General features: G+C 43.5%; 49 protein-coding genes. 22 read left to right on the top strand and 27 right to left on the bottom strand.

The features are described from left to right. Positions 1–430 precede the first annotated feature (430 nt). Entirely contained in the window at positions 431–889 is a 459-nt protein-coding gene (locus tag BLS65_RS08045) for a type I restriction enzyme HsdR N-terminal domain-containing protein (RefSeq protein ID WP_092437759.1), read from the bottom strand. Between BLS65_RS08045 and BLS65_RS08040 the strand changes: the two genes are divergently transcribed. From BLS65_RS08040 to BLS65_RS08015, 6 genes are all read left to right on the top strand, one after another. Continuing rightward, positions 875–1,243 carry a cupin domain-containing protein gene (locus BLS65_RS08040; RefSeq protein WP_092437757.1) on the top strand — a complete coding sequence of 123 codons (369 nt, stop codon included), beginning with the start codon at positions 875–877 and terminating at the stop codon, positions 1,241–1,243. The genes BLS65_RS08045 and BLS65_RS08040 overlap by 15 nt on opposite strands. A gap of 97 nt (positions 1,244–1,340) precedes the next feature. Next, entirely contained in the window at positions 1,341–2,111 is a 771-nt protein-coding gene (locus BLS65_RS08035) for an AMP nucleosidase (protein ID WP_092437755.1), read from the top strand. 6 nt (positions 2,112–2,117) lie between these two features. Then, entirely contained in the window at positions 2,118–3,140 is a 1,023-nt protein-coding gene (holA, locus tag BLS65_RS08030; protein ID WP_092437753.1) for a DNA polymerase III subunit delta, read from the top strand. A 9-nt stretch (positions 3,141–3,149) separates the two neighbouring features. Then, the gene (locus tag BLS65_RS08025; RefSeq protein ID WP_092437751.1) at positions 3,150–3,773 is read left to right on the top strand and encodes a rhomboid family intramembrane serine protease; all 624 of its coding nucleotides are present in this window, start codon (positions 3,150–3,152) and stop codon (positions 3,771–3,773) included. 2 nt (positions 3,774–3,775) lie between these two features. Further along, complete coding sequence (locus BLS65_RS08020) at positions 3,776–4,261, top strand: D-glycero-alpha-D-manno-heptose-1,7-bisphosphate 7-phosphatase (protein WP_092437749.1); 486 nt, start codon at positions 3,776–3,778, stop codon at positions 4,259–4,261. Beyond that, on the top strand, positions 4,261–5,130 hold the full coding sequence (locus BLS65_RS08015) for an aminotransferase class IV (RefSeq protein ID WP_092437747.1): 870 nt from the start codon (positions 4,261–4,263) through the stop codon (positions 5,128–5,130). Before BLS65_RS08020 ends, BLS65_RS08015 begins: the two co-directional genes overlap by 1 nt. Here the strand turns inward: BLS65_RS08015 and BLS65_RS08010 are convergent. Next, positions 5,127–5,717 carry a YqgE/AlgH family protein gene (locus tag BLS65_RS08010; RefSeq protein ID WP_170830038.1) on the bottom strand — a complete coding sequence of 197 codons (591 nt, stop codon included), beginning with the start codon at positions 5,715–5,717 and terminating at the stop codon, positions 5,127–5,129. The genes BLS65_RS08015 and BLS65_RS08010 overlap by 4 nt on opposite strands. A 170-nt stretch (positions 5,718–5,887) precedes the next feature. On the opposite strand from BLS65_RS08010, the gene BLS65_RS08005 reads away from it, so the two are divergent. Then, positions 5,888–7,801, top strand: a complete 1,914-nt coding sequence (locus BLS65_RS08005) for a Na+/H+ antiporter NhaC family protein (protein ID WP_125869809.1) — start codon at positions 5,888–5,890, stop codon at positions 7,799–7,801. An 83-nt stretch (positions 7,802–7,884) separates the two neighbouring features. Here the strand turns inward: BLS65_RS08005 and BLS65_RS08000 are convergent, their stop codons facing one another. Continuing rightward, positions 7,885–10,284: an alpha-ketoacid dehydrogenase subunit alpha/beta gene (locus BLS65_RS08000; RefSeq protein ID WP_092437741.1), complete on the bottom strand. Its 2,400-nt coding sequence runs from the start codon at positions 10,282–10,284 to the stop codon at positions 7,885–7,887. Positions 10,285–10,497: 213 nt separating this feature from the next. On the opposite strand from BLS65_RS08000, the gene BLS65_RS07995 reads away from it, so the two are divergent. Both BLS65_RS07995 and BLS65_RS07990 read left to right on the top strand, forming a co-directional pair. After that, on the top strand, positions 10,498–10,761 hold the full coding sequence (locus BLS65_RS07995) for a hypothetical protein (protein ID WP_092437739.1): 264 nt from the start codon (positions 10,498–10,500) through the stop codon (positions 10,759–10,761). A gap of 50 nt (positions 10,762–10,811) precedes the next feature. After that, on the top strand, positions 10,812–11,000 hold the full coding sequence (locus tag BLS65_RS07990) for a hypothetical protein (protein WP_092437737.1): 189 nt from the start codon (positions 10,812–10,814) through the stop codon (positions 10,998–11,000). A gap of 94 nt (positions 11,001–11,094) precedes the next feature. On the opposite strand, the gene BLS65_RS07985 is transcribed toward BLS65_RS07990, so the two are convergent. The 3 genes from BLS65_RS07985 to BLS65_RS07975 all read right to left on the bottom strand — a co-directional run bounded on the left by BLS65_RS07985 (position 11,095) and on the right by BLS65_RS07975 (position 14,621). Continuing rightward, a complete protein-coding gene (locus tag BLS65_RS07985) occupies positions 11,095–11,655 on the bottom strand; it encodes an acetate uptake transporter (protein WP_092437735.1) in 561 nt (186 codons plus the stop codon). Positions 11,656–12,029: 374 nt separating this feature from the next. After that, entirely contained in the window at positions 12,030–12,761 is a 732-nt protein-coding gene (locus BLS65_RS07980) for a hypothetical protein (RefSeq protein ID WP_125869808.1), read from the bottom strand. An 81-nt stretch (positions 12,762–12,842) separates the two neighbouring features. Then, positions 12,843–14,621, bottom strand: a complete 1,779-nt coding sequence (locus BLS65_RS07975; protein ID WP_092437731.1) for an ABC transporter ATP-binding protein — start codon at positions 14,619–14,621, stop codon at positions 12,843–12,845. 179 nt (positions 14,622–14,800) lie between these two features. Here BLS65_RS07975 and BLS65_RS07970 point away from each other — a divergent pair, with 179 nt between their 5' ends. From BLS65_RS07970 to BLS65_RS07955, 4 genes are all read left to right on the top strand, one after another. Then, entirely contained in the window at positions 14,801–15,352 is a 552-nt protein-coding gene (locus tag BLS65_RS07970; RefSeq protein ID WP_092437729.1) for a helix-turn-helix domain-containing protein, read from the top strand. 30 nt (positions 15,353–15,382) lie between these two features. Continuing rightward, positions 15,383–15,868 (top strand): AIR carboxylase family protein, encoded by a 486-nt coding sequence (locus BLS65_RS07965; protein WP_092437727.1) that lies wholly within the window; start codon positions 15,383–15,385, stop codon positions 15,866–15,868. A 120-nt stretch (positions 15,869–15,988) separates the two neighbouring features. Beyond that, a complete protein-coding gene (locus BLS65_RS07960; RefSeq protein ID WP_092437725.1) occupies positions 15,989–16,966 on the top strand; it encodes an L-threonylcarbamoyladenylate synthase in 978 nt (325 codons plus the stop codon). 90 nt (positions 16,967–17,056) lie between these two features. Next, entirely contained in the window at positions 17,057–17,695 is a 639-nt protein-coding gene (locus BLS65_RS07955) for a carbonic anhydrase (RefSeq protein WP_092437723.1), read from the top strand. Between the two features lie 139 nt (positions 17,696–17,834). Here the strand turns inward: BLS65_RS07955 and BLS65_RS07950 are convergent, their stop codons facing one another. The 9 genes from BLS65_RS07950 to BLS65_RS07910 form a co-directional block, all read right to left on the bottom strand. After that, positions 17,835–21,251, bottom strand: a complete 3,417-nt coding sequence (locus BLS65_RS07950) for a M6 family metalloprotease domain-containing protein (protein WP_092437721.1) — start codon at positions 21,249–21,251, stop codon at positions 17,835–17,837. A 393-nt stretch (positions 21,252–21,644) separates the two neighbouring features. Continuing rightward, entirely contained in the window at positions 21,645–22,196 is a 552-nt protein-coding gene (locus BLS65_RS07945) for a hypothetical protein (protein ID WP_125869807.1), read from the bottom strand. 83 nt (positions 22,197–22,279) lie between these two features. Beyond that, positions 22,280–23,281 carry an FAD:protein FMN transferase gene (locus BLS65_RS07940; protein ID WP_092437717.1) on the bottom strand — a complete coding sequence of 334 codons (1,002 nt, stop codon included), beginning with the start codon at positions 23,279–23,281 and terminating at the stop codon, positions 22,280–22,282. A gap of 157 nt (positions 23,282–23,438) precedes the next feature. Next, positions 23,439–24,698, bottom strand: coding sequence for an NADH:ubiquinone reductase (Na(+)-transporting) subunit F (gene nqrF, locus BLS65_RS07935; RefSeq protein WP_092437715.1), 1,260 nt, complete (start codon positions 24,696–24,698; stop codon positions 23,439–23,441). Between the two features lie 18 nt (positions 24,699–24,716). Continuing rightward, a complete protein-coding gene (nqrE, locus tag BLS65_RS07930) occupies positions 24,717–25,334 on the bottom strand; it encodes an NADH:ubiquinone reductase (Na(+)-transporting) subunit E (RefSeq protein WP_092437713.1) in 618 nt (205 codons plus the stop codon). Between the two features lie 21 nt (positions 25,335–25,355). Further along, positions 25,356–26,009 (bottom strand): NADH:ubiquinone reductase (Na(+)-transporting) subunit D, encoded by a 654-nt coding sequence (locus BLS65_RS07925; protein ID WP_092437711.1) that lies wholly within the window; start codon positions 26,007–26,009, stop codon positions 25,356–25,358. A 2-nt stretch (positions 26,010–26,011) separates the two neighbouring features. Further along, entirely contained in the window at positions 26,012–26,734 is a 723-nt protein-coding gene (gene nqrC, locus BLS65_RS07920) for an NADH:ubiquinone reductase (Na(+)-transporting) subunit C (protein WP_092437709.1), read from the bottom strand. Between the two features lie 3 nt (positions 26,735–26,737). Continuing rightward, positions 26,738–27,949, bottom strand: a complete 1,212-nt coding sequence (locus tag BLS65_RS07915; protein ID WP_092437707.1) for an NADH:ubiquinone reductase (Na(+)-transporting) subunit B — start codon at positions 27,947–27,949, stop codon at positions 26,738–26,740. A gap of 109 nt (positions 27,950–28,058) precedes the next feature. Then, positions 28,059–29,411 (bottom strand): Na(+)-translocating NADH-quinone reductase subunit A, encoded by a 1,353-nt coding sequence (locus BLS65_RS07910; RefSeq protein WP_092437705.1) that lies wholly within the window; start codon positions 29,409–29,411, stop codon positions 28,059–28,061. 124 nt (positions 29,412–29,535) lie between these two features. On the opposite strand from BLS65_RS07910, the gene BLS65_RS07905 reads away from it, so the two are divergent. Both BLS65_RS07905 and BLS65_RS07900 read left to right on the top strand, forming a co-directional pair. Then, positions 29,536–30,825 (top strand): type IX secretion system plug protein, encoded by a 1,290-nt coding sequence (locus BLS65_RS07905; protein ID WP_092437703.1) that lies wholly within the window; start codon positions 29,536–29,538, stop codon positions 30,823–30,825. A 505-nt stretch (positions 30,826–31,330) separates the two neighbouring features. After that, complete coding sequence (locus BLS65_RS07900) at positions 31,331–33,478, top strand: type IA DNA topoisomerase (RefSeq protein ID WP_092437701.1); 2,148 nt, start codon at positions 31,331–31,333, stop codon at positions 33,476–33,478. Between the two features lie 243 nt (positions 33,479–33,721). Here the strand turns inward: BLS65_RS07900 and BLS65_RS07895 are convergent, their stop codons facing one another. Further along, a complete protein-coding gene (locus BLS65_RS07895; RefSeq protein WP_092437699.1) occupies positions 33,722–35,527 on the bottom strand; it encodes a TonB-dependent receptor plug domain-containing protein in 1,806 nt (601 codons plus the stop codon). Positions 35,528–35,559: 32 nt separating this feature from the next. On the opposite strand from BLS65_RS07895, the gene BLS65_RS17965 reads away from it, so the two are divergent. Next, positions 35,560–35,751: a hypothetical protein gene (locus BLS65_RS17965; protein ID WP_125869806.1), complete on the top strand. Its 192-nt coding sequence runs from the start codon at positions 35,560–35,562 to the stop codon at positions 35,749–35,751. A gap of 49 nt (positions 35,752–35,800) precedes the next feature. On the opposite strand, the gene BLS65_RS07890 is transcribed toward BLS65_RS17965, so the two are convergent. The 5 genes from BLS65_RS07890 to BLS65_RS07865 all read right to left on the bottom strand — a co-directional run bounded on the left by BLS65_RS07890 (position 35,801) and on the right by BLS65_RS07865 (position 40,149). Then, positions 35,801–36,745 carry an MOSC domain-containing protein gene (locus tag BLS65_RS07890; protein ID WP_092437697.1) on the bottom strand — a complete coding sequence of 315 codons (945 nt, stop codon included), beginning with the start codon at positions 36,743–36,745 and terminating at the stop codon, positions 35,801–35,803. A gap of 39 nt (positions 36,746–36,784) precedes the next feature. Beyond that, the gene (gene moaC, locus BLS65_RS07885) at positions 36,785–37,234 is read right to left on the bottom strand and encodes a cyclic pyranopterin monophosphate synthase MoaC (protein ID WP_092437695.1); all 450 of its coding nucleotides are present in this window, start codon (positions 37,232–37,234) and stop codon (positions 36,785–36,787) included. Between the two features lie 147 nt (positions 37,235–37,381). Continuing rightward, positions 37,382–38,182, bottom strand: a complete 801-nt coding sequence (locus tag BLS65_RS07880) for a GTP 3',8-cyclase MoaA (RefSeq protein WP_092437692.1) — start codon at positions 38,180–38,182, stop codon at positions 37,382–37,384. Next, positions 38,166–39,344, bottom strand: coding sequence for a molybdopterin molybdotransferase MoeA (locus BLS65_RS07875; RefSeq protein WP_092437690.1), 1,179 nt, complete (start codon positions 39,342–39,344; stop codon positions 38,166–38,168). The genes BLS65_RS07880 and BLS65_RS07875 overlap by 17 nt, the downstream gene beginning before the upstream one ends. A 505-nt stretch (positions 39,345–39,849) precedes the next feature. Then, a complete protein-coding gene (locus BLS65_RS07865) occupies positions 39,850–40,149 on the bottom strand; it encodes a putative quinol monooxygenase (protein ID WP_092437686.1) in 300 nt (99 codons plus the stop codon). 323 nt (positions 40,150–40,472) lie between these two features. Here BLS65_RS07865 and BLS65_RS07860 point away from each other — a divergent pair, with 323 nt between their 5' ends. Beyond that, the gene (locus BLS65_RS07860) at positions 40,473–41,039 is read left to right on the top strand and encodes a hypothetical protein (RefSeq protein ID WP_092437684.1); all 567 of its coding nucleotides are present in this window, start codon (positions 40,473–40,475) and stop codon (positions 41,037–41,039) included. A gap of 158 nt (positions 41,040–41,197) precedes the next feature. Here BLS65_RS07860 and rlmF read toward each other — a convergent pair whose 3' ends face one another. From rlmF to BLS65_RS07840, 5 genes are all read right to left on the bottom strand, one after another. Then, a complete protein-coding gene (rlmF, locus tag BLS65_RS07855; protein ID WP_244500676.1) occupies positions 41,198–42,163 on the bottom strand; it encodes a 23S rRNA (adenine(1618)-N(6))-methyltransferase RlmF in 966 nt (321 codons plus the stop codon). Between the two features lie 160 nt (positions 42,164–42,323). Next, positions 42,324–42,761, bottom strand: coding sequence for an OsmC family protein (locus BLS65_RS07850; RefSeq protein WP_092437680.1), 438 nt, complete (start codon positions 42,759–42,761; stop codon positions 42,324–42,326). Between the two features lie 246 nt (positions 42,762–43,007). Further along, complete coding sequence (locus BLS65_RS07845; RefSeq protein WP_092437678.1) at positions 43,008–43,364, bottom strand: zinc ribbon domain-containing protein YjdM; 357 nt, start codon at positions 43,362–43,364, stop codon at positions 43,008–43,010. Positions 43,365–43,699: 335 nt separating this feature from the next. After that, entirely contained in the window at positions 43,700–43,873 is a 174-nt protein-coding gene (locus tag BLS65_RS18215) for a hypothetical protein (protein WP_170830037.1), read from the bottom strand. A 117-nt stretch (positions 43,874–43,990) separates the two neighbouring features. Further along, complete coding sequence (locus BLS65_RS07840) at positions 43,991–44,539, bottom strand: porin family protein (protein WP_170830036.1); 549 nt, start codon at positions 44,537–44,539, stop codon at positions 43,991–43,993. Positions 44,540–45,179: 640 nt separating this feature from the next. Between BLS65_RS07840 and BLS65_RS07835 the strand changes: the two genes are divergently transcribed. Together BLS65_RS07835 and BLS65_RS07830 are read left to right on the top strand one after the other, a co-directional pair. Then, entirely contained in the window at positions 45,180–45,755 is a 576-nt protein-coding gene (locus BLS65_RS07835; protein ID WP_092437673.1) for a response regulator transcription factor, read from the top strand. Positions 45,756–45,884: 129 nt separating this feature from the next. Beyond that, on the top strand, positions 45,885–46,415 hold the full coding sequence (locus BLS65_RS07830; RefSeq protein ID WP_092437671.1) for a hypothetical protein: 531 nt from the start codon (positions 45,885–45,887) through the stop codon (positions 46,413–46,415). 194 nt (positions 46,416–46,609) lie between these two features. On the opposite strand, the gene BLS65_RS07825 is transcribed toward BLS65_RS07830, so the two are convergent. Then, positions 46,610–47,035, bottom strand: coding sequence for a hypothetical protein (locus tag BLS65_RS07825; RefSeq protein WP_125869805.1), 426 nt, complete (start codon positions 47,033–47,035; stop codon positions 46,610–46,612). Positions 47,036–47,333: 298 nt separating this feature from the next. Between BLS65_RS07825 and BLS65_RS07820 the strand changes: the two genes are divergently transcribed. From BLS65_RS07820 to BLS65_RS18900, 3 genes are all read left to right on the top strand, one after another. Beyond that, positions 47,334–48,662: a hypothetical protein gene (locus BLS65_RS07820; protein WP_092437667.1), complete on the top strand. Its 1,329-nt coding sequence runs from the start codon at positions 47,334–47,336 to the stop codon at positions 48,660–48,662. After that, positions 48,646–48,999, top strand: a complete 354-nt coding sequence (locus tag BLS65_RS07815; RefSeq protein WP_092437665.1) for a hypothetical protein — start codon at positions 48,646–48,648, stop codon at positions 48,997–48,999. Before BLS65_RS07820 ends, BLS65_RS07815 begins: the two co-directional genes overlap by 17 nt. Before the next feature lie 139 nt (positions 49,000–49,138). Further along, positions 49,139–49,311, top strand: a 173-nt coding sequence (locus BLS65_RS18900; RefSeq protein ID WP_139180958.1) for a helix-turn-helix domain-containing protein, incomplete at its 3' end; no start/stop codon positions are given.

Raw genomic sequence — 49,311 nt, 5'->3', positions numbered from 1 at the left:
GGATAATGCGGGGACGACAGCGCATCCTAAAGCTCTTTTCGGCCAAGAAATACCACCTGCTGCTGGAGTGAAGCGGCCACGCTGCTGTGCCCAATGGGAAAGGTATGCCCGCGCCTCAATAGCTAGTAATTGAATACCTGACACTTACGGTTCGTTACGGTTTTTATTGTTGCAGGCTTCCAAAAAAGGAAGTTGCAAACCATAGGGGGAGCGAAAAACGGAAGAAGTGACGCAAAGAAGGGCTATGTCGAACCAAAAAAATGGCAAAATATCCACCAAGCAAACCTAAATACGCTAAGATTTAAAACCTAGCAATCGACCTGCGGATTTAAGGTAATAACAAAAAATACCTTTATAATAAAAATTGCATTGCCCTTAATAAATACAATAAAACTACACGGCAAACACTGTTAAAGAAGCATTGCCCAGGTTACACGGTGCTAACCAAATCAAATGTTGGAAATTCAGCCAGCATCTCAAACTGTTTGTCGGTTAAGGAGATTCGAGCTGCGTAGTGAGCGAGTCCATTGGTTATAGCCAGAAATGGAACCTGAAGGGTAATGTTGTAGCGAGCAACTTGAGCAAACACTTCATTAGTCAAGTTCACCGAAGGTGCTTTACATTCAACTAATAAAACCGGATTCCCAGTCTTGGAATAGGCAAGAATATCGCAGCGTTTGGTAAGCCCATTAAGTTTCAACTGCTGCTCTACCGAAATAAGCCCTTTGGGATAGCCCAACTGGTCTACCATGAAGTTTAAAAAATTTTGTCGAACCCACTCTTCGGGGGTTAATGACACAAACCGCTTCCGGAAAGAATCAAAAACCTCATGTCCATTAGCCACTTCCCGAATATTGAGGTTGCACGTGGGTAAATTCAACTCGATCATTACAAATCTTTATACCTTTCAAAGAAAAGAAAAACTGAAGAGAAAAAAAAATTTCATACTTTGCTACCCAAACACAAAAACAGAAAACCCATGGAGATCGTAACTAGAAAGCCAAACGATGCAGAAAAACGGCTAGCCCAAGACTGGACCATCTGGACGAAAGAGGTTTCAGAGTTCCCTTGGCATTACGACGAAAAAGAAACCTGCTATATACTCGAAGGTCAAGCAAACGTGATAGATACTGAGGGGAACAGCATAGTCTTTGGACCTGGAGATTGGGTTGAATTTCCAAAAGGAGTTAACTGCACATGGAAAATAAACTCACCCATTAAAAAACGCTATTTTTTCGGGTAATCATCTTACAACACAACAAGATCTTGCTCTTCTTTTCCGAAAACCAAGAAAGAGGAAAAGCGTTATCTTTGTTTAATAATTATAGAACGAGAATTTTATGAAGACAAAAGAAGAAATTGTGGAAAACTGGCTCCCTCGATATACAGGAATGAAACTCGAAGAGTTTGGCTCGCATATAGTGCTTACAAACTTCGGCTACTACTTGCACCTCTTTTGTGAATGGAATAATGTAGAGGTTGCTGATCCCACCGCCAACATGCCAGCTGTAACCGCCGGCAATATTACCATGATCAACTTTGGTATGGGTAGCCCCAATGCAGCCACCATCATGGACCTACTCTTTGCAGTGCATCCCAAGGCCGTTCTCTTTTTGGGCAAGTGCGGGGGGTTAAAGAAGAAGAATAGTCTTGGCGACCTAATACTACCCATTGCAGCCATTCGAAGCGATGGAACCTCCAACGATTACTTACCTCCAGAAATACCCGCTCTACCCGCCTTTAACATGCAGCGGGCGCTCTCTTCGGCTATTCGGAATAATGGAAGAGACTACTGGACCGGAACCGTATACACCACCAACCGTCGAGTGTGGGAATTCGACGAACGGTTCAAGAATTATCTCACAAAAACCAGAGCCATGGCCATCGATATGGAAACGGCCACTATCTTTGTGGTTGGTTTTGCCAACGAAATACCATGCGGAGCCTTACTTCTTGTATCGGACCAACCTATGATCTCGGACGGAGTAAAAACTTCGGCCAGCGACAAACGGGTAAGCGACAGCTTTGTGGAGGACCACTTAAGAATTGGATTAGAGGCCATGCACGAAATTATTAACAACGGTGAATCCGTAAAACACCTGAGATTCTAGAACTCTATGGCAAAAAATAATGCAGTAGGAGAATACCAACGAATTATAAAAGATCTGAAAGCAAAGATCTACAAGCCCATCTATGTGCTGATGGGAGAAGAGGCCTACTACATCGACCAAATTACCAATTACATTTCGGCAAACGTGCTATCGGATGCCGAGAAAGCGTTCAATCAACTCACCCTTTACGGAAAGGATGTGGATGCTGCTGCCATTATTAATGCAGCACGCAAGTTCCCAATGATGGGCACCCACCAAGTGATTATTGTTAAGGAGGCACAAAATCTGAAGGCAATTGGCGACTTGGATATGTATGTGCAAGCCCCCCAAAAATCGACCATCCTAGTAATTGCGGCAAAGCATAAGGCAATCGACAAGCGAACGAAATTCCTTAAGAAAGCCGCCGAAATTGGGGAGGTTTTTGAATCGTCGAAGCTGTATGATAGCGATATTCCGCAATGGATATCCACCTACCTGAAGGCGAAAGACATTACAATATCCGAAAAAGCTGCTTTTTTGCTGAAGGAGTACCTTGGAACCGATCTCTCTAAGATTGCCAACGAGCTGGAGAAACTCATGATTACCCTTCCTGCTGGAAGTAAGTCGATTAACGACGACAACGTTATTCAGAATATAGGAATAAGCAAAGATTATAACACTTTTGAACTCAACAAAGCTATTTCGAATAGGGATATGCTCAAGGGGCTCATGATTGCCGATTACTTTGCACGTAACCCAAAGGACAATCCAATGGTTCTCACAATTATCTCTCTATTCAATCACTTCTCAAAGTTATTGACCTACCACATGCTGAAGGACAAATCGAAGGAGAGCGTTGCCGCAAAGCTTAAAATAAACCCATATTTTGTGAACGATTACAAATCGGCTGCGCAAAACTTTTCTGCAACTAAAACAGTCCAGGTGATAAACCTGCTCCGTGAATACGATATGAAGTCGAAAGGTTGGGGAGGCAACACATCCTCCGACGGAGAGTTGCTGAAAGAATTACTCCTTAAAATTTTATACTAAAGAGCCACCATGATTAGCATAACGCTTATTATTCTCATAGTAACCATAGCCATTTCTTACTGGGGATTGACAAATAAAGAGGTATTCAACAAGCTAAGCCTGATACCTTACCGAACCATCCACAAGAAAGAGTACTATCGTGTTTTTACACATGCATTTCTACATGCCGATTACATGCACCTTGGGGTAAACATGTTTGTATTCTATTCCTTTGGTACTTACGTGGAGAATATTTTCAATCAGCTGCAAGAGAACGGGGTGATTAGATCGGCAGCAGTTACGTACCTCACCTTATACATTGGGGGCATAGTAATTGCAACCCTTACCTCCATAAAAAAGCACAAGGACAACCCTTACTACGTTTCCATTGGAGCCTCAGGAGCCGTTTCGGCAGTAGTATTCACCTCTATTTTTTTTGCCCCTTGGCAGATGCTCTACTTCTTTTTCGTAATTCCTATTCCAGGGATAGTATTCGGAGTATTATACCTGCTTTATACCACTTACATGAGTAAAAAGAGTGGTGACAATATTAACCACGACGCCCACTTAACCGGTGCTCTTTTTGGATTTCTTTTTCCTCTACTTATTAATCCAAAACTCTTTTTATACTTCCTAGCGGCACTAGGTCTATAACGATGCAAAAAGCTATTTTTCTAGACCGAGATGGGGTGCTCAACAGCGACGAGGGGCACTACTACGTTTATAGGGTTGACGATCTTATTTTGAACCCCGGTGTGATTGAGGCACTCTCGGCTCTTCAAGAAAAAGGATACCTGCTAATTGTGGTTAGCAACCAAGGAGGAGTTGGACGCGGTGAATACACTCGCCAACAGGTGAATGCCTTTCACGGGAAACTGGAGCAAATATTGGCTTCGGCCAGAGTTAAACTCACGGAGATATACTACTGTCCTCACCACGAATCTACAAGCAAGTGCCTCTGCCGCAAGCCGCAACCATTAATGATTGAGAAAGCTGTCGCACGCTACAACATTGATATCAAGGCCTCGTTTTTAATTGGCGATAGTCCTCGCGACATTGAAGCAGCCAAAGCCGCAGGTGTTAAGGGGATCCTCGTTAAGACTAACGGAAATCTGCTAGACGGTATTAAGGAAATCCCTTAATGGAAAATCCATCCACATACAAGAGCTGGTGCTGCTTAAACGGAGAGTTCTTCGACCCCGAGAAGCCACTTCTGACGCTTCAAAACAGAGGCTTCTGCTATGGGGATACTCTCTTTGAAACCCTTCATGCATTTGGAACCGAACCACGCCACTTCCAACTCCACTATCGCAGATTAATGGCCGGGATGGAGGTTCTCGGCATGCTAGTTCCCCCAGCCTTTGCCCAGGAGCAACTCTATGGATTAACGGTAAAACTGCTGAATAAAGTTAGAATTTTCACCAGTGCACGTGTAAGGCTTACGGTGTTCCGAAACGATGGTGGATTATACACCCCCGCCTCCGACGAAGTCTCTTTTACAATAGAAGCATCACCCTTGGAGCAACAAAAATACCTCCTTAACGAAAAAGGCATTTTTATTGACCTCTACCCAGAGATGGTTAAGCCCCAGAATATACTGTCGTCCTTTAAAACAGGAAACGCATTGCTCTTTGTTATGGCAGCGAGGTATAAGAAAAGCAACGGATTGGGCGATTGTATTATCCTCAACTCCGAAGGTAAGCTGGTGGAGGCTACCAGCTCCAACCTATTTCTGATTAAGGGCAAGAACCTTTATACGCCTCGACTTTCGGATGGATGCATCGCTGGGGTAATGCGCCAAAAAGTGATTGAATTAGCTCCAAAAATTGGATTAACGGTGAATGAAAACTGCTCATTGACAGAAGCAAACCTGCTAGCCTCAGACGAAATCTTCCTTACCAATGCTGTTTCGGGAATACGATGGGTAATGGGCTATCGGGATCGGCGATACTTTTGTTCCCACACCAAGAAGTTGAATGTAATGTTGAATAAAGAAACCTTCGAAATCTAGTTCATAATTGGGTTCTCAGGATAGTTGAGCCAAATCCGAAAATCGTCACCCAACCCTTCCACCGTCATTTTCCACAAATCATGCCCCGGCTGCATAATTGCTACCGCATCGAGCGTTGTTACAACCCAAGAATCTATAGATAACTCACTGATTAGCTGATCTCCAGTCCATCCAGAATAACCAAAGAAAAACTTTATCTGATGGGATTGCACGGCACCTTCCCGGATTAACCTTTTCAATTCATCAAAATCGCCTCCCCAAAAAAGGTCTTCGAATAGGTGTTTTGAACCGGGAACAAGTTCCCCAAGCGTATGTATGTAATGAACACTATTGGGGCTTACCGGTCCACCCACCGAAACATGGGATAAAAAAAGAGGAAAGCCATCCAGCAGTTCAGAAAGCGAGGCTTGAACTGGTTTGTTAAGAACGAATCCCACCGAGCCCTTCTCGTTGTGCTCAGTCAAAAGAATTACCGATCGGGAGAAATAAAAGTCGTTGAGAGAAGGATCAGAAACAAGCACCTTTCCTTCGGCAGGCTGAACCGGTGTATGATCAACCTTAAAAAAATTATGTTTTTCCAATTTCATGCACATTCAATTTCTTAAGCAAATTAATCTATTTTTCACACTTTACGAAGAAAAAGTCACTGAATATGTTACATATTTGAGTATTTGTGATAATTCTCAGCGTAGATGCAGAAAATAACACATTTTGCGTTGGCAAAAGGAATAATTGCTACTTTAAGGAAATTTTAATTATGAGCAAAATATTTTTCTCAGTCCTTTTGGGGTTAGTGTTCATCCTTTCACCGTTTTCAACTGCAGCTAATGGGCAGGAGCAATCCTTCAAGATCACTTCCCCTTGGTTCTTTGTAAAGGAGATCCCTGCTAAATTTGAGATCAGTTCAAAGAGAAACACTACTGTTGAAGATACCATACAAGCAATAATTACTACTCCCGATACTACCTATACCTTTTGTCTGATTAATGGAAGCGGAACCATCTCGGTGCCCATCCAACAAAAAGGAATAGTAACGGTGGAGATCTCCAACTATAAAGAGGAGATTGACGTAAATCCTATCCCGCTCTGGTTTTCGATAATACCACCACTGATAGCCATTCTGCTTGCCTTGCTGCTAAAAGAGGTTTATACAGCTCTTTTTTTGGGGATTATTATGGGAACAGCAGCAATGCACTTTTATTCCGGAAGTAACATACTAACCGCACTCTTCCAAGGGATCTTTACGTTTATCGACACCTACCTTATTCGAGCCATTGCCGACGTGGGGCACGCCTCCATTATTGTTTTTTCGCTGCTTATTGGAGCCATGGTAAGCCTTATTACTGTTAATGGAGGTATGAAGGGTGTGGTCGACGTATTGGCAAAAAGAGCTCGCTCGCCCCGTTCCGGACAAATGATTACTTACCTGCTTGGCATCGCCATCTTCTTTGACGATTATGCAAACACTATGGTGGTGGGCAATACCATGCGGCCGGTAACCGATCGCCTAAAAATATCGAGAGAGAAGTTGGCATACATAGTGGATGCTACCGCTGCACCGGTTGCCGCCTTAGCTCTCATAACCACTTGGATTGGCATTGAACTTAGCTACATTCAAGAAGGGCTCAACGCCATCAACATCGACGAGAGCGCATACTCTGTGTTCATTAAATCGCTCAACACCCGCTTCTACCCCATATTCACCATCATCTTCATGTTTATGATAATTTGGATGAAAAGGGATTATGGCTCTATGTACAAGTTCGAGATAATGGCTCGAGAAGCAAAGCCGGAGGAGGAACCACAAGCGAATAGCAATTCAACAACGCACCTTGAGGAGGTTACCGACAAGGCTCGATGGTATAATGCAGTAATTCCTGTTTTAGTAGTTGTGTTTGGTACCATCATAGCGCTATTCTATACTGGTTACAGTCCCGAAGTTTGGGACAATCAATCCATTACCTTTGGAACAAAGGTAATGGACACCATTGGGCGTTCAAACTCTTATACTGCGCTGCTTTGGGCATCGATTCTCGGAGTGCTTTGTGCCCTTGGTCTTACCCTTACCCAACGGCTGGTCAACCTGAACCGCAGCATGGAAGCCTTGATTGATGGAATAAAAACGATGCTTCCAGCTATTCTAATCCTAGTCATGGCTTGGTCGCTTGCCGCCATTACCATGGAGTTACACACGGCCAACTATATTAGCGGCCTGCTAATTAAGATGCAAGTTTCGCCTTACCTTATGCCGGCACTAACCTTCGTTTTGGCAGCAGCAATTGCCTTTTCAACCGGAACGTCGTGGGGAACAATGGCAATTCTTTACCCACTAATTCTACCGGCCAGCTGGCTGATAAATCAGCAAAACGGGCTGTCCTACGATACGTCCATCAACCTATTCTATGGAGTTATCTCTTCGATCCTTGCCGGTGCGGTTTTTGGCGACCACTGCTCCCCGATCTCCGACACCACCATTCTAAGCTCACTGGCATCGGGATGCAACCACATTAACCATGTAAAAACCCAAATGCCCTACGCTCTAACCGTTGCAGGTGTATCGCTTTGTATCGGCATCATTCCCTCAGCTTACGGTGTATCAACATGGATTCTTTACCCAGTGGGAACACTTATCATGTGGGCAATAATCAGGAAAGTTGGGAAGAAAACCTAGATACTTTCTTTTAACGTAATTTTACAAAGAAAAGTAAAGTCGGACGATGAGCCGACTTTACGTTCAAAACCGTGAAATAAGCACTAGTAAAGTTCCGGATATCGCTTTGGATTACCCTCGTGCATAATGGCATAGATGGCCTCAAATACATCCTCCGAGTTGGGGTTGGAGAAGTAATCACCATCGGTTGTGTAAGCCGGACGATGCTCCTTAGCTGTTACTGTACGAGGCTCAGAATCGAGGTAACGAAAACCCTTCTGCTCCTCGAGTACCTTCTGCATCATGTAGGCAGTAGCCCCACCCGGAACATCCTCATCGAAAAAGAGAATGCGGTTGGTTTTCTTAAGCGATTCCAAAATAACCCCACCGGTATCGAAAGGAAGCAATGTTTGCGCATCAATAAGTTCGACAGAAATTCCAAAGTCGACCAGCTGATCCACCGCATCTTGCGCAATCCTTACACAGGAGCCGTAGGTCACCAATGTGATATCGGTTCCCTGAGTTAATACCTCAGGAATTCCCAACGGCACAGTATATTCGCCAAGATTATCGGGGCGTTTCTCCTTTAGTCTGTATCCGTTGAGCGGCTCAATTACTAAAGCGGGATCATCGGACTGTAGCAGAGTATTATACATACCAGCTGCTTGGGTCATGTTGCGTGGAACGCAAACGTACATTCCTCGAATGGAGTTTATTACCATACTCAGCGGTGAGCCCGAATGCCAAACTCCCTCCAACCTATGACCTCGGGTGCTAATAATCAATGGGGCTTTTTGTCCGCCCTTGGTGCGCCAGAGCAAGGTGGAGACATCGTCGCTTAGCGTTTGCAGACCATAGAGAAGGTAGTCGAAGTATTGAATTTCGGCGATAGGTCGTAGCCCTCGAAGCGCAAGGCCTAACCCCTGCCCAATGATGGAAGTTTCGCGAATACCGGTATCGGTAACCCGCAGTTCTCCAAACTTTTCCTGAAGACCCTCGTAGGTTTGGTTTACACCACCAATTTTGCCCACATCCTCACCAAAAACCACCAGTTTGGGGTATTTGGCAAAAAGAATATCGTAGTTATCGCGGATAATCTCCCTTCCATTTACCATAGGCGACGATTCAGAGAAGATTGGCGCAATCACCTTCTGCACTAGAGCAGAACGCTCGTTTTCGCAATAAAGAAGTGTGCTATACCTATCCTTTCCATCCTCGATGCTTGCGCGCAACCAAGTACCCAAATCATCCTGCAACTTTTCACGGATGGAGCAATCGGTGCAAACATGTCTTAGTATCCGCTTGGCAGTGCTGAGGTTGTCCTTGCGAATAGGAAATGCAATACGCTTCAACTCTTGGGTGAGCAACCCCACCTTATCTACCTTCTCTCGCTTGCAGATACAGGAGCGATTATCAATAATTTTAACCAGTGCATCGCGCTCGGCCTTAATAGGTTCAGTGTATTTTTTCCAAGCAGCGTTCTTGGCAACCTTCGCTTCAGTCTCCGTTTTCAGTATTATTACATCGAGTTCCTCGGCTGTGGCAATGCCTTCGGATTCGATCCACTGCCTAAATTTCAGCAGACAATCGAACTCCAACTCCCATGCAAGTCGCTCCTTACTCTTATACCGCTCATGCGAACCGGATGTAGAGTGTCCTTGGGGTTGGGTCAACTCAACCACATGAACCAATGCAGGAACGTGCAGTTTCCTCGATTTGTCCACCGCTTCGGCATAAGCCTCCACCAGTTTAGAATAGTCCCAGCCGTTAACCTTATAAATTAGCATACCGCTCTTGTCGCCCTTGCCCTTCTCAAAGCCTTTTAGCGCTTCGGAGATGCTACTTTTGGTGGTTTGAAGGTCGCGCGAAACTGAGATTCCATAACCATCATCAAAAACCGACATAACCAGCGGCACCTGCTGCACCGCGGCAGCATTCATCACCTCCCAAAAGTGGCCTTCGGAGGTACTAGCGTCGCCTATGGTTCCAAAGGCAACTTCATTTCCATTTTCAGTAAAGTTCTTCTCCCCATTTATCTCCTTAATGTTTCTATAGAGCTTAGAGGCATAAGCCAATCCAAGAAGTCGCGGCATTTGACCTGCGGTGGGTGAAATATCGGCCGAAGAGTTCTTTTGGGCCATAAGGTTTTTCCAGCTACCGTCGGGGTTAAGGCTGCGCGTGGCAAAGTGGTTATTGAAGACTCGTCCAGCGTTTCCCGGATTCTGCTCCACCTCAGTTTGGCCATAAAGCTGGGCGAAAAACTCCTCTGCCGAATAGATACCAGAAGCCATCATCCAAGTTTGGTCGCGGTAATAGCCCGAGCGCCAATCGCCGTTGTGAAAATTCTTAGCCAGAGCCAGCTGCGCAAGCTCCTTCCCATCGCCAAAAATTCCAAATTTCGCCTTCCCGTTGAGCACCTCTTTGCGCCCAAGCATAGAGAGTTGCCGGCTAAGCCATCCAATATAAAAATCGTTTAAAATCTCTTCCTTACCCAATTTTGCCATGGAGAATATATTTTGAAGAAGTGAGGTAAATCCGTTTTGTAACCGTTTTCGGTAGTCACTACATAAACCCGAAGATAAGGTTTTTGTTTAACGTTTTTGGAGGTAAACAGGAAGAAATGAAAGGAGTAAGAACGGTTAATTCAATCGAGGGTATGCCGACGTCGGTCTTCAATCTCCAAATTTCCGACGAAAACCACTATCTTTACAAAAAAAATGGTTGCATTAAAACTAATTGGTATTGCGTCATTGCTTATGGCATTTGTAGTAATAGGGCTAGGTTTTAACATATTTTTCCTCAAGAAAAAATTTCCAGAGACAGAGGTTGGGCACAACAAGGATATGCGCAAGCGCGGAATTAAATGTGCCCGCACCGAGGAGATGCTGCTGCTGAAAAAGTTGGGTAAGCGTCCAGCCAATGAGAACTGCGAATCGTGCCATGGTGAATGTCCTATCTTTGCCGACGAACCAAAACTATAGCCCTTTCGAACATTTTTCAATTTGGGAGGTTAGTAGAAAAAAGATTTCAAATGGTAGCGATAAAACTCATTGTCATAGCAATTGTGGTGATGGCCATATTCATGGCAGCCATGTCGATACGGCTTCTGTTCAAGAAAAACGCAAAATTTTCGGGAGGCTCCTGCAGCAGTAGTCCAACGCTTGACGGCAAGGGCACATCGTGTGGTTGTGGGGGAGGCAGTTGTTCGACCGAAAAATAGCCAACGACTAAAAACAAAAACGCCCATCGGTAAGCCGGTGGGCGTTTTGTTAAATACCTACTGCAAGGACAAAATGTCTGCGTAATCGGTAGTATTACTTCACAAAGGGAGCTCCAAAAGGAAGCACGGTCTTTCCGGCCAAATCGTTGATAATGATGGCACCCATCATGTACCAAGCAGCAAGGGCACAGAAGATTAGTTCATAACCTGCAACCACGTTGAAGATAGGGTCGCCAAAATGACCAATAATCAGGAGTAGGAAACCCACAACTAATAGTCCAAAGGTTATTGCCATAGCCTTGTGCACTCGTAGCGAGGCCACAAACATGATAATAGTGTAGAGCATCCAAGCAAGGAGGTAGTATCCAACATCGGAGCTGCTCGACTTGTATACATCAAAGAAGTTGAGCACCCAAATAATGCCAAGTCCAATCCAGAACGAGCCATAGCCAACAAAGGCGCTATATCCAAAGTTATTACCCATTTTCTGCTCCTGAAAACCAGCAATCATTTGAGCCAATCCACCAAAGATGAATCCCATGGCAACCACAGGACCAAGGCCCATTATGCCAATGTTGTGGAACTGAAGAAGAAGTGTAGTTAATCCGAAGCCAGCGAGGCCTACAACGGCGGGGTTAGCATTCTTTTTTTCCATTTGAGTCGAGTTGTTTTAAATTTGGCCAAAGATAGATATTTGCGCAACAAATTATTGCATGGTGCATTAGAGCACAAGAAATAACTTAGCAATAATATTTCAGCACAATTAATGTTGATTGTATCCTTGGCGCCACAGAATAATTATAAGCATTAAAACAGGGATAGAACCTTGAATGAGTACAACCGCACAAACCATATTACACAGAAAAAGGCGCTCTTAGATGGATGTACTATTCATGTTTTCTATTTCTGTATAGGGTTTGTCTATAGCATTCTACTCGTCCTTAGAACAGTGGCAACAAGCACTACTCCCAGGGTTAGACAATGGTAAATGGCCCTTCGGACAACAAAATTAATTATTCAAGGAATGGCCTAAAATGCCCAGCCAAATTTGAGCAACTCAAAATCTAAAATATATTCGTTATCGTCATCCATACTCAGAATTCCACTGGCAAACTTGTTGCTTTCGCCTACAATGTACCGGCCAAAACTAATACTTGTGCCCCAGTATAAACCTCGGTAGGAAAAAATCCGATACCCTATACCTACACCCACGCCTAGTTTGCTTTCGTCACTTTTGGTATTGGTAACTGAACTGCCGAATAGGTAATCCTCACCCAAGGTCCCTTTTAAGTAAGCATAGCGTGCAAATGCACTCAAATAAAATCCATTTTGGGTATTGCCTAGAAAATACCTGAAGTGGCAATCTACAGTAATATCGATTAAATCGCCAGACTCCTTTTGACCTTGAATGTAAAACGGTATGGATACTTCGGCTTGCCGGTTTATATTGAATAGCGAAACGCCACCGCTTACGGTAGGATAACTATCGATCATGAGTAAACGAAAAAAATTAAACTCTAACCCCACCTTTTTTTCAGCTAGTGGTGAGTTTTTACTCTCGGCATACATCTTCTTCTGAAAATTGTATATGGAATCGATCTTTGCAGAAGTTGAAATGGTATCCTTAACCTGCGCATTTAGTAGCAATGGAACGCATGCAACAATTACGACTAGGCCTCTTTTAAATATCGAAATCATCTCATAGGAGTAGGTGAGTTGTTTTTCAAAACCATCACTTTGCGCTATCGCAACGCAATACAAATCTAAACTTTTTTATGGTGATACCATTCCTGAAAAAGGCAAAAAGTATCCGATGAGAAACAGAGATACACTATACCAATTTTACATCCCCGCCCCCTGCAGCTCGCTCAAATTTCGGTAGAGCCCATTCTCAAGTTGCAGCAACTCCTCATGAGTGCCCTGCTCCACAATGCTCCCTTGGTTGAGAACCAAAATCATATCGGCTTGGCGAATGGTAGAGAGACGATGGGCAATAACAATGGAGGTGCGGCCGTGCATCAACTTCTCAAGCGCATCCTGCACCAGCCGCTCCGATTCGGAGTCGAGCGAAGAGGTGGCCTCGTCGAGGATAAGAATTCTTGGATTTTTAAGCACAGCACGGGCAATAGCAATGCGCTGCCGCTGACCACCCGAAAGTTGCGTGCCACGCTCGCCCACCAGCGTTTCAAGCCCCTCGGGAAACTGGCTAATAAACTCCCACGCATTTGCCTGCCGAGCTGCCTGCTCCACCATAGCTTCGGTAGCGTTAGGTTTTCCATAGGCAATATTATCTCGGATGGTACCACCAAAGAGAAAGATATCCTGCGGCACAATGGCCATTTGGCTCCTCAGCACCGAAATGGGAAAAGCGCGGCCATCTTTCCCATCGAATAGAATCATACCAGAAGAAGGCTCGTACAGCCGGAGCAGCAGTGAAACAAGCGTACTTTTACCAGCACCGCTTGGACCGACTAATGCCACGAGTTTGTTGGGAGGAATAGTTACCGAAATGTCTTTCAGAACCTCCATGTCGGTGCGCGAAGGGTAGGTAAACGAAAGGTTTTGCAGCTGAATTCCACCATGCAGCAAATGGTCGCAGGCAGGTGTTACCACCTCCTCAACAGGCTCTATCTCCTCATTGAATATTTCGAGTAGATCTTCCGTAGCACCAATAAATTTTTGCACGCGCGAAAACACATCGGCCATACCGCCAATGGTTCCACCAATAAAGCCCGAGTAAATCACAAACGAGAAGAGTTCGCCAGTAGCCAGTTCGCCCGTACCCAGCATAAGCGCCCCTTGCCATATTACGGCCACCATAGCCCCAAACAACCCGAGAATCACAAACGAGGAGAAGGCACCGCGCAACTTTCCATTCTTAATACCTGTGATGGCAATCTCCTTGGTGATGAGCTGGTAGCGCAGCATCTCAAAAAACTCGTTGGTAAAAACCTTCACGCTCTGAATACCCTGCAGCGTCTCCTCTACCACAGTATTGCTCTCGGCGACCTGGCTCTGGGCCTGCTTACTTAACTTACGGATATACCGACCAAACACCACCACCAGCACCATGATAAGTGGCAAAATGGCCAGCATAAAAAACGTCAGTTTATAGCTGGTGAACATCAGCAGCGTAATACCACCGATAATGATAATTAACTGCCGAATAAACTCAGCAAGAGTTGTAGTGAGGGCATCTTGCAGCAGCGTAATGTCCGAAGAAATCCGGCTATTTAACTCCCCCACCCTGCGGTGCTGAAAAAATTTCATAGGAAGCCGAATGAGATGGTTGAAGGTGCTTTGCCGAAGATCGGCCAAAGTTTTCTCGGCCACTTGAGTAAAGAGCACCACCCTAAAGTAGGAAAATAGCGACTGAGCAACCAACACCGCAATAAGCAGAAGGGCAATACGGTTAATTTCGTGCGCCAAATCGCCCTTGTGGCCAAAGTCCACCAACTCGCCAAGCAGCTTAGGAAAAGCCAAACTGGCTAAGCTGGAACCCAGAAGAAAAAGCAGCCCAATACCATACTCTACCCGGTAGGGTTTCAGGTAGCGGTAAAGTTTAAACAGATTTCGTAAACCGGGCAGGGATATTTTCTTTTTGGGCACTTCATAAGTCATGGCAAAGGAATTTTAGCTATTCCGAAGCAACAGGAAACAACGAGCGATGTTCAGAAAAACGAACAAAACATAAAGTAAAACGATTAAATAATTTACATGTTTCATTTTGCCGTTAAAGTAAATGTGATTTACTTTGTGAAGTATAATTTTCATGCCAGGAAATTAAAATCGGTTGGCATATGCTAAGAATGGGTGAACGGATAAGGAATAGGCGGGAAAACCTGAACATTCAAATAAATGATCTGGCCAGCACCATAGGCGTTACACCAAGCCTAATATCGCAGATAGAGAGGGCAAAGGCGTTCCCATCAATAGTTACACTGAAGAAGATAGCCGATGCCTTGCAAACAACCGTAGGCAACTTGATTGGGGAAAACGAGACCTACATGAAGAAGCCGGTGGTGACATTTTCGGAGAAGAAGTTGGTCCAAGCCAACGAGAGCGGTGCCACGCTTTACTTGTTGTCGCACCACGATCAGCAAAAGGTAATGGAACCGCACCTAATTGTTTTTGCACCCAAAACCAGCTCCGAGAACCTGTTAAATGCTACGGTAGGGCAGAGTTTTTACCATATTCTGAAAGGGAACCTCAAAATCGAGATGAATTTTCAGGAGTATCTACTCGGCCAGGGCGATAGCTTTTACGTCAACTCGGGGTATAAGCACACGATATATAACATAGGCGACAGCGAAGCCAATCTGCTATGGATTTCGAGTCATCCTACTCTTTAAAACACTATACCAACCTAAAATAGAAGCAAAATGAACAAGAAAGTTGTAATAATCATGGGATCGAAAGCCGATCTAGATTGGGCAAACCAGATAGCCACGGTGCTCAATAGTTTTGAAATTGAAGCGGTACTGAGAATCGCCTCGGCCCATAAGGTTCCGCTGAAGTGCTACAACCTAATAAAGGAGTATGAGAAAGAGAATGTGGTATTCATTACCATAGCAGGAATGAGCAATGCCCTAAGCGGCTTTACCGATGCCCAAACGCATTGTCCAGTTATTGCCTGCCCTCCTTACAGCGATAAGTTTGGAGGCACCGACCTTTTCTCAAGCGTTCGTATGCCATCGGGAGTTGCACCATTAACGGTACTAAGTCCTGAGAATGCAGCCTTGGCCGCGGCAAAAATTATTGCACTAAGCAACGAGGATGTTCGCGCTATGATTGTTGCCTACCAAAACAAAAAAAGGACAGAACTAGAAAAAGCCGACGACGAACTGCAAAAAAACAGGTTGGCATAGCTGTGGCGGTTGTAAAAAACGGAGGACAGTAGTATCCGTTACAACCTTGCCCATTGGTTTATAAAATCTACTCTCTCAAATATATTGCATAGCCACTAACAAACATTACAGATCAGATTAATGGTATCACAAGCACAAATTGATGAGGCGGCACGGTTAATACGGGAAGGCGAACTGGTTGCCTTCCCCACCGAAACGGTTTACGGATTGGGAGCAAACGCACTTAATCCTGAGGCGGTAGCTAAGATTTTCATAGAAAAAGAACGGCCTTCATTCGACCCGCTAATCGTACACATTTGCAAAATTGAAGACTTAGCGCTGCTTTGCGAGAAGATGGATGAGCGAGTTTTAGCCCTTGCTGCCAAGTTTTGGCCCGGTCCACTAACCATAGTTCTACCTCGCAGCAATTTAGTTCCCGACATTGTATCGTCCGGACTGCCAACTGTTGCCATTCGAATGCCAAACAATGAAATAGCGCTAAAACTTATTGCCGCAGCGCAATGTCCGATTGCCGCCCCTAGCGCAAACAAATTTGGAAAACTGAGCCCAACAAAAGCACAGCATGTAAGAAAGCAATTCCCCTTACTCCCTTGCATATTAGATGGTGGGGCAACCAGCGTTGGAATAGAATCTACCGTTATTGCCATTGAAGATGATGGCTTTAAAATTCTTCGTCCCGGAGTAATTACCCGGCAAGAGATCGAAACGGTTCTGCCCTACTCCACTAGCCCTGTGAAAAACGACCCCTTCTTTGCCTCGCCCGGATTGCTAAACTCGCACTACAGTCCAAACAAACCACTTTACATTGAAGGCGATTATCAGCCAATGGCCGACACGACCAATGCCGGGTACATCTCTTTCACTGGGATGGGTGGCGAAGGCTACAAGCGGGTGGAGTATCTATCGCATACTGGGAATTTGAGTGAAGCAGCGACAAATCTCTTCCGAACGCTGCACAGCCTCGAGGAGTCCGATGTCACCTTTATTGTTGCCGAGCCAATCCCCCTGCAGGGAATTGGGGTGGCCATAATGGATCGCCTAAAAAAAGCAGCTTACCGATTTACGAAAAACGAATCATCGCCCGATAAAGAGCCATAAACAATAGGATTATCGAGCAAAAGACACGCCATCCTTCTTTTTAAAACTATCGAATGAAGAGTTATATGTAGCACCTTAAAATATATACCCATGAAATCGGCAAAGTACAATAACATTTTCAAACTCAACAAAGAGTGGGTTTCGAGAAAGAACAAGGAGAACGAGAATTACTTTTCCGATTTCAGCGAATCGCAATCACCCGATTTCCTATACATAGGATGTTCTGATAGCAGGGTTCCCGCAAACAAAATTACAGGGCTAGAGATTGGAGATCTATTTGTGCACAGAAATATCGCAAACATAGTTTCAAACAACGACTTAAACGTGCAATCGATCATTCAGTATGCGGTTGAGCAATTGAACGTAAAGCATATTGTTGTGTGTGGCCATTACGGATGTGGCGGTGTTCAAGCGGCTCTCAAACAGGAATCTTTTGGTCTGCTCGACAATTGGCTAAGAAACATAAGAGATGTGTACCGTATGCATTATTGCGAATTGGAAAAACTGCCCAACATCGATGTAAAAATAAACAGGCTTGTAGAGTTGAATGTAGTAGAACAGTGCAAGAATATCATAAAAACTTCTTACGTTCAAAAGAGTTACATTCAGAAGGGATACCCTACGGTACATGGATGGATATACAACATGCAAAACGGTGAGTTAGTAGATATGGATATTGATTTTAAGACAATACTCGCCGATGTTCAAAGAGTATACAGGCTCGAATAAAACACTCAAACGGCAAGTTGCGCATAGTAATCAGGATTGACCGCCTCACTCCTACAAAAGACCAACAATTCGGCGAAGAATAGCCACAATACAAAAAAAGCCCGTGCATTGTTGCACGGGCTCTATCATTTAGGAGTGATTACAGTTTAATAAACTGCTTCTTGATAGCTTCCTTCTCCTCGTCAACCGAAATAATGTAAACGCCCTTTGCAAGGTCACTTACATCAACATCGGTATCGCGTCCGTTAATAGGTAGAACCTTAACCATTGCACCACGCATATCGTAAATGCGCATCATTACATTACCCTCGATACCATTTAACTGAATGGTAACTTGGTTTGATGCTGGGTTAGGGAATACAGTGAAACTCGAAGGATCTTCATTCCCAAGTTGAGAAGCAAAAGGATTATCGATACCAGGAGCACCTGCAGCAGCAGTTACACTAACGGTATAGTCTTCCACCTCACCATAGGAGAATGCCTCACAAGCGGTTGGTGCAGCATTGTACTTCATGCTCACGCGCATGCGGGTATTTCCAAGAAGAGCAGTTGTTGGAATAGCAACGCTGTAGGTAAGGGTTGTGGCCAGTTTTGAAGAACCAGAAGCAACCAACTCAGCAGCATCGAAAGTACCATTTTGGTTAAAGTCAATCCAAACAGCAAAAAACTCAGTGTAAGCAGTGCTCTTGAAACCAGCGCTTAGGTAAATAGAAACCGAAGAACCGCGAGCTACACTACCCACCAATGCGGTATTGTCTTTGTAACCAGCCTCTGCACCTGATGTTCTGTTGATTCCAGCAAATTGAACTAGATCAATCCATTCGTCTGTAACACTATTACCCTTTGATGTGCAATAGGTAATAGTTTGATTAACTGTTGTAAAACTTTGCTGAGCACCATAAGATGTTCCATTCGAGTTAGTTGCATAAGCCCTTACATAGTAAGTTGTATTAGCCGCAAGACCCGAAACATTCGCAGTAAACGAGCCTGTACCACTGCCACTTGCAACAGTAGAACTAGCGGTTGTTGGATTGGCAGAAGTCCCATAGCAAATTCCTCTAGCACTTACAGTAGCACCGCCATCAGCAGTTACGTTACCACCACAAGTTGCAGCAGTTGCAGTTACAGCAGAAACAGACGAAGTAGTAACGGTAGGAACAGTTGACGCAGTAGCAGCACTGATCGAAACATTATCAATATACCAAGCATCAATTTGGTAGAGGTTACCATCCACAACAAAAGCAATGTAGGTAGTTGCAGAGTTAAGGCTGCTGGTGATGGTGGTATTTACAGTAATAGGACCAACATTAGCATTGGAAACCGAAGCCAACGACCAAGTTGCATTAGTCCAGTTTACCTTATCGGTAGAAGTTTGAATACGAAGAGTTGCACCAGCGCCATAGTCGTCAAACATATGCTTAAAGCTCAAAGTCAACTGAGAAACGCCTACAGTGTTAATAGCGGGAGTAATAACTCTAGTTGTAGCAGGGCTCAAGTTCACATAAGTGCACTTTAACTCGTAAGCAGAACCACCCGCATTAGCGGTATTAGACATTGACCAACGCTCGGTTATACCAGTTCCTACATTTTGGGTAGCCCATCCGGAAGGAAGAGTTGATGTTCCAAAATTTTCAGTAACAGGAAGAGTCAACGAAGAAGGATTAGCCGAAGTAGTAAAGCTTTGCTGAGCACCATAGGTAGTTCCAACCGAGTTTACCGCCTTCACTCTGTAGTAATAGGTAGTATTATTAGCAAGGCTTGCAAGTGCAGCAGAAACAGCCGTTGCCGAAGCACCGGTTACTGAAGCAGGAGAAGCATTTTCAGTTGAACCGTAGCTGGTTGTTGTGCCATACTCAAAGGTAACGGTAGTAGTTGCATTGTTTGCCGTTACGTTTCCGTTAAGCGTTGCGCTAGTGGTAGAAATACTGGTAGCAGCATTTGTTGTTGCTGTAGGAGCAGTTGCGGTTGTAGCGCCACCCATAAAGGCAAAGGTGATAACCTTTGTTGTGGTGTTTTCAGCAATAGCAGTAATAGGTTTAGCTGTATTTGCAGCTGCCCACGACTTCATGTTAGGAGTAGTAGCATCGGTAAACGAGGTCTTTGCACCTGTTCCAGGGAAAGGACATCCACCACCATTAATAGTTCCGTAAGTAGCAGCAGTAGAACCAGGATTGCTAGTAGCACTTGCACATACTGGATACATTTTCTGTGGGTAGGTTGCGTTGATGTTATTGCTCGTAGAAGCAGAAGCAACACCACTATTAACGTGATATATCATCAGACCATGACCAGGAAGATAGGCGTCGAATCCGGCTTGTTGGCGATTTTCAATAAGCCAGTATTCGCCCGAGGTAGCCGAGTTAATCTGGTAGAAACTTTGGTTACCAATAACAGGATTAACGGTAACGTTAGTTGCAGCAGAAAGAACGGTAGCCGTAGCCCAGCCGTATACCTTCACCTTGCTGTAAGCGTTGTGGTGAGCAGGAGTAAGACCGTTGTTGTTCCATGAACCTGCAGCCATCATATCCCAATCACCAGTACCGTCAAATTGACCTCCAGTAGCATAGTTTGTATCATAGTAATCAGGTGCGCCTAAAACGTGACCAAACTCATGGCAAATAACGCCAATGCCAGTAAGGGTAGTTCCGCTTGATCCCATTAACTCTGGTGAACAAGAATACTTGCTAATGGTTTTTCCATCCTTAGTAACTGTTGGAATATTCCATGCGTGCGACCAAATACAGTTTGCAGCGGCACCAGCCTCTTCGCCATAACCGGCAAATAAAACGTAAACACCATCAACTGCACCATCGCCGTCGTTGTCAAAATCGGCGAAATTTACAGATGCATCAGCTGCATTAACGCCTTCAGTTACAAGTTCGCGAGGATACATATCATTACCACTTGCATCATTGGACCCGTAGTAGCTTAAATTATTTGCAGCAGTATAAGGACCTGCAACGGTAACTGTAAGGTTAAACTGATTCCAGGAGTTTTCGTTGTAATAATCTTTTACAGAACCAGTAGCACCACCAGCCGAGTAACCAACTTGGTTGAAAAGGTTGTTGATGTCGGATTGGGTTTTGGTAAAGGCCTTGTCCTTAAAGCCCATCAAGATACAGATCAACTTGCGAGCGCCCGTTGTTGGGAAAGCACGCTGCTGTGCATTTTGCTTAGCACGTATCTGCTTAATTTGCTTAATAAGACCGACTTGACTTTCGCTGAAACCGATACCCTTTTGAGTGTTCTGTAAAAGGGCTACCTCATTGCTCTTGCGGCGAGCAACATCACTTGCCTTGACGCCTGAAGGAATAGCGTCGCCTTTGCTATCGATAACGGCATACTCAAATTCACCCTTGGCGTTATACAAAAGAGTATAACCATCAGTAGTTTGAGCCCACTTACTGTTCTCATCACCACGCATAATCAAGGTTACAGTTGTGCCGTCGGCTTGAGTGAATTTCACAGGCTTTGGATAAGCAGGAACTGCCCATGCTTGGTTAAACATCATGCCTGCTAATAAGAAGCAAAGGCTAAGCAATAGAATTTTTCTCATTGTCTTAAGTTGTTAGGTTAGAAATTAGGGTTTTTGGGTATTAAAAAAAAAGAAATAGTTATAGTGATATTCTTTAGGGTTTCAGAGTGGAGATAATCATTTTTTTAAGAAACGGCCGATTTCATTGAGTATTCGTCGCATTTTTCAAGAAAATCGTGATACAATTTATGACAATTTTTGAAAACACCAAGACATTCTGCAATTATTTTTTTGACGAACGGTGTTTTTTTGAAATAATTACCGGTTTCAAAAATTCAAATCATGGAAGAAGTTAATAAAATCAGACAATACGCGAGACAGTCTATATCCAGAAGAAGAGACTACATCACCTTGTTTATATAGCAAAAGAGGCGGCAAAAATGCCGCCTCTTAAATTGTCTATATCACCAAATCCTAAAACAGCACAATAGCCTTAACAGTTAATTCATTGGGAAGCGAAGCCACTGTTGGCTTCACATAGTCAAAGCCACTATAGTCTTTGCTTGTATCAAGATTCAAAAGAAAACCACCATCGAATGAACTTGCAGTTATGTAGAGACCATCATCTTGGTTGAAATCGGCAGCCTTAAGTTTGCTGGATTTGCGCAAATCTTTCACGGTATTACCTACACTTATTCCCTCTGGAGTTGTGTATTTTGGATCGTATATTACAATTCGAAAGACCGTATTGAGGGACGCTCCATTTGGTCCGGCATTAAAGGTATAAAGCAGTTTCTTCCCCTCAAAAGCACGATACTCAACTTGAGCAGGTTCACCTTCATAGGCAGGAATTATTGCCTTTTCAACAACAATCCCCTTACCACTTGCCTTCTCAACAGCCTTCTGCAATGGCATCCCAATTTTAATGCGCTCTACCGCCTTATGTCTAGGCAATCCAACTACTGATCGTTGCTGATTACAGCCGACGAGTAGCAGAAGTGCTAGCACAATCAAAGAATTTTTCATTCTAAATACTTAGGTGTGATGATTAAAATGGGTTGCAGATAGCCCTGCAACAAGCATTAAATAAGAGATAACGACTAAGAAGCCTAATCCTCCTCAATAATAAATTTTTTTGCTCCTTCGGTTGCTAGTGTTTTATAAACACCTTGAGCATCGGTGTAAACAAAAATTGCATCGACACCCTTCAACGTGGATATCATATCTCTTGCTTTATCGATACCTACAACCATAAATGCAGTGGCAAAAGCATCGGCAGTACCACAATCGTCGGCAATAACGGTAGCGCAGAGCAAAGTGTGTCTTACAGGAAATCCACTCTTAGGGTCAATTGTATGCGCATATTTAACACCATTCTCTTCGTAGAACTTGCGGTAGTTTCCAGAAGTAGCCACCGATTTCCCAGATAGGGCCAAAAGGAATTGGAAAGTTTCACCAGGGATTGCATTATCTACTGGTTTATCGACTCCAATAACCCACTCCTTTCCTTTTGAATTAAGACCATTGGTGCGAATCTCCCCTCCAATCTCTACCATGTAGTTCATTATCTGTTTGCTTTCGAGGAACTCAGCAACAACATCGGATGAGTAACCCTGAGCTACGGCGTTAAGGTTGATAAACATTCTCGGGTCGGCCTTAATAAGACTGCCATTCTCCAAACGAATCTTCTCCATTCCCACCAAAGCCTTTAGGCTGTCAACCATGGCGCTATCGAGCTTAACCTTGTTTTTGAATCCAAAACCCCACGCTTCGGCCAAGGGACCGATAGTAATATCAAAGGCCCCATTGCTTTTCTCCCATACCATACGAGAAAGGTTAAAAACCGCAGTAAAATGTTTGTCGGCACGAACGGTTGTATCGTTACTATTGATACGCGAAACAATAGAGTTGGCGTTATAAATGGAGCAGGAGGTATCAAAATCAGCCAATAGAGAATCAATTTCGCGCTGATAATTAAAATTAGAATCGGCTTGATAGGTAATAGAGTAGGTAGTTCCCTGAGCAAAGCCATTTATAGAAATGTAGTGCTTTGGTTGTTGACAGGAAAATAGAGTTAGCCCAATAGCGGCAAGCATAATAAATCGCTTCATAGTAAACAGTGTTAGTTGCCAACTGCCAACAATTCGGGCAATTGTAGAAATTGCACTCCGTGGATTTCGTGCAAAGGTAAAGTATTTGAACGCGGTAGTTACGATAAGTTACTAAAAAACTTGGGCCGGGAAGAATCCCAGCCCAAGTGGATTGGAGTTAGCCTCCAAAATCGTCATATGCAATCATTTCATCGGGAACGCCCAAATCGTAAAGCATTTTCTGAATGGCATCGTTCATCATAGGAGGACCACAGAGGTAATATTCAATATCCTCAGGAGACTCTTGTAGCGAGAGGTAGTCCTTATAAATCACCTGATGGATGAATCCGACAGGGCCAGTCCAGTTATCCTCCTTCTTTGGCTCCGATAGAGCAATATGAAATGTAAAATTCGGAAATTCCTTTTCGATGGCGCGAAATTCCTCCTCGTAGAAAATTTCACGTTTCGAACGCGCACCATACCAAAAAGTTGCCTTTCTTCCAGTTCTCAATGTATTGAAGAGGTGGAATATATGCGACCGCATTGGGGCCATACCGGCACCACCGCCAATAAACATCATCTCATTGTTGGTATCTTTAATGAAGAACTCCCCATATGGGCCCGAAAGGGTAACCTTGTCGCCCGGCTTTCGCGAGAAAATAAAGCTGGAGCAAATACCGGGATTCACATTCAAGAAAGCACCTTTTGGCCGATCCCATGGTGGAGTAGCAATACGAATATTGAGCATTACAATATTACCTTCGGCTGGATGATTGGCCATGGAGTAAGCGCGGAAAGTTTCCTCGGAATTTTTAGTCTTTAAATCCCACATCTTAAGCTTATCCCAATCTTCACGGTATTCTGCTTCTATGTCGAACTGATTGAACTCGATAAGATCATACTTTGGTACGTCAATTTGAACATACCCACCCGAACGAAAATCGAGTCGCTCGCCTTCGGGCAATTTCACGACAAACTCCTTAATAAAGGTAGCCACATTGCGATTGGAAACAACCTCACACTCCCATTTTTTTATTCCAAGCACTTCTTCGGGAACATGAATCTTCATATCCTCACGAATTTTCACTTGGCAGCCTAACCGCCAATGGTTCTGTTGTTGCTTCCGTGTAAAGAAGGAGGTTTCAGTAGGAAGGATACTCCCGCCCCCCTCAACAACTTGGCATTTACACATACCACAAGTACCTCCACCCCCACATGCCGAAGGAAGAAATATTCCATTACTGCCAAGTGTGCTTAGTACCGATGATCCGGACTCTACCTCGAGTTCCTTCTCATCGTTGATGGTAAGTTTCACATTACCTGTAGTGGTTAGCTTCGACTTTGCGTAGAGCAGTATCGAAACTAGAGCCAAGGTAACCAGCAGGAATATCACCACGCCGGACTCAACTACAATGGCATCAATTTTTAAAAGCATCATTGTGTCTGTATTTTTCAATTACAACTGAATACCCATAAAGCTCATAAATGCAATACCCATAAGCCCGGTAACAATAAAGGTGATCCCAAGTCCGCGAAGTGGTTCAGGCACATTGGAGTATTTTAGTTTCTCCCGAATGGCAGCTAAGCTAATAATTGCCAAAGCCCAACCCAACCCAGATCCTAGAGCAAAAACGCTTGCTTCTCCTAATGTTCCATAATCGCGCTCTTGCATAAAAAGTGAGCCCCCCAAAATCGCACAGTTAACGGCAATAAGTGGAAGAAAAATCCCCAACTGATTATAGAGCGATGGCGAAAACTTTTCGACTAACATTTCAACGAGTTGAACCATGGATGCGATTACAGCAATAAACATGATAAAGCTAAGGAAACTTAGGTCAATGGTTTCGTAACCCGGCCCCAGCCAACTAAGGGCACCTGCAGTTAACAGATACTTATTTAAGAGGTAATTAACCGGAACGGTTATTACTTGTACAAAGACAACCGCCACCCCTAACCCGGTAGCCGTTTTCACAGTTTTCGACACAGCAAGATAGGAGCACATACCTAAGAAGTATGCGAAAATCATGTTGTCGATAAATATAGACTTGACGAATATGCTAAACAAATGTTCCATATCTCAATTGGTTAGATGGAATTATTTTTTCTCAATTAGGCTTCGATTAAAGGAGCGATGAACCCATATAATAACTCCGAGCAGTATAAGTGCCATTGGAGGAAGGATCATCATACCGTTATTTTCATAGAAGCCACCATTCTTTGTAAGTATGGACGCAGGGATAACGTTGTATCCCCAAATGGAACCAGAACCAAACAACTCCCGAAAAAATGAAACTACAATTAAAATAAGACCATATCCGGCCCCATTCCCAATTCCATCGAGAAACGAAGGCCAAGGTTTATTTCCAAGGGCAAAGGCCTCGAGTCGGCCCATAATTATACAGTTGGTGATAATAAGGCCCACAAACACAGAAAGTTGCTTGCTTACATCGTAAACAAAGGCCTTTAGAACTTGATCGACCAAGATTACCAATGCCGCCACAACCACCAGTTGAACAATAATACGGATGCGTGAGGGTATGGTGTTCCTCATATACGAAATAATGAGGTTGGAAAATGCAGTAACAACCATAACTGAAACAGCCATAACTAAGGCTGGCTTCATTTTTACGGTAACCGCAAGAGCCGAACAAATACCTAGCACTAGAACAGAAACAGGGTTTCCAGAGTTAAGTGGATCTGTCAGCAGTTTTACGTTTTTTGCTGAAAAAAGCGATTCTTTTTGACTCATGGCTAGTTCTTTTTATTTTTCTGAAAATAAAGTTGGTAAGGCCTAAGACTGTTCGCAATCATAGCTTCCAACCCCTTGCTAGTAAGTGTTCCGCCCGAAATCCCATCGACCTCATGAACTCCACTGGCGGGATTGCCACCCTTCATTACTTTTAAGGAAACAAATTGATCTCCTTCAAACAGTTTCTTGCCCTTAAATTGAGATTGGAAGGCAGCAGTATTAATCTCGGCTCCCAATCCTGGCGTTTCACCCTGATGATCGAAGGTGCTTCCCGAGATGGTATTGTAATCCTTCTCAAGAGCTACGTAGCCCCAGATTGGACCCCATAACCCGCGTCCGCGAACCGGTATAATAAAGAGGCTAGAACTATCATCGTTGCGAAACTCAAAGATGGGAAGGTTACGGTCCGAACCTTTTTTTGCAATCTCCTGCTTCATGTCTACGGTAAAAGCATCAACACCGCCTTTTATACTTCCAAGAGAGTCAATGACGTATGATTTTACTATATACTTCTCATACTGTGCCTCTACCCATTGATTTTTACTGGCAACATCAGCAGGAATTAACTTACCGACGGCCATCAGAATGTTCAATTTCTTCTCAATCTCGGCATTTTTGTCTTGAAATGGTTTTAGTCCGAGAGCCGCAACAGCAAGCAGTGCGGCCACTACTACCACCATTACCGAGGAGTATATGAAAATGTAACGATTGCTTTCCTTATTCATGGCTTAAAGTGTTTTAGATAAGACTTTGGCCCTGCGTAAGCGCCGTTTAACATTCGACTGAACTATGTAATAGTCTATTAGTGGCGCAAACGTGTTCATTAATAGAATGGCAAGCATCATGCCTTCCGGATAAGCTGGATTAAGCACCCGAATGAGCACCGCCATTACCCCTATCAAGAAGCCATATATCCACTTTCCTGTTTCGGTTTGCGACCCAGATACAGGATCGGTTGCCATAAACACCGCACCGAATGCAAAACCGCCCATAATTAAATGGTAGTAAGCTGGCAATTCCATGTATGGATTGGCCCCAGCAAGGTTGAGCAATAAACCCATCCCTAGTCCACCAGTAACGGTAGCAACGATAATTTTCCAGCTGCCAACACCTGTTGCTATAAGAATAATAGCCCCGAGTAGAATTGCCAAAGTAGAGGTTTCACCAATTGATCCGGGTATAAAACCCAGAAACATATCGGAGGCACTCGGCATATGCCCCATAAGCTGATCTACACTCATGGTATGTCCAACTGCTCCTGTGCCTGTTGCGGCAATAGCCATTGGAGTTGCGCCCGAGAAACCATCTACCATGTGGGCTCCCTTTTCGCCAAGACCGGCAATCCAAACTATTTCACCCGACATTTTTGATGGATAAGCAAAGAAGAGGAATGCACGCGCTAAGAGGGCTGGGTTAAAGATATTCATACCCGTTCCGCCAAAAACCTCTTTACCAATAATAACAGCAAAAGCTGTTGCAACGCCAACCATCCAAAGTGGGACATCCACCGGCATAACTAGAGGAATGAGCATTCCAGTTACCAGAAAGCCTTCGTTTACCTCGTGGTGACGTACTTGGGCAAAGGCAAATTCGATACCCAAACCAACTACATACGAAACAATAACAATTGGCATAACGCGCAAGGCACCAAAACCAAAAATCTGCCAAAAGGTCCAATCAGTTAAACCAAAGGCAACCGTGTGCTGATATCCAACATTCCACATACCAAACAAAAATGCCGGCATAAGGGCAATAATCACCACGGTCATGGTGCGCTTTAAATCAATGGAATCACGAATATGTGTACCACGGCTTGTAACCTTATCCGATACAAAGAGGAATGATTCAAACGCCTCAAATGAAGAGTGAAACATTTGCAACTTGCCCCCTTTTTCGAAATTTGGCTTTATCCGATCGAGAAAATTTCTAAGGGATTTCATGAGCTCTATATTTTTATTTTTTCATATTCAACAACCAAAAACTGCTGGGGTAAAATCCACTGGTCAACTAAAATCATTAAGAGACACAGTCATACAACACCAGCAACAACTAGTTCATCTCCTTAATCATTAATTCGATACCCTTACGCACAATCGATTGAACCTCAATTTTTGAAGTGCAAACATATTCGCAGAGTGCAAAATCCTCTTCGGCAATTTCGTATAAACCTAGATTCTCCATGGCCTCAATATCCTCTGCAAGAACAGCTTTTAAAAGGTAAACTGGGTAAATATCCATTGGCACTACCTTATCGTATTGATTTGTCAATACAAAAGCTCGTTCGCCGCCGTTTAGATTCGTATCCATCCGGTAACTCTTTTTGGGAAGCAAGCTTGAAAGGAAGGTTTTAGAGGCGCTAAACTTATTAAACCCTGGAGCAGCCCATCCCAGAAATTCAAAGTGCTTGCCCTCAGGGATCACCGTCACCATGTTGTGGTAATAGCCTAAATATCCACGCGAGGATATCTTTTCGCCGGTAAGCACATTACCGCTAATGCAGCGATTTGCATTGTCCGAAACACGTCCACCTATAAGTTTTTCGATACTGGCACCACTTATTATCCTGAAGTATCGGGGCTTCAATACCTCCGACCCAGCAAGAGCGATCACCTTTTGTGCATCATAAGTACCCTTCAAAAAGAGACGGCCTATAATGATTACAGACCAAGGATCGAGCGTCCAAACAATCTCGCCCTTATTGATTGGCGCGATATGATGGATTTGCACCCCAACATTTCCTGCAGGGTGAGGTCCCGAAATATGGTGGAGTTCTACACCGTTAATCTTATTCAAGATGCTATTTGCAGCATTATCTGAAGCCACAGTAAGATGCACAAGGCCATCAGTAAGCTTGCGTAAAACATCAATACCCTTTTGAAGGGCAGTTTCCTCGCCTGTTGTGGCAAAATCGTAATCGGAGGCAAGTGGAGCAGTATCCCAACCGGAAATAAATATGGCCTTCGGGGTATCTGAGGGATTAGCGATAATAGCATAGGGTCGTTGAACAATACTTGGCCACGTACCACTCTTTAGCAGCAACGCCTTGATCTGTTCGCGAGAAAGCGACTCGAAATTGCCCACTTCGAATTGTTCAAAATCCTGAGAGCCATCACTCTCCACCACCACTTCAAGAATTGCCCTACGCTCACCGCGGTTTACCGATTTTACGGTACCACTAACTGGGGAGGAAAACATAACTTCGGGTCTATTCTTGTCGTAAAATAGCGGTGTTCCAGCCTTCACCTTATCATCGGGCTTCACAAGCAACTTGGGCACCAAACCGGGAAAGTCGGTGGGCTTCACTGCATAGGTACTCGACAAATCTAACGTCTCCAGCACTTTCTCTGCTTTCCCTGCTAGTTTAATGTTGAGCCCCTTCCGTATTTTAATTACCTTCGACATCCTATATTCATTGATTAGTTTGAATTGACAAAAATAAGTATTTTGCAACAAGTTATGCTAAATAACAAAACGAAAATATCAGCTTAGTTAGATATCTTCAATGATTTAAATATCAATCACTCCAATGAAAAACGGCTCAGCCATACTTAAAACATTTTTTGCTCTATTAGCCATCTCCAAAGTTTGTTACGCAACTAACAACGAGCCTACGAGTAATGTTTTTATTCAGGATAAAAAAAACAACAATTATATTGCTAACCCTGAAATAAGGACCGTTTTGCTCTACCCAAAGGGATGGCCGCAAGCGGATGCAGTATTCGAATTGGGTGGGGCAAATCCGCTCCTCTTCTCATTCGACGAGCTTAGCGGTACACCCGACTACTATACCTATTCCGTTGTGCACTGCGATGCCAACTGGAACGAATCGGGCCTTTACTACGCCGACTACATGGATGGTTTTCAACAAAACCCATTAAATAACTACCGCTTCTCCTTCAATACAAAGGAGTCCTATGCACACTTCGAACTAGAGTTGCCCAACGAGCAGGTATCACTAAGGATTTCCGGCAACTACCTTATTCGCGTTTATGGATCAGCCTCCTCAACCGAAGCAATATTACAGTGGCAATTTAGAGTTGTAGAACAGCTCGTTGGAATTAACCTTCGAGCAAGACCAGCCCCCGATCCGGCAATCATCAGGACCCACCAACAACTAGACTGTGAGATATTTTACAAAAACCTTCCGGTTACCGATCCATTTTCCGATTTAAAGTTGGTAGTAGAGCAAAATACAATCCCTAACGACCTAAACCCCTTACCACAATTCAGCAGAGCGAGTTCTGCGGACTATTCTGGCATCGATAAATTGGTATTCAAGGGTCTTAACGAATGGCGAACGTTTGACACCAGAAGCCTGATGTACAATTCCATAAATATCGAAAGAATTACCCTTACTGCCAATCACTACCATGTATTACTGAAGCCCGACGAAAGTAGAGCCAAAGTCCAATACGTTTCGCAGCCCGATTTTAACGGAAGAGTTGCTATCCAAGGCGAAAGGAACTATGACGCCGGAATTGAGCTGGAATATCCCATAGTTTACTTCACCTTAAACACAGAGGAGAGGCCGGACCAAGATGTTTATCTGGTGGGTAACTTTACAGGATTTGCCTATACTGACAACTTCAAAATGGTTTATAATTACGAAAGAAAAGCATATGAACTTGCCATCCCCTTAAAGCAAGGCTTTTACAACTACATGTATGCAGTTAAAACGCCCCAATCCACCACAGCAGATCTTTCGGCGCTGGAAGGGTCACACTCCGAAACCGAGAACAGTTACTCCGTTTATGTTTACTATCGACAGCCAGGTTCACGTTACGACCGATTGGTGGGATATGCAAGGATAAATTAAGAGAAGGGCTAAGTTCTAATATAAACAGCAAAGCTATTTTGATTCGATGACACAAAAGGTTGATCGCCGCTACGCGGCATTTCTCCTTATTTTTTCCCTTAGATGGAAAACAAACAAAAGATCAAGCCTTGCCTACTCGCCGACACCTTGAGCCTTGCGAGCGAAGGGACCCCGGCTGCGCAGGCTAGGGCAATCCAGTGCAGAACAGTTCATCATATTGAATACTTGACATCCTGTGGGGATGGAATCAAGTCATAATAGTAAGATTACTATAAGTTTCTTAAAGCAAAACTTAGCATGGAATTCTCTCCTATTGGAATGATTCGTGGAAGTAAAAACCAGTCGATAAACCAATCAATAAACAATATGCTATGTGAGGCAGGCAAACAAATTTGCTTGTGGCATCCTGAAATCATCCATTACAATGGAAAGGTGATGGAATAATCGTGCTTGAATCTCCCCCGTTTTTTTTCTAAATTTGAGAACTGAAATAGATAACCGCAAGATGAAAGTCTGTATAGCCGAAAAGCCCAGTGTAGCAAAAGAAATTGCCCGGATATTGCAAGCCAATATTCGCATGGATGGCTATTTTGAAGGAAACGGTTATCAAATCACCTGGACATTCGGACACCTCTGCACGCTAAAGAATCCCGACGACTACCTTCCCAGCTGGAAGCAGTGGCAAATGCACTCCCTACCAATGATTCCGCCTCGATTTGGCATTAAACTCATCGATAACGACGGCGTTAAAAAGCAGTTCAACACCATTAAAACGCTGGTAGCTGCCTGCGATGAGGTGATAAACTGCGGTGATGCTGGGATTGAGGGAGAGCTCATTCAGCGATGGGTGCTTACTATGGCGGAGTATAAGAAACCCATGAAGCGTTTATGGATCTCCTCCATGACCGACGAGGCCATTAAGGAGGGGTTTGTAAAGCTTAAGGATGGAAAAGATTTCGATAGGCTATACTCGGCCGGCAATGCTCGCGCCATTGGCGACTGGCTGCTGGGCATGAATGCTAGCCGCCTTTATACCTTAAAGTATGCCGATGGAAAAGGCGTGCTCTCCATTGGGCGTGTACAAACACCTACGCTGGCCTTGATTGTGCGTCGATTTGAGGAGATTCAGAACTTCATCTCGAAACAATACTGGGAAATCAAGACCAACTATCGCAACATTATCTTTAACTCTACCAAAGGTCGATTCGATACGGTGGAAGATGCGTTCCTGATCATTGAAGAGATAAAAAACAATCTCTTCGAGGTGGTTTCGTTTGAGCAAAAAAAGGGAAACGAGGCACCGCCAAAACTGTTCGATTTAACCTCGCTGCAGGTTGAGTGCAATAAGAAGTTTGGCTTTACCGCCGACGAAACGCTGAAGTACATCCAAGGCCTCTACGAGAAAAAAATGGTAACCTACCCTAGGGTCGATACCACCTTTTTGCCCAACGATGTCTATCCAAAGATTGCGCCAATCCTTAAAGAGATGGAGGCCTACGCCAACTTTACCGCACCACTGCTCGAAAAACCCATCAAGAAGAGTAAGAAGGTGTTCGACGATACAAAGATTACCGATCACCATGCCATTATCCCAACAGGTATAAAGCCTTCGGGGTTGATGCTAACCGAGAAACGGGTTTACGATCAAATCGCCCGCCGATTTATTGCAGCCTTCTACCCCGATTGTATTGTCTCGAACACCACCGTAATTGGCATGGTTACCAAATATGAGTTTAAGGCTACCGGTAAGGTTATTCTGGAAGATGGCTGGCGTGTTTTATACCCCAAGAAAGAAACCGATAGAGATGGCGAGAACGAATCGGATCAGGAGCAGCTTATGCCTCACTTCGAGAAGGGTGAAAAGGGAGAGCACACCCCCGACCTACTCGAGAAACAGACACAGCCACCTAAACTGCTTACCGAGGCTACGCTGCTAAGGGCTATGGAAACCGCGGGAAAGCAAATGGAAGACGAGGAGCTGCGCGAGTTGATGAAGGAGAATGGCATTGGACGACCATCAACGCGTGCCAATATTATTGAGACCCTGTTCAAGCGCAAATACGTAACCCGCGAGAAGAAAAACTTGGTGCCCACGCAAACCGGAATCCAGCTAATTAACACCATTCAAAATGAGCTACTGAAATCGGCCGAGCTCACCGGGATGTGGGAGAAGAAGCTGCGCCAGATAGAAAAAGGGGAATACGACCCGAAAACCTTTCTCGACGAGATGAAAGAGATGGTTGCGCAGCTGGTAGCGGAGGTTAAGTTGGAACATAAGAACAAAATCGTGATTGAGCAGGTCGAAAAGGTGGCGGAGAAGAAAGTGGAGAAGGCCAAACCGGCGGATAAGAAAAAGCCTGCGGCAAAAAAGATTGCAGAAAAACCAGTTGACATTACTACCGCTACCTGTCCAAAGTGCAAGAAAGGCACCATGCTTAAGGGCAAAACTGCCTATGGATGCAGCGAATATAAGAGTGGTTGCAACTTTAAGGTGATGTTTGAGCAGCATGGCAAGTTGCTTACCGAGCAGGAGATGTTTACTTTGATATCGAAGGGCAAATCGCCCAAGATTACGGGACTAACCGTTGATGGAAATGCTATTGATGCCGCGCTAATGTTCGATGGTGAGTTTAATGTGACAGTGGAAGGTTAACCATTGAGAATATAAATTCACCTCAGATTTCACAGATTCTCACAGATTTTTTCTTCTCTGTGTAAATCTGCGCTCATCTGTGGTTAAAAAAGCATTACCGCTCTCCCAAGCCAGCTAAAGCCTGATACTCGGCTAGAGTAACATTTCGTTCCAGCTCATTTAGCTTATAAAAACGTGTATCTCAAGTCGCCTCTATTGATAGGGGAGATTTAAGTATTGATTACAGATAGAAAAGCGGTTATGTTAAAAGCGCAGATTTAGCCCTACATTATAATATATCCCAGGCATTAGATAGCCATGATTGATTTCATATTTCTGGTTTAACAAGTTATTCCCCGACACAAAAACATCAATATTCTTGACCGGGTTTACTGACACCCTTGAGTTTAGAAGGGTGTAATTCGCAGTAATTTCGGGTGTAGTGGAAGTGTATAGTTTTTCGATATGCTGTGTTGATACATTTACCGTCCAAATCTTATATCGGTAATTTACGCTACAGTTAACTTGCTGGCGTGGTGCTGCAACAACAGGTTTATCTAAATCGAGAAAGCTGTAGTTTGCACTAAGCGACAAATTATGTGTGAAGCGATAGGTAGCAGAAAACTCGATACCTTGATTTGAAAAGGTTTCCACATTTTCCCTTTTAACATTTGGAAATTGCCCAACTACTTGGATCAAGTTATTGCCTTTTTCCACGTATGCGGTCAACTCTACATTCAACCGCTTACTGAAAAATGTTTGCAGCCAGCTAATTTCATAGCTGATCATCCTCTCCGGTTGTAACTCGGGGTTTGGAGCAAAGAAATAGAGTTCCATAATGGTTGGACTACGAAAACCTTTTGAAATAGAACCTTTAAAGGTTGTGTTTCCTGTCGGATTGTAGGAGAATCCTGCCATGGGTATTAGTTCATTCCCATAAGCTGAACTATTCTCGATGCGCAAACCTGCGCTAAAAGTAACCTTCTCAAATAAAGTTTGTTGTGCATAGGTGTAAAAAGCCAACTCATTTACGGTTTTAAGCATATCCTTTGCCTTACCACTATTTCCTTTCCCACCGTATTGCTTAAAATCGACACCGGAGGTTATGCTTGATTTGGCGAATACGCGTAAGGTTTGATAGAGCATTACTCCACTGTTTCGATCGGTGGAATGCCATCCGTCGGATAAATCGTGTGTTCCAAAATTGTGATAAACTTTGAGTGCTCCCGATGATTTATCAAACCTGTTTTCGACCGACAAGGAGGTTTTCCCTCTAGTAATATCGATATTAAAAGGAGCAGGTTTAAAATCGGGTCCGTTATCATTGGCGTTAAACTTCGCCAGACTTAAATCGGCATAAACATCGAAATGACGATTGATTTGATATCCGATTTTAGTAAAGCTATTGGTAATAACAAAATCGGTATTTGAGCGAATCCCATCGGTTTGGTCGTGATTGGCCGAGGCAAACAGGCTTAACTTTTTCTTTTTATAGCCGACAGTTCCGTAATACTTCTGAGTATTATACGAACCATAGGCTGCGCCTAAATTTAACGTTACCCCATCTTCGCGCTGCTTTTTCGTAATAATATTCACTACGCCGGCCATTGCATTTGAACCATACAGAATGGATGCAGGCCCACGAATAATCTCTACCTTTTCGACATCAGAAGCCACATAAGCATCGGGCAATGGATGTCCAAAGATTCCCTGATACTGTGGATGTCCATCAATTAAGACTAAAACATCGGTATTGGGCGAACCACTTACTCCCCGAATAGTGATTGAACCCGAACCACCCGTAGAAACCCCAAACCCCAATAAATTTCGTTCCGTAACGAAAACTCCGGGGGCATAACTATTCATTGCCGACAAAACATTGATCTGTCCGCTGTTTTCAATATCCTGTCTCGAAATTTGTGAAAGAGACATAGGGACAAGCTTTCTGGAAATTTCAATTTTCGAACCAGTGATAACCACCTCATCGAGACTAACTGTATCCTTAACGATGGTTTGAGCATAACCCAGATTCACCAGTAGAACAAAACCAACTACAATTCCTTTTTTCATGCAAGTATATCCTTCAATTAACCATTGCCCTAGTGAACCATATATTAGTGGTATGGGCAAGAAATAATACTATTCAGTTTACAACTATCACAAAATTCCTTATTCCGGGGAATGGGGAAGCCAATGAGCAGCCTCCTTACCGCACAAAGGCATATAAATACCACAAAGGAGCATTTAGTATATCCTTTGCGAATAAAAGTGAGACCATTAACGAATTACATTAGAACAATACTGCCAGATTAGCAATTACTATACATCCATGAGTAGATACACCTAATGCGCATCAATCCCCATCCTCATAATAAAGAGATGGTGAAGTGTTTTGGTGATTTCGTCCATATACTCATTTACGGCCTTAACGCTACCCGGGAGGGTATACACAAAGGTTTCGCCCATCAATCCGGCAACGCCACGGCTGAGCAGTGCATTGGGCTTTTCGGCGCCATACTTTAGGCGTATCATCTCCATGATTCCCGGAATCTCCTTATCGAGCAGGCTACTTACAACCTCGGGGGTAATATCACGGGGGCCCACACCTGTTCCACCGGTTGTAATTACCACGCTAACCTCGTCATTTTTGGCCTTGGTGAGGACTTCACGAAGAAGTTGCTCATTATCGGGAATTAATCGATAATCGACATCATGCGAAAGCCCCAGTGCCGAGAAGTAAGATTCCAGCTGCTTTATAACTGCAGGTCCACTAAGATCCTCATAAACTCCGCTGCTTGCCCTCTCGCTAAGGGTAACCACTAGCGCCTTATAAACCTTAGGGCTAAACTCAAGGATATCGCCTGGCAGAATTGTTCCGGCATGGATAACCCTTGTAAAAATCCCCTCCTTGGGCATAACGCACGAACCAACCTCACGGAATATAGCGCAACCATCGCCGTGGCACTTCTTACCTATCTGGGTTACCTCCAGCACAACCTTGCCGCAGGTAAACCTGTCGCCGGGATGGGTCTTAAAAACCTCCATACCCTCGGTGGTGATGTTCTCGGCGAACTCGCCCCAAGCGGGCATGCGTCCAGCTTGTTTTTGGAATGCGTCGAAGCTCTCCTTTCCTAGTATGCTAACCTGTCGGTGCCAATCACCGGCGTGGGCATCGCCCACTACACCCTGTGCGTTGAGCACAATCTTAGATACGGGCAACTTTATCTCGCCCTTTTTTTTGGAGATATTTACCGAAATTACCTTCAACTCTGTTTTCTTAACCATCATGCTTGGTATATTATGGTTCTGGTTGGAACGATTGGAACATTACAAATCTATCTTTGTTTTTTCAACAAGGTGCACATTTTCAATTACCATTGTCTTATCTACCGCTTTGCACATATCGTAAATGGTGAGCAGCGCCACACTGGCACCCATAAGAGCCTCCATCTCCACACCAGTCTGCCCAATACACCGAGCAAGGCTGGCAACCTCAACACCCGTCTCCATTAAAGTCGCCGTTACATCTACCTTGGTAAGCAACAGCGTGTGGCAAAGTGGAATAAGATCGGACGTGCGCTTGGCCGCCTGAATGCCCGCAATCTCGGCCACAGTAAGCACGTCGCCCTTTTTGTTGCAGTTCTCAAGCACTTGGCTAATGGCCTCTTTGTTTAGATGAATAAAGCCAATGGCTTTCGCCTCGCGTATTTGCTGGGGTTTGTGCCCCACGTCCACCATGTTGGCCTTGCCCTTGTCGTCGATATGTGATAGACTCATATTTGCTTCCTCTCAAATTAAAACTAATAACCATGAAGACACGGAGAAAATCTTTACGAAAAGATACCGAACAAAGCTATACTTATTGAATACTATACTTGAATTTTCTTCTCGTGATTTCTGTGCCTCTGTGTTTTATCTTTTTTATTATCCTCCAATATTATAAAACTCTCCGCTGGTATTAGTTGTTCCGCTCTCGGGTTTATTGCGGATGGCACTGTAAAGCGCCTCGCGAGGTCCAAGTTCTCTTACGCTATACCCCAAGTTATTGAAGAGACAGGGCTTAACAAAGCCATTAGCCGTAAGCCGAATGCGGTTACAGAAGTTACAATCGCCTCCCTCGCCACCTTCCACCACAGAAAAGCTGCCATCCTCCAGGCTCATTTGCTTTATAAATCGAACCTCCAACCCATTATCCGAAGCAAATTTACGGAGCAAATCAGCATCATCGGTGCGGGAATGACCCTTTACCACGGCGTTCAACTTTATGGGTGATAGGCCCACCGCCTTGGCTGCTTTAATACCATCAAAAACCTTCTGAATATCTCCACCTCGTGTTATCTCGCGAAAATGATCCGGATTCAACGTATCAAGGCTGACATTCACCCGATTCAATCCGGCATTCTTGAGATCCTTTGCAAACTCCGATAGCAATATCCCATTGGTGGTCATCGCTAAATCGGTAATTCCATTGACCCCTGCAATCATTCGAACCAAGTCGACAATACCGCGACGAACCAACGGCTCGCCTCCGGTCAAACGTATCTTATAAACTCCAAGGGCAACAGCGAACTTAACCACCTCCACAATTTCGTCGAAGGTGAGAATCTCGGCATGCGGCAGCATTGCCACACCTTCCTCCGGCATGCAGTATTGGCATCGAAGGTTACACCTATCGGTAACCGAGATGCGCAGGTATGAGATATTTCTATTATATGGATCGTACATCTACCTTGTCTCCTTTTTTTAAATCGCTAACGCCAAGCGGAACAGCCATAATTCCATGCGCATTTGGCAGAGAGAAAATGTGTGCCGAGCCATGATATTCGGCGAGATTAACCTCACCACTCTCGGTTAATACAATTGGAATAAACGCCAATCTATCGGTTCGCTTTCGGTGATAATCGACGGCAAGCGTTCGTTTCTCGACAGACAATTTTGCCAATCCACCCATCATGGAGTGCATCGCGGGCCTTACCAGTAATTCAAACTGAGTGAACGACGACACCGGGTTTCCTGGTAACCCAAACACCAGCTTGCCTTGATCGGTTTTGCCAAAGGTTGTTGGCTTTCCCGGTTGAACGGCCACGCTATCGAACAGCAACTCTACGCCGCAGCGGATAAGCACTGAGGGCACAAAATCGAAGTCGCCCATGGAAACGCCACCGGTAAGCAGCAAAATATCGCTCGACTCCAACGCTTTCTTTATGGCATCAAAGGTAGCTCGTTCGGTATCTTCCACAATTCCCATGTAGTTGGGAATTCCACCGGCACGAATAACCTGTGCCACCAGCTGATGACCGTTGCTGTTTCGGATTTGGCCCACCCCGGGTTTCTGCGACGGCTCAACCAGTTCGTCGCCGGTACTGAGAATGGCAACCACTGGTTTTCGAAACACCTTAACCTGCGCATACCCCAAAGCGGCAAACACCGCAATATGCTGAGGCTGGATAACTACACCCGGAGTAATCACTACATCCTTTTCGCGAACATCTTCGCCCAACAGGCAAATATTATTTTTTACACTAGTGCTTTTATACTTTATATGCTTACAACCGACCTGCTCGGTATCCTCAACCATCAAAACACAATCGGCACCAACTGGAAGCATTGCACCGGTCATAATCTTAGTGCACTGATTCTCTCCAATGTTTTTTGTAGGCACCTGTCCGGCCGCAATCACCTCCAGAACCTCGAGAAGATTCGCCATATCCGATTTTCGACAGGCATAGCCATCCACCGCCGACTTATCGAAGGGGGGCATATCCATGTCCGAGACTATTGGCTCCGCTAAAACTCGCCCCAAAGCGGAGTATAGATCAACCACCTCCGCGGTTAGAGGTTTTACGTAGCTGAGAACTATATCGAATGCGGAATCGAAGGTTATCATTTTTGAGAGGATTAAAAAGCCAAATGTAGCGATTACAGAGGTTAATCGAAAGTTAAACCGAAGTTAGATGAGATTAAGTCCGAAGACTGAAGTAGACAGTTGGAGATATCGCCTCCTAGCTTTCACGCTTCTTGAACCAAATCTTCCGATAAAACATGATGTATGCCAACAAAGTGTACACCCCAACCATTATTGGAAAATACAGCATTATGCGACCCATAAAACGAGACTCCGGAAACACAATAGGCTGAAGAAGCATAGATAGAAAAAAGCCAAAAACGACCGTTAATAACATCACCCCAATGTATAAGGCTCCTGTGTTTATATTTCCGGGTGTTAACACGACATTACAATGGTTGCAAATCACCTTCGAATCCTTAGCAACATACATTACCTTGCTAAATGTCAATTTCTTATGACACGATGGGCAAACAAACACCTCTTGCGGTGGCTGCGTAGTTTTGATTGGCATACTCAATACTATTATGAATTAAAACATCAATAACTAAAGGTATCTTTCGTTCACAATATCCTTAATCTCAATTATTGGTTTGTCGGTAAAGAAGTCACGACTCTGTGCGAAGTAATCGGCCATATGATTAGTGGTAAGGTGAGCATCGAGCGCTGTTTGCGAAACCCATTTTTCCACCAAACAAAAGCGAAGCGGATTAAAGGGGGAGACGAAAAGTTCATACTGAATGCATCCATCCTCCTTTAGCACATTTTCCCTTACCTTCGAAAACAGAGTAGTATAGGGTGACTCGAAGATTGGCAGAACTGAATAAAATACGATAACCTGAACCATATATCAAATTTTTAAAAACCAAAGATAAGCACAGCAACGAACTCCCTGCAAATAATCGAGCCACAAAGTGTAATTAAACCGATTTAATACCAATTGGTTAAATAATTACAGAATGAACAGACTAATGCGAAACAATTTACGAACCTAATTCGTAGTAAAACCATTGAAATGAAGAAGAACATCCTCCCACATTAAAAAATACGGTAAGAATTAAAACTAATATATTACCTTTACTTTAGTTTTAGATTGCATTTAGGTTTTATCAGCAAGCGGTTACCGAAAAGCTTTACGAGTAGGTATGATCTCTTTTACTTAAGATAATTATGAATCGCAGCTATTTAAATTTACTTATAGCAGTTGTATTAGTAGGAGCCCTAGCAACCGGTTGCAGCAAAGACGACAACAGCATTCCCGTTCGTGGAAATATATACTATAACGACACTACTTACAAATTCACCCAAGCCTTCTTTGTGGATTTTGGTGTTCAAGAATCCAACGATACCACCTACGATTTTGACTTCATGATGCTTTCGTCCGAAATTAAAGTAACAAAGGACACCGCGATAGGGATAGGTAATTTCATTTATTTTTCGCTCGAATCCAGAAACAAACTTTCGCCTTGTCCCGGCATTTATAAGTTCGGAAGACTGAGCCAAGACAATGGAATACAAAATATTGTATATGGTGTATTTTATGACAGCCTCAACTTCCAAACGGACAGTTCTGTATTGAGTGATACCATTACCTCCGGAACTGTTGTATTTACAACAAATGGCTCCGGGATTATTGCAACCATCGATTGCAAAACAATATTGGGTAAAAAGCTTTCCGGATCTTTTGCTGGAGATGTGTCATTCCTTGATGAGACCAGCAAGAAGAAGAAAAAATAAAAGAACTGACAACAAATAAAAAAAAGGGCTTCGGCCCTTTTTTTATTTTACAACGCAACTGTAACTAATATCCACTGCCGACAGGAAATAGACCGCGCTCAATTACCATCTGGTGCATATGGAAAGGCTGAGTCAAACGCCAAATTCCAGAGAGCAAACTACTGTCCCCAGCGCTTCTTACACCACTTCTCCTGCTCTTCGTCCTTCAGGAAAGTCCAGGCAACTATACGGCTAATCTTTTGCCCTTGCGCCATATCGATGGTATGCACCTCCCATGCATGGGCAGCACGAAGTGCGTTGTATACAGCAGGCAGGCTCGCACTCTTTGATACCAGCGAAGTAAACCAGAAGCATTGGGTTGAAATCGTGGCGCTCTGCTCCACCATCCTACGCAGAAAAGCCTCCTCGCCTCCCTCGCACCACAGCTCATTGTTTTGCCCACCAAAGTTAAGCACTGGCTTACTTTTTCTATCTAGCCCAAGGTTTCGGTGCTTGCGCTCGCTACCCGCGGCAGCCTCTTCGGGTGATGCATGAAATGGCGGATTGCAAAGGGTAAAGTCGAACTGTTCACCCGATTGAATTATCCCTGCAAAGATATCCTTTGAGGATGGTTGCAACCGAATAGTAACCCCGTTTGACAAGACCGGATTGGAATCGACGATGCGCTGGGCCGACGCTACGGCAACACTATCGATATCGGAACCTACAAAACTCCAGCCATACTCCTTTCGTCCAATGATTGGATAAACGCAGTTGGCCCCCACGCCTACATCGAGTCCCACCAGCTTCTCGCCTCGAGGAATAATCCCATCGTTGTAGTCGGCGAGCAAATCGGCGAGATAATGAATATAGTCGGCTCTACCCGGAATGGGCGGACAGAGATAGTTAACTGGGATATCCCAATTCTTTATATTGTAGAAATGGCTCAGCAATGCTTTATTTAGCGCCTTTACAGCATCAGGGTTGGCAAAGTCGATAGACTCGTTCCCGTATGGGTTCACAAACACAAACGGCGCCAACTCGCTACAGCAGGCAATCAACTCCGGAAAATTATACGAAAACCGGTGTGCATTGCGGGGATGCAATCCCGGCTTTTCGGACGAAGAAATTGAGCTTTGAGACAAGATGCTACATGAATTGATTTGTAGTGCAAAGATAGCAGATTCATAACATGCGTAGAGAATAAACTATCACGGCACATCAACATCTTTCCTCAAAATAAATCGCATAAAAAACCCCGGCACACGCAAGGCGCAACCGGGGCTAGAGCTTGAGTTATGTAAGCTATTTTACAAACTTTGCCGAAAGAGTAATAGGAACTGCGCTTAATAATTTCGAGATAGGACAACCAGCCTTAGCCGCATTGGCCAGCTCCATAAACTTCTCCTCTGTCATTCCGGCAACTTTTCCGGTAAGTTTCAGTTCAATGCCAGTAACGGCAAAGCCACCATCTACCTGGTCGAGATTAACAACCGCTTCGGTTATCAACTCATCGGCGGTGAAGCCAGCACCCGCAATTTGAAAGCTCAGAGCCATATTGAAGCAACCTGCATGGGCAGCTGCAATTAACTCCTCGGGGTTTGTGCCCGACTTTCCTTCCTCATCCTTAAACCTTGCAGTAAAGTTATAGGGAGTATTATTTAGGACACCGCTTGGTGAAGTTAAAGATCCTTTTCCTTCCAATCCGGTGCCATTCCATTTGGCTGTTGCTTTGCGTTTCATGCTTTTGAGTTTTAATTTGGTTTCGTATGTCGAAAATACTACTATTATTTCATATTGGTGCTCCTACTCTAGCAGGATTGTCAATATAACATGACTGCCGCAAAAATGTTCATGCAAAAGAATCCGACACTAGACAACCATTTACAATATGCTAATAATGCACGTAAAAACGGCAGCTGAACTATAGTGCAAAAAAGGAGGGACGATGCAGCAATGCATGTCCCTCCTTTTTGAACCACGGAAAAGTTACGCTTTCTTAACAAATTCCGACTTCAAATACATTGCGCCAATGCCATCAATTTTGCACGAAACATTGTGTCCATCGTTGCCTTCAACAATGCGAATATTCTTTGCCTTTGTCCCGGCTTTAATTCCCGATAGAATACCTTTTACTTTCAGATCTTTGATAACGGTTATGGAATCGCCCGAAACAAGCGCATTTCCATTACAATCCAATGCCATATCTGCCTTTGCTTCTTCTTCGGCCGCTTGTGCCGACTCAGCGGGATCCCATTCATGAAAACAATCGGGGCAAATCCACATATTCGCGTCTTGATAGGTATTTGCTGAATTGCATTTTGGGCACTTGTTTTCGTTGCTCATTGAAGTTGTTTTTTGTGTTTTTGTTCTTCCTCAGTATCTAAACTGACATACTATTACCGCACAAAGATAGCGATTTGATTAATGGGGCGACAGGTTAATTTGTTTAGTGACTATTGAATCCGTTCAGCATTCTTAGTTACTAGGCTCGCATAGTAGACCCGAAGGCTTAGCCCATGCTCGGCAAGATTGATTGCGTGCTTAACGACCCTTTCGCTTCTTAAGGACATTCATTTCAGCATGGGCCGAAAACATTAAGAAGGATAGCAGCTCAGGTTATGCTTGCATAACCGGAACCACCATCCTTCTTTTATTACAAGGCAATTTGAAATGCCAAATTACAGCCCTTTGAATGTAGTCCCAACAGCTAGCGCAACAAATCCAATCAGCAGTAGAATGTAATTGTATTCCGTCAAGAATTCAACGTGGAAGTAATGACCGATAATTCCGAGTATACCAAGGATTAAACCAATAATCCATGTAATTTTCAGGGGTGCTGAGGGCGTTTTCATAACTAATTTTTTTTGTTTGTAATAACTCTAGGTTACTGTGCAAGAAGAACAATCAGAAAAACCTTTCTTGCCCAACATACTAAGTATTGGCGGTATCAAAAACCAGATACCTGCGAATTATTTATGATTTAACAGGTAGAAAACACCTAATTGAAATCCTCTATTGAAAATTTTTGGGCCGTTATTTTTAGAGACGTCAGTAAGGCCATGATTATACCTGAAATCTACTCCAAAGTTTGTAGCAGGGTTTACATAACTTATCCCCATTGCTATGGCTATATCGAGAGATTCAATATTATTCTTAATATCAACATTATTTTTATCTTCAGCACTTACTAAAAAGCCGAACTGAGGACCTGCTTGTAACCTGAACCCATTGTCAAACATGTATTGAAATAACAAGGGGACGTTAACGTAATTTAGGTCAATGCTTTTCGATCCCTGCATCGAATAAACAAGTTCGGGTTGCAAGGCAAAATTATTCGAAAGATGAGCGTGTCCAATAAGTCCAACGTGCAAACCTGCTTTCAGCGTCTCATCAAAGACACTTTTTTCGGTGATGCTATAAGCATTTAAACCACCCTTAATACCAATGTTAAAATGTTGAGCGCTGGTAGCACCTGTAAAAAGAAGAAAAACAACAGCGATAGCGAAAATTTGTTTCATAAGTCGCATGTATTTGAGTTAATATTAGTTAAGAGCAAAGTTGGAGAGAATAACACCACAATATGTTATAGTATTCTTGCAAAATATTACATATATCACAGATTCGATTACTTGACACTGCTGATTAACTAAACTTGCTGAGTTCTAAAACAAACCGCAAAACCACCTTGCATGGTTTACAAAACCGAGAGGTCGCCGCTACGCGGCTTTCTTGGTTTTATACTATTGTGTTTCTACAAAGAGTTCGCCGCTACGCGGCTGGGCAACTCGCGAACCATAAGGCGATAGTGTAATGCAATTGGATTATTTAGCAGCGTAGCTGGAGATATCTCCATATTGCATAAAAGGCGCGTAGCGCTGACCTATTAGTTGCAATTGGAATCAACCATGTTAAAACAAATAAATATTGTAATAGCTAGAACTTAGCCACTAAACAAATATTCTTTTTTCGCCTCTGCATCCCAATAATCATCGACAATGTTTTCAGTAATAATCATCGAAGCAAATGGTTTGCGAACATGCAGGCGACACTTTATATTTACCAAAACAGGCACGACAAAAGGCAACAATATATTTGCCAGCCCAAAAACATTTCATACATTTAACTCTGTATTATTGTTTTATCAACCTACCGATAACGATGATAAAGCTGGCCATTATTCATTTCCCAGAGAGAATACGGCTCGATACGAACAACAAGCACCCACATCGAGCGCACCTTTTTGCTAAGCCACCGTGGGTTGGCACTACCAATATTCTGGCTCCAAGCTACACCATTTCCTTCATCGACCTCACGCTTCCCGAAAAGCAAGAGCAAGCGTTGCTCCGCTTGGTAATGAGGCACCAAGAGGTAGAGAATGGCTACCTTAAAACCACCCACGTATGCCTCGAATCGTCCACGTTAGAAATCGAGTCCGAAAGAGACACCTACCTAAACAACCAGGGAAAGGCGCTGCGAGGGCTGCACATCATGTGCGAATTTATTAACAGCCTCCCCGCTGCTCACAACCGAGAGCTACCGGTTGCAAACCTCACCACCCGCGAGAAACAAATTTTGGAATTTCTCGCTATGGGCCTCCTAAACAAAGAGATTGCCGAGAAACTATTTATAAGCCCACACACCGTAAAGAACCACACCAAGAACATATACGCAAAGCTGGGCGTGAAGAACCGCGTAGAGGCACTTCGCATTTTTTTAGCGGCACACGGCAGCTAAAAAATAGCCCGAAAGGGCTATTTTTTTGAACAGAAAGAGGTAATAACTTGCATCCAGTTGAGTGAGCATTTTGGCAACATACCTCACTGCAACAGCAAGTAACTATTTTATTAACCTAAATTCACAACTATGGAAATAAAGATTGCAATAACCATCGACGCATCGTTAGCGCAAACCACCATCGACACCGTTACCACCGTTGAGAATAGCCTTCCGATGCTCATTAACCTTACGAACGACGACAGGCACAACCTGGCCAAGATGGGCGACAAAACCTTGGCGTTTGTAACCAAAACGCTAGAGTATGCCAAGCAAAACCCATCGGTGGTGCCCGCCTTCTTAAACGTGGCCGAGTTCGAGAACAACGTGACCACGGTAAACAACCTCTCGCGCATGCAAAAACCGCTGCGGCAGCTCATCGAAGAAATCGACGACACCACCTTGTATGTTGGCAGCGAGGCATACACCGATGCGCTAACATTCTACACCGCACTGAAGGGTGCTGCCAAGGCAAACGTTCCCGGCATGAAATCGGTTTACGACGATCTTCAGGCGCGATTCCCCGGCCGTGGCAAGGGCACGCCCCCCACTCCCCGCAATAAGAAGAATAATTCGAAGGACAATACCGAAAACGACAACAGCGACGAACCCACAACGTAGCTTAGCAGCGCCCAAATTTGCACACGCGTAAGGGTGCCCCGGTAGGGCACCCTTACGTGCATTTACCACAAAACGAGACGTGCCGGAATACCCCACACCGAAATAGCCTAGCAGCCCCTGCCCAACAAACAGCCCCACCAATGCCTGCATCTGAATACGAAATATAGGCTCGATAAATCCCCACCCGACAAAGTTTAGTGAACAGATCCCATTTTTCGCGCTCCGCGATACCTTTTAGATTCTCCGAGTGAGAAAATTGCTTCTCCGAGATACCTTTTTCCCTCTCCGAATAGCAAATTTGCTTCTCCGAGTAGCATTTTTCCCTCTCTCGGTAGCAAATTTGCTTCTTCGAGATACCTTTTTCCCTCACCGAGTGAGAAAATTGCTTCTCCGAGATACCTTTTAGACTCTCCGAGTGAGAAAATTGCTTCTCCGAGATACCTTTTTCCCTCTCCGGGTAGCAAATTTGCTTCTCCAACTAGCAAATTTGCCTCTCGGCCTAGCAAATTTGCTTCTCCGAGTAGCATTTTTCCCTCTCCGGGTAGCAAATTTGCCTCTCGGCCTAGCAAATTTGCTTCTCCGGGTAGCAAATTTGCTTCTCCGAGATACCTTTTTCTCACTCCGAGAAGCAAATTGCCTCTCTAGGTAGCAAATTGCCTCTCGTCCTAGCAATTTTCCTCTTCGAGAGGCAATTTAATGGGAGAATGAAAGGTTGGAGGTAAACCTATAAGTGAGCAGGCAGAGACTAAAAAATATTCGCTCGCTGATTGATGCCATGTGATAAAGATTTATATATTTGTGTATTGTGTATGTTTTTCACACAATACATACCAATAGGGCATGTATTGTGTGATTTTATCACACATATAAACGAGTTGGCAGTAATTTTAAAACGACACAAACAAGATTAATCAAAAGATGAAAAAAAGAATATTATTTTTAGCAATTTCACTCAGCCTAGGGTTGACATCACTTAATGCTCAAATAACTATTAGAGAAAATGATGTAGTAGAAAGGCCTGTATTTAAACCTAAGCAATTTGACAGTTTGACAAATATCGTGATGCAGAAACATCCAACAGATTACAAAAAATATATTGGATATAAACTGTTCTTTTTACCAAAGTCTAAAAATCACAAATCAAAGTATAGTTCTGACAACAATGAAAGAATGATTAATTTCTTGTTTTCTTCCGATACTGTTCAAATAGTAAAAGAAGGTAAAATTCCATTTGAAGAAATTACACTTACTAAAATGTTTGGCGATCCTGCAAGCCTCAAAGGGCCGGCTTTGAAACAATACAATGATAGAAAAGTAAACTACGAAAAAATAGATAAAGAAAAAACAAACATATATCTCCCATTCTTTTATCACGAAAAAACTGATAAAACTGAAGGTATAATTTTCGGTAAAATCGGAACTTTTCCTGATAGTGTTTATGGTAAATATTTCACAATTCTTAATATAGAAGGTAAAGAACCTTATGGCTCCAAAGAATTTAAAAAGTTAGATGATATAGAAATCGAAGACGGAAGAGACTGGCAATTGAGCCTTAAAATAACATTGAGAAATGAAACAAATCAAGATGTATTATATTGGATTATTGACCAAGCTCGATTTATAGGAAGTCCATTTTTTCTTGTTCCATTCTTTGAAAAGCAAAGAGCGATTTATTTAAATCAAAATGTTGTTCTTCGATATTCTGACAGAACGAATACAAATCTGCAAAACTTAATTGATGTAAACACAGGTGCAATGATTAATATAAAATATGGAGAGGTTTGGACTTGTTCTGATATAAGTTTTATAGAATCAAAAGACTCATATTATTTAAATTGTTTTTATTTTCTAAAAAATGGCGATAAAGAAGTGAAAATTGACTTAGAAAGTGGACTTATCAGTGATTATTTTATGCTTGAGACTGAATTTGTAAAACAAGAACTGGAAAAAAAGAAAAAAGAAGAAGAAAGGAAAAAAGAACAAGAAGAACGAAAAAAGCAAGAGCAGCTTGAAAGAGCGAAGTTCAAAAATGATTGTGTTGCTAAATGGGGTCAAAAAATGGGCGGATATATTGCTGATGGAAAAGTTATATTAGGAATGAACAATGAAATGTGTATTGCAGCTTGGGGGCATCCAATAAACATAAACAGAACAATTGTACGAGGTCTAACATCTGAACAATGGGTTTATGGTTGGGGAACTTATTTATATTTTAATAATGGTGCTTTAAATGCAATACAAGATTAGGGCAGTTATGTTAAAACGAAACGATTACTTAAATTTAATAGAAGAAATTAGAAACACTGATAAAAAATCATTGGACGAGTTCATTGACAAAGTACTTGAACCATTTGGAAAGGAAAATGAAAATTTCATTGAAGTTCTTTATAAAGACATTCACTATTTAATCAAGGACATTGACAAAGATGGAGATAATGATTTAGCCATTGAAAACGGTGACTTTGTTATTGAAGATGGTGATTTAAAATTGACAGGCTATCAATCAAGATTACACAACTTGTCTATTTGGCTTCATATAGAAATCTGCAAAAAACTTACTGAAATAAATCCTAAATTCAAGTAACAAATGCAACTTATAGGATTGATTGGAGAGAAAGGAATTGCATTTTTTCAGAACAGGAAGATGAGAATTACTCACCTTCGCTTCTCCGATGGAAAAAATGTGGTTCTTTACCCCCTAAGTCCTCTAAAAATAAGTTGTAATGGCGCACATCAACCAAGAGCAAAGGTATGTAATTACCCTCATGCTACAGCAAGGCAAGCTACAAAAAGAAATAGCCCTGTTTATCAACCGAAGCCCTTCCGTGATATCCCGGGAGATTCGCAGGAACAGGGATGCCAAAACGGGCATTTACGAGAGCAACGTGGCGCAGCG

It is taken from the genome of Williamwhitmania taraxaci (assembly GCF_900096565.1).
In the GTDB taxonomy this organism is placed as follows: Bacteria; Bacteroidota; Bacteroidia; order Bacteroidales; family Williamwhitmaniaceae; genus Williamwhitmania; species Williamwhitmania taraxaci.
The sequence above is the reverse complement of the archived record's forward strand: the minus strand, read 5'-3'. Positions and strand labels throughout refer to the sequence as shown.

Excerpts from the sequence above, each read along its gene's own strand:
- BLS65_RS07875 (WP_092437690.1), bottom strand. The coding sequence starts at position 39,344 with ATGATAACCTTCGATTCCGCATTCGATATAGTTCTCAGCTACGTAAAA.
- BLS65_RS08045 (WP_092437759.1), bottom strand. The coding sequence starts at position 889 with ATGATCGAGTTGAATTTACCCACGTGCAACCTCAATATTCGGGAAGTG.
- BLS65_RS08005 (WP_125869809.1), top strand. The coding sequence starts at position 5,888 with ATGAGCAAAATATTTTTCTCAGTCCTTTTGGGGTTAGTGTTCATCCTT.
- BLS65_RS08010 (WP_170830038.1), bottom strand. The coding sequence starts at position 5,717 with ATGAAATTGGAAAAACATAATTTTTTTAAGGTTGATCATACACCGGTT.
- BLS65_RS07995 (WP_092437739.1), top strand. The coding sequence starts at position 10,498 with ATGGTTGCATTAAAACTAATTGGTATTGCGTCATTGCTTATGGCATTT.
- BLS65_RS07960 (WP_092437725.1), top strand. The coding sequence starts at position 15,989 with ATGGTATCACAAGCACAAATTGATGAGGCGGCACGGTTAATACGGGAA.
- BLS65_RS07900 (WP_092437701.1), top strand. The coding sequence starts at position 31,331 with ATGAAAGTCTGTATAGCCGAAAAGCCCAGTGTAGCAAAAGAAATTGCC.
- BLS65_RS07890 (WP_092437697.1), bottom strand. The coding sequence starts at position 36,745 with ATGATGGTTAAGAAAACAGAGTTGAAGGTAATTTCGGTAAATATCTCC.
- BLS65_RS07845 (WP_092437678.1), bottom strand. The coding sequence starts at position 43,364 with ATGAGCAACGAAAACAAGTGCCCAAAATGCAATTCAGCAAATACCTAT.
- BLS65_RS07820 (WP_092437667.1), top strand. The coding sequence starts at position 47,334 with ATGAAAAAAAGAATATTATTTTTAGCAATTTCACTCAGCCTAGGGTTG.
- BLS65_RS07965 (WP_092437727.1), top strand. The coding sequence starts at position 15,383 with ATGAACAAGAAAGTTGTAATAATCATGGGATCGAAAGCCGATCTAGAT.
- BLS65_RS18215 (WP_170830037.1), bottom strand. The coding sequence starts at position 43,873 with ATGAAAACGCCCTCAGCACCCCTGAAAATTACATGGATTATTGGTTTA.
- BLS65_RS07970 (WP_092437729.1), top strand. The coding sequence starts at position 14,801 with ATGCTAAGAATGGGTGAACGGATAAGGAATAGGCGGGAAAACCTGAAC.
- BLS65_RS07955 (WP_092437723.1), top strand. The coding sequence starts at position 17,057 with ATGAAATCGGCAAAGTACAATAACATTTTCAAACTCAACAAAGAGTGG.
- holA (WP_092437753.1), top strand. The coding sequence starts at position 2,118 with ATGGCAAAAAATAATGCAGTAGGAGAATACCAACGAATTATAAAAGAT.
- BLS65_RS07840 (WP_170830036.1), bottom strand. The coding sequence starts at position 44,539 with ATGAAACAAATTTTCGCTATCGCTGTTGTTTTTCTTCTTTTTACAGGT.
- nqrF (WP_092437715.1), bottom strand. The coding sequence starts at position 24,698 with ATGATGCTTTTAAAAATTGATGCCATTGTAGTTGAGTCCGGCGTGGTG.
- BLS65_RS07985 (WP_092437735.1), bottom strand. The coding sequence starts at position 11,655 with ATGGAAAAAAAGAATGCTAACCCCGCCGTTGTAGGCCTCGCTGGCTTC.
- BLS65_RS07865 (WP_092437686.1), bottom strand. The coding sequence starts at position 40,149 with ATGGTTCAGGTTATCGTATTTTATTCAGTTCTGCCAATCTTCGAGTCA.
- BLS65_RS07850 (WP_092437680.1), bottom strand. The coding sequence starts at position 42,761 with ATGAAACGCAAAGCAACAGCCAAATGGAATGGCACCGGATTGGAAGGA.
- BLS65_RS07830 (WP_092437671.1), top strand. The coding sequence starts at position 45,885 with ATGGAAATAAAGATTGCAATAACCATCGACGCATCGTTAGCGCAAACC.
- BLS65_RS07975 (WP_092437731.1), bottom strand. The coding sequence starts at position 14,621 with ATGACTTATGAAGTGCCCAAAAAGAAAATATCCCTGCCCGGTTTACGA.
- BLS65_RS07815 (WP_092437665.1), top strand. The coding sequence starts at position 48,646 with ATGCAATACAAGATTAGGGCAGTTATGTTAAAACGAAACGATTACTTA.
- BLS65_RS07925 (WP_092437711.1), bottom strand. The coding sequence starts at position 26,009 with ATGAGTCAAAAAGAATCGCTTTTTTCAGCAAAAAACGTAAAACTGCTG.
- BLS65_RS07915 (WP_092437707.1), bottom strand. The coding sequence starts at position 27,949 with ATGAAATCCCTTAGAAATTTTCTCGATCGGATAAAGCCAAATTTCGAA.
- BLS65_RS08025 (WP_092437751.1), top strand. The coding sequence starts at position 3,150 with ATGATTAGCATAACGCTTATTATTCTCATAGTAACCATAGCCATTTCT.
- nqrE (WP_092437713.1), bottom strand. The coding sequence starts at position 25,334 with ATGGAACATTTGTTTAGCATATTCGTCAAGTCTATATTTATCGACAAC.
- BLS65_RS07945 (WP_125869807.1), bottom strand. The coding sequence starts at position 22,196 with ATGAAAAATTCTTTGATTGTGCTAGCACTTCTGCTACTCGTCGGCTGT.
- BLS65_RS07835 (WP_092437673.1), top strand. The coding sequence starts at position 45,180 with ATGATAAAGCTGGCCATTATTCATTTCCCAGAGAGAATACGGCTCGAT.
- moaC (WP_092437695.1), bottom strand. The coding sequence starts at position 37,234 with ATGAGTCTATCACATATCGACGACAAGGGCAAGGCCAACATGGTGGAC.
- BLS65_RS08020 (WP_092437749.1), top strand. The coding sequence starts at position 3,776 with ATGCAAAAAGCTATTTTTCTAGACCGAGATGGGGTGCTCAACAGCGAC.
- BLS65_RS08035 (WP_092437755.1), top strand. The coding sequence starts at position 1,341 with ATGAAGACAAAAGAAGAAATTGTGGAAAACTGGCTCCCTCGATATACA.
- BLS65_RS07910 (WP_092437705.1), bottom strand. The coding sequence starts at position 29,411 with ATGTCGAAGGTAATTAAAATACGGAAGGGGCTCAACATTAAACTAGCA.
- BLS65_RS07950 (WP_092437721.1), bottom strand. The coding sequence starts at position 21,251 with ATGAGAAAAATTCTATTGCTTAGCCTTTGCTTCTTATTAGCAGGCATG.
- BLS65_RS07880 (WP_092437692.1), bottom strand. The coding sequence starts at position 38,182 with ATGTACGATCCATATAATAGAAATATCTCATACCTGCGCATCTCGGTT.
- BLS65_RS07905 (WP_092437703.1), top strand. The coding sequence starts at position 29,536 with ATGAAAAACGGCTCAGCCATACTTAAAACATTTTTTGCTCTATTAGCC.
- BLS65_RS07895 (WP_092437699.1), bottom strand. The coding sequence starts at position 35,527 with ATGAAAAAAGGAATTGTAGTTGGTTTTGTTCTACTGGTGAATCTGGGT.
- BLS65_RS07860 (WP_092437684.1), top strand. The coding sequence starts at position 40,473 with ATGAATCGCAGCTATTTAAATTTACTTATAGCAGTTGTATTAGTAGGA.
- BLS65_RS07940 (WP_092437717.1), bottom strand. The coding sequence starts at position 23,281 with ATGAAGCGATTTATTATGCTTGCCGCTATTGGGCTAACTCTATTTTCC.
- BLS65_RS07990 (WP_092437737.1), top strand. The coding sequence starts at position 10,812 with ATGGTAGCGATAAAACTCATTGTCATAGCAATTGTGGTGATGGCCATA.
- BLS65_RS08000 (WP_092437741.1), bottom strand. The coding sequence starts at position 10,284 with ATGGCAAAATTGGGTAAGGAAGAGATTTTAAACGATTTTTATATTGGA.
- nqrC (WP_092437709.1), bottom strand. The coding sequence starts at position 26,734 with ATGAATAAGGAAAGCAATCGTTACATTTTCATATACTCCTCGGTAATG.
- BLS65_RS08015 (WP_092437747.1), top strand. The coding sequence starts at position 4,261 with ATGGAAAATCCATCCACATACAAGAGCTGGTGCTGCTTAAACGGAGAG.